Here is a 57,671-nt window from a genome sequence, read left to right as displayed (position 1 = left end):
ATTAGGGAGATAAAATCTATTAAAATTGACCTCATCTAATGTTTCAATATGTCTAACCATCCCTTGAACAACAAGATCTTCCCTTCTATCATGAATTTCTAAATGATCTTCTACAAAATCCGGGAAAACAACAACATCCGAATCAATAAAAATTATTATCTCTCCTTTTGCTTCTTTTATTCCTAAATTTCGAGCATAATAAGGTCCTTTCCTTTGCTCAAGTCGGAAATATCTAACTTTAGAGAAATTAGAGTCTTCTATAAATTCTCTTGTCCCATCCCTTGAAGCATCATCAATAAGAATAATCTCAAAATCCTCTACCGTCTGATTCAAGAGAGCAAAAATGCAAGCCTTTAGAACCGGAAGTCTATCAGAAGTAGGAATAATAACAGAAGCTTTTACCTTTTTCATCTCAATCTTTTAAATTTTTGTTCGAATAAGATTAGTCTCTCCCCATAATCAGGAATTTCCTCTAAAAATATTTTCTTTATTTTACTCGCCCAATCCTCAACTATTTCTCTTTTCTCACAAGATAGCAACATCTCCTCTGCACCTAAGGCAGCTGCATTACCTACCTGAACTATCTTCTTTGAAGAAATATCTGGAATAAGACCAATAATCTTTGCATTTTCTTTATCAATAAAACTCCCAAAGGACCCTGCAAGATACACTTTATCCAAATCATCTAAAGAAATCCTTGCTTCTTCTAAAAGAACTCTTATCCCAAGAGATATTGCTGCTTTACTCCAAAGAAGTCCTTTTTCTCCTTTTATATCTGATTGGGTAATCTTTATTTTATCTGTTATTTTAAAAATCTTCCCTTTTGTTAAATACCCATTCTCATCCATCAGTCCATTTTTAATCAAACATCCTAAAATATCAATTATTCCAGAGCCACAAATACCTATCGGCTCTACTTCTCCGATTGTTTCCCAGGTAAAAACACCATTAGTCATTCCGAATCTGTAAATTGCACCAGGAAGAGCAGGCATTGGCTCTAAAGCAGATCCTGCAGCACAAGAAGTTGCAAAAATACCTTCCTCAGTCTTCAAAATTATTTCCGTATTGGTTCCAATATCTATACACATTATATTTTTTTTATCTTCCTCAAATAAACCACAAGAAAGACAAACACTAAGAGCATCAGAACCAAGATGAGAGCCAATTAAAGGGGGAGAATAAACTATAGCATTTTTATTAATATGAAGATTCAAGGTTTCCCCTTTTACTTTAATAGAAGTTTTCTTCCCTTCTTTCTCTGTAATAGACTTATAAGGGCTAACTCCAAGACTTTGAACCTGCAGGCCAAAAAACAAATCTCTCATTGTGCTATTCCCCACAACAACAAAATCATAAATACTTTCTTTCCTGACTGGCATTCTATTTATCTCTTCATTTATCTTTGAGATAAGAACAAACTGAAGTTTTCCAGGATATTCTGAATCGAATTTTATTCTACTTATAACATTGTTCCCATCGATCTTCTTTTGCGGATTCTCAAAAGCAGAAGTATAAACAATATTTCCTTTCTCAAGATTTATTAAATGTAAAACAACGGTTGTTGTTCCAATATCTGCAGCTATCCCAAATAATCCATCCTGATAATTTCCAATTTCTTCTCCATCCAAAAAAACTTTATTTCCTCTCCTTTTAGGTAATGGATCTATTTGAAGTTTTCTTCTTTTCCCTCCTGTAAGAATTTTATCTACAAAACCAGGAAAAAGAACCTCTACAAAAAGATCGCTTTTTTTATTTTCAACAATTGCCTGACAAGCTAATCTCTCTTTCTCATCTAACTCTTCTTCTAACTTTGTCTTTTTACTTAAGGATTCTCCCCCTTTTTCTATTCTCACTCTACATTCCTTACAAATCCCTAAACCACCGCATCCTGCATTTATTGGAATATTTAATTCTTGGGCATAATGGAGAAGAGTTTTTCCAATTTCTATTTCTTTAGATTTTCCAAAAAAAGGGAAAACCACCCGAGGTTCCTCTTTTGGACCTCGTTTGTGCATTCAATTTCTCCCAAATTTTTCTATTTCATTAACTCTCTAATAAAAGCTTGTAAGTCCTTAGAATCTACTCTTTCAGTCTTTTTCTTTTCTTTCAGCTCCTTTATATGTTGTAAAACAATATGTGTTAAAATCGCGCCAGGACGAGGGTAAGCAGCCACAATATAATGAGGTCCTGGGGTCTTCTCTCCATGTTCTATTTCCAATTCAGCTCGTATATTATCTGGAGAAATCAGAGAATTTCCATGACCAAATATAACTTTATCCATCTTCTTATAAACTTCCTTACTCTCCTTCACCATCCCATAGTAATCAAGAAGCTCAGCAAAAACATAATTAGAAGTTGTATAAACGTCTTGTCCCTGTTCAGATTCCACTTTACCCCCATTCTCTGTTCGACACATAGCCCAACCCATTAAAGTCTCATTATTCTCATAGATTGTCTTAAGAATTTTCTTTACTTTATCCTCGGGGATAAAAGATTCTTCTCCCATTGAAAGTAAAGCCCAAATCGCATCTAATTGATTTAACCAGACATCCGTATTTATCTTTTTTGTTTTTGGGTCATAACAAGTTACATAATATTGAAGTTTTTTACCTTTCTTGTTTTTCTTTTCTCTCCACAATTTCTCAAATTGAGTGAAAGCTTTCTCAAAACTTTCTTCATATTTCTTTTTAGCCTCTTCATCCTTCATCATACCGGCCATTATACTCATAGCCTTACATCCTGCCATAAAAATTGTAGCATCGTAAGCATCTACACCAAAAAGAGGTAAATTATCAAAAGTATTCTTCACTTCTCCAGGATAACCTTCAGGAATACCATCCCCATCATGATCGTGCGTTTTCAAATGTTCAAAGCCGAACTTTAGTGTCTCCCAATTCTTCTTTAAGAACTCTATATCACCAGTAAATTTCACATTACGTAAAACTCTTGTTGCAAGCTTCGGGAAAAGATCAATCCAGTAGTTATCGTTATACCAGGCATATTCACTCACATTCCGCAAAGGATGACCTTTCACCCAATGTCCTAAATCATGTGAAACAGCCCCTTTAATCTTCGTTATATCATAGATTTGAGTCAAGGATTTACCTTCGTACTCTTCAGGATGTTCTTCAAAATGCTTCCTTGCTTCTACAAAAGAAGCATGATGATGATAATAGCGTTTCTCTTTGTTTTCCTTATTAATAGAGTCAATAAACCTCTGACAGATTTCTTTTTCAATATCAGGGAATAGAACAAGAAGCATCATCGAATACCATTCTACATCCGAAGGATCAATATAAGAATAATCAAAACATTCTAAGAATCTTGCTCTTTCTTGCCCCTTTTCATCTATAACCCAACAAGCCGCATTTGATAGAGGGAAACTAAACTCATTGAAGATTAATCTTGCTAATCTTAAAGCTCCCTCATTATCATTCTTATAAGAAGGACTCTTCCTTATCAAATTATATATTCTCTCTTGAATCGTCATTGTCCTTTCGAACCAAAGAGGATAATTATCCAATCCAATCTTAACAAGCTCAATAGGTCTTGTCTTCTCATTCTTAAAACTACTAACATATCTACGCTCAAATGTCTTACCATCAATAAAACGCTGTTTAGGGAAATCCAAGGCAACTGCAAATGGCATCTTCTTCTCTTCTTTTGGTCCTAAAGTAAAGGATAAACTTATAGCTGCACCATAATCCTGATTTAACTTTGGGGGTCTTTTTTCATAAAAGGTTCCATCATCATTCAACAACAAATCTTGTTTCAGTCGATTCAGGCAAAAATAAGGCTGAGTATCTATTTTTACACCTTTCGTTTTTGGACAAGCTATGACCATTCTGTCTTCGCATTCTTTGCTTCCCATTACAACTCCTCTAATAGTCTCTGTATCAAAATCCTCATGAATGTGTCCTTTAACAGGTGTTGAACATATGTAAACAGTATCCTGATCTAAAGGCTTTAATTCTTTCTCTTGAAGATTCACAAGAGAAGGACGAGGTAAAACCAAGGTAATTTCTTTTTCTTTATCGGTTGTATTTCTAACCTCATATTCCTCAACACCAATAGGCATTAGAGCGTGTTCTCTTTTATATAAAAACGGTGAAATAAATCTTCTTGTAACAACAATTTTACCTATCTTATAAACAATCTCCAAAGAAGGAGTCGCAATAGAAATCGTGATGTTTTTTTCTGGTAAAGGTGGATGATAATAATTCTTCATAGCAGGAATATCATCAGGACCCTCTACCAATTCCGGATCCTTACTTGTAAGCATCCAAGCTTCTCCGTCTATCCTTATAAAAGGAGCGGAACCAAACTGAATAGCATTTTGATTTAAAAGGATCAATCTCCCTGAATCATTAAGTCTATTATACAAACCATAGGGAGAAATTCCAATAGAACAGGTAGGAGCACCTTGAAGGGCAATTGTTTGAGGGAAAAGGAGGGTTTTTGACATCCCCTGGAAATGAACCTTCATCCTGTTCTTCTCATAAATCTGTGTTATTTCAGATCCGGAAATCGTAAAAACATCCTTTATTTTTATCCCTGGCATCATCCCCTCCTTTATTCTTTTAGCAATAAGAGATGTCTAAAGAAGAACCTTTCTTCTTTGGAGCTTTCATACTCACCTTTTTCTTCTTTTTCTTTTTCTCTACCTCAAGATTTACAGGAACTTTTGTTTTTGGGAAAGGTTTAATTTTACCAAAGAGTAAATCTGCTGAGGCTCTAATAGAATCTGGGGTAGCGCTAAAATTGCAGACAACAGCATCGGCTTCCTCTGTAGTTCCTATTAAATAAGGAGTATTCGTCACAACCACAACCTTATGACCTGCTTTCTTTAACTTCTTAACAAGAAGTTGATTATTGCCAGACTTAACAATTCTTGCATAATAATTAGTCATAACAACAAGATCTGCTTGTTTAGCAAGTTGTAGACATTCTTTAATTTCATCTTCAAATGCAGAAAATTCAGTATCCGTTAGAATCAGATTTGTTGAGTGGTAAGCCATTCTCTCTGAGAACATATGAGTGTGATGATATGGGTCCTTACCAACAAATTCGTAAGGAATTCTCTGTTCTATCACAAGAATCTTCTCTTCTTTCTTTAATGGCAACAATTTCTTATCATCTCTCATTATAATAAGGGCTTTTTTCGCAACATCCCAAGAGAAATCAATAACTTTTTTATCAGTTGTAATCTTATAGACTCTATTTGGATCATTTTTCCCAGCCGTTTTGAATAGGCCTTGGTCATATTTCATTCGCAGAAGACGAGTCACAGCCTCATCAATCCTCTCCATTGGAATTTCACCTTCTTCAACAGCTCTTTTAATCCCAAAGAAGCATTGAGATCTTGATTCATCATCAGCCTTCAAAAGAATCGTATCAACACCCGCCTTTATAGCCATAACGCAAGCAACTGGTAAGGGCCATTTCTTCAAAATTGCTGCCATACCAATAGCATCAGAAACGATAACCCCTTCAAATCCTAACTCTTCTCTCAATAAACCTTTAAGAACTTTCTCTGATAAAGTAGCAGGGAATTTATCATCATAAGCAGGATAAACAGAATGGGCTGTCATAATGGCTTTCACCCCAGCATCTATTGCGGCTTTAAATGGAACTAACTCAACTTCATGCATCCTCTTTTTATCAGACCTTATTACATCTAAAACATCATGAGCATCTGTTGCAGAATCTCCTCTTCCGGGGAAATGTTTTGCAGTTGCAACAAGACCTCCATCCTGTAAACCCTTCACTAAAGCGACTGCATGCTTAGCACAAACTTGAGGATCATCACTGAAAGCCCTTATTCCTATCTCGGGGTTATCAGGATTTACATTTACATCGCAAACAGGAGAATACATTTGAGTTACACCCATTGCCGAAAGCATCCTTGAAATAGTCAAACCAATCTCATAAGTAAGTTTTGTATCTCCAATGGCAGCCATTCCCATTGGAGGTATAAATTGCCTAATTCCGCCAGACATATAATCATTCTTAAAATCACCTTCAAAGTCAATTGTCATATGCAAAGGAACCCCAGAAGGACGGTTAAGAGCTATTTTCTGAAGGGTATTTAATCTCTCTGTATACTCCCAAGGAGTTATACTAATACCATAAGTTTTCCCAGAAAAATAAGTATTTGCTATTTTAAAATAACCCTTGGGTTCTTTAAAATTTGGATCTATCTGAGAATTACCCCAGTAAAGGTTTTTACAAGTTTCAAGAGCATAAGGTTCAAGACAAAGACCCCCACAATGTAATTTTGTAATCTGCTCAGTCCCACTGGGTGTCAAGATTGCTCCCCTCCAGGTAAACGTCAAAAGTTGCCCAATCTTTTCGTCTAAGGTCATTTCTTTAAGTTTATTACTAACAAAAAGATCTCTTGCTTTAGACATAAATAACCTCTCCTTCCTTTTATTTTATTTCTGTTTCCCATTTGCCAAAATTACAAGGACCAACCCAGAAACCATTCTCAAACCTCCACCCTTCCTCTCTAATCTCCATCTTTTTCGTCTTCCATCCCGAGTTGATCCTTCTTGTCAAATCATCAAATCCTTTGTTCCAAGTAAGTCCATCCGGGACAGTAACATTCATACTCCCCGCCGCATTTGCATAACGGAGACAAGATTCAATAGAATGCCCCCAAACAAATGCGGCAATAAAACCTGCAATTGCTGAATCTCCGGAACCCAAAGCCCCTACAAATTTTTCTTCCTCATATACAGGGAACCAAAGCTCTCGATTAGCCCAATTCTCAAGATTTGAACATTTTGCTGCACCCATCTTACTAAGTCTATCTTTATCAGAAGTTCTAATATACAAGCCCCTATGTCCACATTTTACCATAGCAACTGCTGTTCCCATTTCTATTAAGTCTCTCCCAACATTAGAAATTTCCTTCACTGTTATATGATCAAGAACACTATCTCTTGGCCCAAGATTCGCTTTTTTCTTTAAAAATTCATCTTTATAAAGGAAATAAAAAATTTCTTCTGCACTCGGAGCCATAATGTCTGTTAAAGGAACCCAATCCTCAAGAATGGCCTTCCAGTTTTGCTGTCCAGCATAACTATCTACATCAGGAAGCGATAGATCCAGAACAGTTGTTGTGTCTAATTCCTTTGTTTTCTTAAGAATTCTTGTTAGTTCTCTTCCTTTATTTTCATAAAGTTTCCTCATCCATGGTGGATAGCCAAAAAGCATTAGTTTAGCCCTTGCAACAAGATCAAAGTCCATATCGTCGTAACAAAAAGTGTCATTAGCACCACAATGGTGAAGATAAAATCGGTCAATCCCTGGGATACAAATCGCAATAGTATAGGAGGTAGATTCTCCTTTTACCATCTTAATCCCTTTGAAATGACCTTCATGCTCCTCATACCATCTTAAAACATCCTCTCCAAAATCATCATCTCCAATTTTTCCAATCAGTTCTGTTTTCACACCGAGTCTACGAATTGAAACCCCTGCATTTGTTACAGGACCACCTCCTACAACAACGCACTTTCCCATATTAATCATCTTTCCAGGGATAAGGACATCTGTGATTTTATCAACCTTATCCTTAATAGTAAAAGCCGGAATCAAATCAAGACAAATATGCCCGGCTGCCACAACTTCAATATCCTTTTTCTTAGCCACTTTCTACTCCTCCTTTTTCGCTTTTATAATAATATATCTAAACCTTCTGTCAACCCTCATTACATTCTCGAAATACCTTAATAACTGCCTCAAAAGCCAACTTTGGTTTACAATCCTTATTAAACAAAGTTGGATAATCGACCCTTCCCCTTATTGGTAAATAACTTCTCCAGGACTGTCCATCATGGACACCCCAGAAAGTCACCCTTTTAATTTTGTCTCTATGCTTCCTAAACAAAGAAAATAATTCTGAATACCGATCTGCAAGTTTTTCCTCTACAGAATCTGGTAAACCATCCGGATAAGGATTATGAACTTTCTGGAATTCTACTGGAAAAGAAGATAGATCCACAGCCTTTGAATCCACAGGATAAAAAGGAAGAACACTTACATCCAACTCTGAAATAATAACTTTTAACCCCAATTTAGAAATAGCTAAAATGTAAGCCTCAATCTCTTCCAAATGAGGGTAATCTAAAAACCAATGCCCCTGAACCCCAACTCCATCTATTCTAATCCCTTTCCTCTTAAGATTCTCCAAAAGACGGATCACTCCTTCACACTTAGGAGGCTTCTCAAGATCATACTCATTATAATAAAGTTCACAAGATGGGTCAGCCTCCATAGCATATTCAAAAGCTTTTTGAATATAGTCCTCTCCTATAATTTCCAACCATTTACATTTCCTAAAACTCCCATCTTCTGCAATTGCTTCATTAACAACATCCCATCCTTGAATCCTTCCTTTATACCGACCCATTACAGTAAAGATATGGTCTTTCATTCTACTTAGTAAAGATTCTCTATCTAAAGGGTTCCCATCTTTATCCTCAAAAACCCAGGAAGGAGTTTGATAGAACCAAACAAGAGTATGCCCAACCATAAACATTCTATTTTTTTCTCCAAATTCTACAAAAAGGTCAACTGGAGAAAAATTATATTTATCAAGCTCAGGATGGACTTCCTCCCACTTAAGAATATTTTCAGGAGTAATGCTATTGAAATGTCTCTCCACAAGAGCTGTTGTTAATGGCTCTTTTCCTTCAATCTGATCTTTACTTAGAGCGACTCCAATATGGAAATCCTTAATTATTTCTTTTAAAGGATAATCTTCTCTAAAATCCTTAATTTTCTCCATCATTTCTTATACACAATAAAATCAAACCAATCAAAATCAGCTGGAGCTGTAGATTTAACACCATTCCCAGTTGCATATAACCCAATATATGCACCTGTAAACAAAAAGCTTTCCACTTCCTCAAAGGAAAGATATTTCGTAAGTGCAGTTCCTAAACTCTTAGGTTCTTCATCTCCTACTTGATAGAAAAATTCATAGGAAAGAGGTTTTGCTTCAATAGAGAGAATAACCTCTCCTTCTCCAATCCCCTCATACTTAATAGGCTCTTCTAATTTCCCCTTTACAGTTTTCCTCAAAAACACACAACGTTTCCCATCTCTTTTTGTAATTCCTAATTCATAACGGTTTGCCTCATTACCTCTAATAACAAGCCCTGCCTCCTCATTTTCTTTTTGAGGATTAAACTCAAGTTTCGTAACCACCTTACATTCCATTGCTGTTTGACGGCGACCAAGAAATGTCGGAGAATCCTGATCTGCCATTGTAATTTCTGATCCATAAAGACGAAGATAACCGGGTCTTTCAGTTAAAGAGTAATTCTCTATATAAGGATTCCTTAAAAAGTTCCAGCAAAGGGAAAATTCCTCTTTATCAAAGTCATCCCTCACCGCTTCTTCTTCAACCTCAAATCTCGGTAATCTTGGTGCCTTCATTATCTCCTCAATTGGCTTTCCTTCATTAACAATAGGCCAACCGTCTTTAGTCCACTTAACTGGGGCAAGAAAAGTTTCTCTCCCAAGATGATTATAGTAACCTCCTTTTGGTCTAATTCCAAGAAAAACAATCCACCATCCATCAGGAGTTTCAACAAGGTCTCCATGTCCAAGAGCCTGGAAGGGATGATCTTTCAAATGTTTATGTGTCAAAATTGGATTATTAGGATTTGGCTCAAAAGGGCCCCAAGGGGATTCAGAACGAGCTATTGTAATCATATGACCGTAACTAGTTCCCCCTTCAGCAATCATTAAATAATATTTTCCATTAATTTTATATAAATGTGGACCTTCTGGCCAAATATCTCCTGTTCCTTCCCATATCTTTTTCATCTCTCCTTCAAGTTTTCCCTCTTTTAAATCTAACAAACATTGAGCAATATAACCGTGTGCTTCCCCTTCATGACGAGTATAATAAACCTTCCCATCATCATCAAAGAAAAGAGAAGGATCAAATCCTCCTTTATCCAACCATACAGGATCGGACCAAGGGCCACGAGGATCCTTCGCTGTCACATAGAAATTACCTCCTCCATCAACATTGGTGGTAATCATATAGAATAAACCATTGTGATATCTGAGAGTTGGAGCATATATTCCTCCAGAAGTTCTCATTTTCTTAAGAGGTAGTTGGCTCTCTCTTGTTAGACAATAACCAATTTGACGCCAGTGAACCAAATCTCTACTGTGAAATATTGGAACTCCTGGGAAATACTCAAAAGAGCTATGAACAGTATAATAATCATCCCCAACCCTACAAATACTAGGATCAGGATAACAGCCTGGAATAACAGGATTCGTATAGATTTCGTTATACCTTATTTGCTGGCAGCCTAAAAAGACAAATATTGAAAAGAGCGAAAAAAGAAAACACAACTGATTCATAATCTGCTTTTTTCTACTAAATTCTTCTTCTCATTCGTATTTATAATGTTTACGTCTTTCTAAAAGCTCTTCTTCCATTTTTATTTCTATCTTCCTATCAATCTCATAAAACAAAAGTGCTACTACCCCAATAAAGAACATAATAGCAGGATACAAACTTACCAAATAGCGAATCCCTTTAAGTGCAGTAGCGGTTTGCTGAGCATCAGGAACATAACCATATAAAGAAAGGAGCCATCCTGCAAGAGCTCCTCCTAAACTTAATCCCAATTTAAGAGCGAACAATATCGTAGCGAAAGTCATCGCTGTTGCTCTACGATTTGTTTTCCACTCGGTAAAATCAGCAATATCTGCAACCATAGCCCACAACAAAGGAACTGTTGGGCCATAGAAAAGCTGAATAAGGATAGAAAAAACAAACTGGAGAAGTATTGCGTCTTTTGACAAAAACATAAAAACAACAGTTGAACAACCCGATAAAAATAGACAAACACGGAAAACATCCCTTTTCCCAAATCTCACCGCAAGAAATTTAGAACACATAATTCCAATCAATTGTGCTAAAACTCCACTAACACTAAAGAATGTAAAACCAGTTTTTACAACATCTAAAGCTGCTCCCCTACGTAGAAATGGGAAAAATTCTAAAAATCTACGAAGACTATTATGATCTACAAAATATTTAGTGTAGTAAATCCCAATACTTCCTTTCATAGACCAATAAATAAAGACAAAAACTGTCATAATAAACATTGCAACCCATGGGCGGTTTTTAGCAAGATCAAAAAGATCCTGTTTTATTGAGGTTTTCTGGCCAGGAGCAGGTTTTATTCTTTCTTTAGAGCTAAGGAAAGTTATAATTAAAAATAGAAGTGCTAATGAGGAAAAAACAATCATTGTAAGCATAAAACCTAGTGCATCATTACCCTTACCAAGTTTCCCAACAAGAGGTAAGGCAAATCCTTGAATAGCCAACATCGCCATATTTGCAGCAATAAATCTTGCAGAAGATAAAGCTGTCCTCTCAATAGAATCTCCGGTCATAACACCCATTAGCGCGGAATAAGGAACATTATTTGCTGTATAAGACATCATAAGAAAATTGTAGGTAAAACAAGCCCATATTATTTTACCTACTATACCAAAATTTGGTGTAGTAAAAGTTAAAACCCCAAAAAGAGCTAAAGGAAAAGCTGCAAACAAAACCCAAGGACGGTATTTTCCCCACCTCGTATTTGTTCGATCAGCAATAGCAGCCATCATTGGATCGTTCACTGCATCCCATATTCTTGAAAAGAGAAAAATCGTGCCAACTGTTCCAGCAGCAAGGCCAAACACATCTGTATAAAAATACATCATAAAAACAATGTACATCTGAAAATAGAAATTAGCAGCTGCGTCTCCCAAGCTATACCCAATCTTCTCTTTCAAAGGGATCCTCTGCGATTCAAGATTCATAATACCTCTCCTTTCTTAATCTTCTTTAAAAAGTTTTTTAAACACTTTCCTTCAAACCTAATAACAAAAACTACCTCTCCCCTTTTTCAATTCCAATTAAATAAGGAAAAACTCTTGCCTAAAAACTTCTCTTAATTCCCTCTTTTTAAGGGATCCTCAAAACGAGAATCCTACAGAAAATCTATTTATCCAATCAAAAAGTTTAAATTCACTATAAGACCAATCTATTTTTATCCCAGAACTTTTCAAACCAACTCCAAAATTCAAACCTTCTTGAGAATATCTAAATTTATATCCTGCTCGGAAAAATATCATATCATTATATCCAAATTCTCCTCCAACATTAAATTCTTCTCTCCAATCTCTTGGATGAAGCATTTCTGCACCAACTGTGAGGGTCATCCCCGGATAACTCCCAAAGAAATCAAGTAGATTATCCACACCAACTCCAACAGAAAAAGTCAAAGGAAGCTCAAATCCAATCTGTTCGTATTTGACTCTTGGAGAGAAATTCCTTACAAACATTCCGAAAGCAAAGCTCTTAAAACCTGGATAAAATAAAAGTCCAAAATCATACGAAAGCGTAGAAATTTCATTCTCTTTATACCCCCCAAGATTCTCGGAATAAGTCTCTGCAAGATGCTGAGCCACATATTTTATCTGAGCACCAACAGTAAATTTCTCAGTGAATTCTTTCGCATAAGCAACTCCAACACAGAGTGCAGAAACACCCAAGGTATCTGTGTCTTTAAAACCTTCTTCAGTTTCGGGAGCTATTTCTGTCCCTAAAATTTCTCCATAATTTGGAGAGACAACACTAATGCCAAAACTTCCAAAATTACCTGTGTTATAAACAATAGATAAATAGCTATGTCTTATATCTGCAATCCAATAGGTTACACCACCTGAAATATCCACATCATTATCTATTTCAGCAATACAGGAAGGATTATAAAAAAGAGCATCAGCATCATGTCCTACAACAGTATAAGCTTCTCCCATACCGCAAGCCCTCGCTCCAAAACCAACATCCAAGAATTTACATCCTGTCTGAGCAACTTTATCAATCTCTATCCCAGCGTAAGAAGTAATAGCTAAGCTAATCAATAAAAATAAAAACTTTCTCATCTTTCCCTCCCTATCTAATTATGATAAACTTACGGACTATGCTTTTACCATCTGGGGTTTGAATATGAGCTATATAAATACCACTTGCCGGTCTCTGGTTATTAATTGTGGTGAGATACCAATACTCTTGCCAGAACTCAGTGCCAGAACCATTTGTGTGTTCTATTGTCTTTACCAGCTCTCCTGACTCTGTAAAAATCCTTATTGTGCAGATAGGAGGTAGGTGACGAAAAGTTATCTTATATTGATCATCACTAAAATGGCTTCTATCAATTCCTAGTCTCGTATTTAGAGGATTTGGGACAACTCTTACTTCATCAAGGCTCATTCCAGGAGGATCCAAAAGTCTTGCTGCAAATGGTTCTTGGGTCATTGTTAACCACTTCCCACTCTCAACTCCAGAAGTGCTTATTGCTGTTATAGAATAATAATAATCATAACCTCTAACAATACCAATTGTATCTATATATTCTCTTACCTCAGGCCCTAAAGAATCAATTAATTGCCAATCTCCTGTAGCAACCCCTCCTTCCTCTTTATATAAAGTTCCACCCATCGCTCTATATATCTTGAAACCACCAAGATTACTTGGATCAGTATCATAGCTCCAACTTAATTTAATCCCTTCAGGGCTTGAGTTAACATTAAAAATCTTAGGAGGCGGAGGGGATGGAGGAATATTATAGTTCATATTGAAATTTCTTTGGGCTGCAAGCCCATTTTTGAAAAGAGAATCTTTCCCTGTAGAAACAACATAATCTTTTGCGCAATCATTCTCCCAAGTATAAACTCCACCAGCATTTATTCCAGGCCATATAATCTTTCTATAAGCTGATATTGGAGTATATATCTCAGCGACAGGATCTCTTCTCAAATACTCCGCTTTTATTGAATCCATTTCCATATCCTTAAGCCAACCATACTCTCTTGCTTTTCCACTAATCCAATATCTACTTAACTCATAAGAAGTTTTCCTATGAATAGCTCCAGCGACAACTGCAAAAACAAACCTTATGGTGTCTCCATACTCCATATTGTATGGTCCTATTGAAAATTTTGGAGCGGTGCAAAAAGTATAATAAGCCCAATCCCTTGGAAATACAGCACCCCTCTTAATATACTTTTCTCCCATCCTATCTTGAGGTTGATAATAATAAGTCGGTGCTCCAGTTGCGGTTGTATCATAGACATCGTAAACCTCATTCATAAGATGAACCTTTTTAACTTCCTCTTTCGTCGTATCATCATATCCGCGAATTCCCATTCTCATACATCTATAAACCTGACGAAACTCGCTTGAATCCGTAAGTTCCTGAAGATTATAAACAACTCCGTAAAAACCTTCTATTGTGCTATGCATACTCGGCTGAGCTGGGTCATTACTTGCTTGAGGATTAGAGATTGGGTAAGTCTGTGGAACTTTTGGATTTTTAGGAGCAAATAGAATTACATGCCCTGTCCATCCACAACCATCCAAAAGTTCTGGATTTCCACCCCACTCAACACTGCATTTATGACCATAAGTATCGTAATTCATTCCTCCCTTCCTCGCAAGAGCAACATAGTTAATCCTTAAAGAATCCCCTTTAAAAGGATAGGAAAGACGAGAATTATGATCCTCAGTTACTCCAGCCCAGCTTCCAAATGGATAAAGCCCACCATTTGGCAAAGCTTCATAATGCCTCATAATTACAACAGAATCAAGGCGCTGTCCAGGTAGCTCAATCTCCTCATCCCTATCTGTATTTCCTGTATTTACAAATGTCAAATCCCAAATTACATAATCATCGTGATCAGGCTGACTCCAAGCAAGGTTTCTTTGATAAACATCCATTCCAATTGAAAGCCTCCAATGACACTCAACCATCATATCAGCGGTTCCCCAAACCTTTGTAGAATCAACCACATCTCCACGAAAACCCCAGGGGGGACTCACCAGTTCCTTATCCACCTTTACAACTGGTGGAGGATAGCGAGAGTAACGATGAATTGTAAGACCATCCTCGAAAGGAACATTAAATTGATAAGGATCTCCAGGTCCATAAGATTCACGATTACAATGTCCTGTCACATAATAAGGAACTCTATTCCCAAGAGTATCTATCCAGTTTCGGCAACCAACCAAAATAGAGGCATTTCTAAGCATCCCACCAGGCCAATAAGTTGTGGTTTCAAGCCAATCCCAAGGATCTGTATAGTAGCCTCTCACGTAAATACAATGGCTCATTGGTAAATTTGTAGCGCTTTGAATTCCATCATCAAAAATCCTTGCCTCCAGTTTACCAACACTAATTTTTTTCATCATCTGAGCATAACTATAAAAAGTAAGAAAAACTCCAAAGAAAAAAATTAGTCGCTTCATTTTTTAACCTCCTTTACCTCTAAAAACTAAATCTTATCCCAAACTGAACAAACCTTGGATCAAGATACATTAGAAATTCTCGATCAGGATTATTTATGTAAGGCTTCTCATCACTTCTAAGCTCTCCAATTCTATCCGGTTTTTCTCCTTCTTTTGGACCAACGAATCCTCTACTTGCAAACGGCTCATAATTATATATCTCTAGATGAAGAGACTTCAGGTATTGGGTCTCATCATAATCACTTGAAAATCCCTGAGAACTGAGTTCTTGCCAATCAAAAACATTATGAACATCCATAAACAAAGTAAGATTTGTTCCTCCAACAGAAAGAACTTTATTCAAACTCAAATCCAAATTACGTTCATTCTCCCAGCGAATATTATTCTCCAATTGATAAACAATACCTAACTCTCTAATCCCAAACGGATTAAGGGTCCCGTATCTACCGCCTCTCCAACTGTAAAGAAGAGAAAGATTGTATCCTCCTAAGAGAATTCCCCAATCATTAGGGGTTTTAAAACTAACCTGAGCTCTAAAAACAGGTTGAGGAACAGGCTCTGTTTGCTCAGGTTCATATAGCCCTGTTTTTGCTTGGTCCGCAGCCCAGGCATAGTTCTTTTCCCTTCCAATTTTCCCTTCACTTCGGACCTGATAATCATAAATAACCCAACCTGTGAAGAATCTACCAGCTGGCTTTCTAAATTCTACTTCAAAACCTCTAATATCACTATATTTCAAATTCTCAAAAGTAGTATAAGAAATACTTGGATCTTCGGTAGAGAGTGTATAACTTGCCAGTGCTGTTTCATTATCAGTGTCTTTATAATAACCTGTAACTCTTGCAAGAATCTGATTTGCTATGTTACTCTCAAAACCAACTTCATAAGAAATTGTCCTTGCCATATCAAGGAAGGGGTTACCAATATACGGAAGAGGTTCCGTCCCTCTACCCCAAGAGATCATAAACCTCTGTGCATTTGGAGCAAGAGAATAGAAATGTCCATAGTTAAAGAATAACTTACTATTCTCAAGGAATGGGAAAGAAATTCCCATTCGAGGACTAATCTTCCATAAAGCTGGCACATCAACAAGAAGATCTTCTTGCTCAAAAAGTTCCTTTTTTAGAAAACCACTGTAATAATTAGAATAAATAGAAGCGCTATCCTTCCTTGAAGGCCATTCTGTATTTGCATCTGCAACATCAATTCTTACACCTATATTTGCAAACATTCCTTCAAATTCAATTTTATCCTGAATATAAGCTCCTCCTAAGATTGGATAGGCATCATATCTGACAACATAAGAACCCCTTGATTTTTCTTCCTCTCCTCTTTCGGGCCATCCATATCCTTCATGTATTATATAAAACTCGTGAATTTTATCATAATTTGCTTCAAACCCAAATTTTATCTCGTTGTATTTATTCACTTGAGAGGTAAAATCAAGCTTCCCATTAAAAGTCTGTGACCAAGATTTATTGTATGTTCCACAGTTTTGAGCTGGACCCCAAACCGTGGAGCCAACACCCACAATACGGTCAATTGTAAAATCTGGATCTGGGAATCCATATGGTATGTTATTCGCTGTATATAGAGCTAAATGGTTTCTATCTGTAATCCAATCACCATTTTTATCAAACTTATCTCCAAACCAAACAAGAACCGTATCGTTCATCCTTTTTGGAAGATCATACCAAAACTCAGCATCATTATTAGAACGAACATAAGTTAATCTTATATCATAAAAAGTGTTCTCTGTGAGAACGTGTTGGAAACTAACCCCATACATTCTTGAAATAACATCAAAAGGTGTTAAAGAAGTTAAACTGAATAAGTTTACAGGATTACTTCTAATCTTATCACCTCCATGGTGAATTCCACCCCATTCTCCGGTGGGCATAATCATATCCATAGCTCCCCTAAGATAGACTTGCCCAATAAAACCCTTAGTAGGTGCTCCAACTTGCTCTCCTGTAGCCCATGGAGAAAGAGAATTAATCACAGAGTAAGCCCCTCTTAAATTCACTTTCATATTATCTCTAACCCTCGAGGTGAGTTTCAAGCTTGTTTGAGTTTCCCTGTAATACTCCCTACTATCCGGAAGAGGAAAAGCTTCCTTAAAGTCGCGATAAGAAGCATAAAAGCTCAAATCTCCTAAATATTTACCAACTAAGGGAACAGGTCCCCCAAATCCTGCATCTAAAGAAATATCAGGTTTGTCGCCATATTTTCCTCTTCTGGGTTGATCTTCTGGAATTTTATAAGGCTCTCTTCTAAATCCTGTAAGTTCATAAGTCGTATCACCATCTTCTTCAACAGTAATATCCCATATAGGAATGTATGCTGAGTCATGACTATAAATAGAGAAAAGTGAATCTGTTCTTGGTATATCAATACGATGCCTCCAGAGCCACAAATCACGGGCTGCTTCAGGAGTTATTGGCTTTCCTGTAGCTTCTCCAATCCACCCTTTCCAAGAAGGATTAGCACAACTCTTTTGTTTAACCGTATCATAGAAAGGACTCTTCTTATCTCCCCATACATTCATAGGACCCTTCCAACAAACACTATCATATTTGATAACTGTATCACAGGAAAGAGTCTCGCCTGTATTAGGATCTGTTGTATATACATATCCTGTATCCAGTTTATTCCATAAGTATATCTTGTTATAATAATTCTCAGGGTCAAAGATGGAAGGTTTATTATGTTTGAGATGCCCTAGAGTATACCTATATTCAAAAGTTCCCTCATACTTTTTGGGAGACCCTTCTCTTGTAACTACATTAACTACACCTGCACGAACGTTTGAAAACTCAGCATTAAACCCACCTTTAAGCAAACTAACCTCTTTTATCTCACTCAAGTTTGGCATCATAATTGGTTCATTAATTCTATTATCAACAAGTAATAAACCATCAGCCATCAATTTTGTATTCTCCAGCCCACTCCCTCTAATACTCCAACCTTCTATTCCTGCCTGAAGATTTAAATATTGAGTTACCCCTGAAATAAGAGGAACTGCTTCAATCTCACTTTTATCTACAGTAATAGAACTTCCAGAAAGGTCAAGTTTTATAATTTCCCTTTCGGCCTTCACGGTAACACCTTCTCCAGGAATAACGGTGGGCTCAAGCTCAAAATTAAGAGGCGTCGTATGACCAGACTCAACTCTGACCCCTACTTTGGTAACGGTCTTATATCCAATCATCCTTGCCTGAACATCATAAATTCCTGGATCCAACCTTAGTATGTAGTAATAACCATCTACATCACAGGCTGCTCCTCTATCAGTCCCCAAAATTACAACATTAGCTCCAACAAGAGGTTCTCCAGTCCGAGCATCTATTACTATACCCGCAATTTTACCAGTAACAGCTCCACTTAAATTGGTTGGAATAATAAGTAAAAACAATAGAAAAACACCTATGAGCTTAAAAGAAAAAAACTTTATAAAGATAGTTCTCCCTCTCATTATAACCTCCTTTTTGGGATTAAAGAAAAGTTAAGAAAAAACTTTCTTGGAGTTAAAAAAACATTGGAAATCTTATTCCTCACACAAATACTCATTATTTTCCCCATACCTTTAGTAACCTTGAAAAACATTTTTCTAACAAATTTGTTAAATATTCTAACATTTTTTCCAGTTTTGTCAAGGGGTTTTCTCCAACTTCTCAAAACCCAATTCCATATTCATCCAATAAGAAAAATTCTCCATATAATGAACTCATTTCTTTTATCAAAATTTCCTCCCTTTCATATTTAGCTATTTCTGCTTCAATTTTGTTTAACCAATTTAATTCTCTATCGCTAAGCGTAAGCTTTCTATCTTTTACCGCCTCTTTAATCAACTCACAAGCTTTTAATCCTGCCAGTCTGGTTCGTAAGAAATCGTCTTTTTCCTCAACAATTACCTTTGCAATTTCAAAAGAATTTTCTGGAGAAATAATAAAAGCTTGAACATTTTTAAGCTCATCGCTTTTAATAAGAAGTTCTTGTAAAACTTTATCTTGATCATTTTCTATTGCTGTATTCATAACTCGACAATCATAAGCTAAAATTTCAGTAAAGACTATAGGAGCGTAATCCGCTAAAAGCTTTATGTTCTGAATAGACTCATTGCTCCAAAGATCGCAAACCGCACCAGCAATATTTCCCAAGTGACTCAAATGTGCGCAAGCAGAAGACTTTCCTTCCATAGATATTGGATAACCTGTGATCGCTTTAATTATAGGACCTTCATAAGCACAATCCTTAGAAGGTCCAACTGCTCCTTCTTCAAAAGCAATAAGAGAGCGAACAGAAGACATTGCCCTAATTGTAGCTGCAAGAACCTCAGGAATATAACCCCTATCGGCAAGCATCATAGCTGTATTTGCAAGACCACAGGCAGAATCTCCTGCAGGGACTGTGTTTGTCTCTTTTGCAATCTCATTAATTTCCTTCCACAAAAAATGCATATCTCTTGGAGCAAGAACACCTAAGGAAAAAAGAATCCCTGCAACATTTCCCTCCATTAAAGCTCTATCGTTCACCTCTTTTCCTCCTATAGATTCTATAGAGAGTAAGTCTCCTCCCGAATAAGCATTTTCAAGAAAAGAAGAAAAAATTCTTTTTATAGCTTGTCCACTTCTCATCTTAGGAGGACGCTCTTCTTCCCTTGTATCACAAATTGTAACTCTTAAAGCTGAATTAAGACCATATTTATCATAAAAATCTTTCATTATTTCCTTTGTCTTTTTTGTTATTCTAACCCCAATCTCTAAAATATCTGTCATAGGAGGGAGATGCTCAAACTCAAGGACTATTCCAGGAACCTGTAAAGTTACAGCTCTCTTAAGAATACCTTTCACCATAAAGTCATATTGTTTTTCTATTTCCTCAATGTTATTCATAGAAACACTCATAGGAGGTAAGGTATAATTAATCTCTGGAAAAACTTTCCCATCTCCAATTCTAAGACCAAAACCACAAACTAAAGGGTGAAGAGATCTCCCAAACCAAATATCCTGAGCTTTCTTATAAGCTAAAGAATTATACTTTTTCATCTTTTATCTAATAGAGATTTAGCCAACCTCACAGCAGATGCGGCGTCAGGCGCATAGCCATCAGCTCCAATTTCTTTAGCATAATCCGCATTTACAGGAGCGCCTCCCACAATTATCTTAATCTTCTCCCTTAAACCACTTTCTTTAAAAACTTCTATAACATTCTTCATCTCCACCATCGTTGTTGTGAGTAAAGCAGAAAGGCCAAGAATATCTGCTTTCTTTTCCCTTACCGTATCCAAAAATTTTCCAGGTGGAACATCCACTCCAACATCAAAAACTTCAAAACCTCCTCCTTCCAACATCATCGCGACCAAATTCTTCCCAATATCATGGAGGTCTCCTTTAACGGTTCCAATAACAACTTTCCCTATAGGCTCAATCCCTCTTTGAGTCAATAAAGGCTTAAGCAACTTCATCCCTGCTTTCATTGCTCTTGCAGACATTAACATCTCTGGAACATAAATCTCATTCGCCTGGAACTTACTTCCTACAATCTCCATAGCAGGAATGAACCCTTCCTTTAACATCCTCTCAATATCCACTCCTTCTTCTAAGGCCTTTTGGGTCCACTCCAATGCCTTTGTTTCATTTCCTGAAATTACACTTTCTTTTAATCCATTAAGGATATCCACTATACCCTCCTCTCTTTAAATAAAAATAAACTATTACTTTTCTCCAATTTGTCAATAACTGGATTGCTCTAATAAATTTTAAATACTTTAATTAATTAAATATAAAAAGGCTGTATAGGTGATCTATACAGCCTTTAGGAACTCCTAAAATTTCTCTAAATTCCCATCTTAAAACCAATTGGCAGCCTAAAAACAACTTCTCCATCTCCAATATCTAAATAGGAAATTCCTGGTTCAAAAAACAAATAGTTGCCCTTACCCATATATTTCTCAAGACCTAATCCAAACCCAATTGCAAAGAAATCACTATGTTCTAGGGAAAGAAAACCAAAAGTAAAATCTAAATAAGAAATAATAGTAAGATTTGTATAGTAAAGAAAATCAAAAGTTGTACGATTAATCTCATTAGAAATATTTAAAGAAAAACCTTCCAAATCTCCCAAAAGGAATTCAGCCAAATTCATTCTTAATCCAAACCACTTCTTAGGATTCACTGTAAGATCTGCTCCAATTCCAAAACTCTGTCCACCATCAAGATAAACAGTCAATTTCGGAGAAAATTCAAGTTTAGACCGCCCGCTTAGAGAAAAGACAAAAAATAAACCCACCACAACTAATAAGAATTTTTTCATTATCTCCTCCTTTTAAAAGAATTATAAATTTTTTTAATTAAAAGTCAAGCATAATTAAGTTGACAAAGAACAAAAAAGAATTAAAATTTATTAAATGAATAGAAGGGAGTTCTTAAAAACTCTTTCAGTTTTACCTTTAATAGGCTTAACCAAGCAAGAGGAGAGAGGTTATTATGTCTCTCCAAAATTAGCTTCATATTGGGTAAAAAAAGAAGGAAACACTGTCCAGTGCGAAAATTGCCCTCATAAATGTATTTTAAATGATAAACAAAGAGGCTTCTGCAGAGTTAGAGAAAACAGAAAAGGAAAATTATACACCCTAAGTTATGGTAACCCCTGTGCTGTTCATATTGACCCCATTGAGAAAAAACCTCTTTACCATTTTTTCCCGGGGACAACTGCTTATTCAATAGCCACAGCTGGTTGTAATATGAGATGTAAATATTGTCAGAATTATCATATATCCCAGGTCCCTCCAGAAGAAACAAATAATTATAGACTCCCTCCAGAGGCCCTTGTAGAAGATGTTCTCTCTTACAAAGATAAATACAATATAAGCTCTATTGCTTACACTTATACAGAACCTTCTATTTTTATTGAATATATGATTGATTCCTGTAAGCTTGCAAAAAATAAAGGGCTAAAAAATATTTATCATTCTAACGGTTATTTAAACGAGAAACCCTTAATAGACCTAATTCCCTTCCTTGATGGGGCAAATATTGATTTAAAGTTTTTCAAAGAGACCTCTTATAGAGAAATCTCATCTGGAACTCTTCAACCTGTCCTCCGCACTTTAAAAAAACTTAAAGATGGAGGAGTTTGGATCGAAATCACTTATTTGGTGATTCCTACAATAAATGATGATAAAAAAGAGATAAAAGAAATGGTAAGTTGGGTTTTAAATAACTTAGGAGATGAAGTTCCAATTCATTTCTCAAGGTTTTACCCAACCTATAAACTAACGAATCTTCCCCCCACTCCATTAGAAAGCGTTCAAATGGCAAGAGAACTCGCCCTAAAAATGGGGATTAAGCACTCTTATGTTGGAAATGTCCCTCAGGGAGACCCTGGAGAGAACACTTATTGCCCAAAATGTGGAGAAATCTTAATAAGAAGAAGGGGATTTTTTGTCCTTACCAATAAAATAAAAAACAATAGTTGCCCAAAATGTGGTGAAAAAATAAGTGGAATTTGGGAATGAAGGTCTTGGAAATTGATTCTATAGTCAAAATTTATCGATCCCCTTTCTTGCTTAAAAAAATTATAGGTGTAAACAATCTAAGTATGGAAATTGAAGAGGGAGAAATATTTGGACTTTTAGGTCCAAATGGCGCAGGTAAAACAACAACTCTAAAAATAATCACAGGTCTTATTCGACCAACAAAGGGAAAGATAAAACTATTTGAAAGCTTAGAACCTCTTTACGCAAGAAGAAAAATTGGATTTTTACCAGAAAATCCTTCCTTTTATCCACACTTAACAGGAAGAGAGCTTCTTGAATTTTATGCAAAGCTTTATGGTAAAAAAGTTTCCAAAAAAGAAATTGATAATTTATTGGAAATGGTGGGACTTTCAAAAAGTATTGGAAAAAGAATTCATATGTATTCAAAAGGGATGATTCAAAGAATTGGGTTTGCTCAAGCTATTATTGGGGATCCTGAATTTGTAATTCTTGACGAACCTCTTAGTGCACTTGATCCAATAGGGAGAAGAGAATTAAAAGATTTAATTGTAGAAATTAATAAACAAGGAAAAACGATCTTATTTTCTTCCCACATTCTTCCAGATGTAGAAGCTATTTGTAGTAGAGTAGGAATTATATTTAACGGGAAAATGAAAAAAGTGGGTGCGATAAAAGAAATTTTAGAAGAAAAAATTAATTATATAGAAATAGAATTTGAAGGAATAAAGGAACCAAAAAAGTTCGAAAAATATGGAGAAATGAAAGTAGAAAAAGGAACTGTATTTTTAAGAGTTAAAAATGAGAAAGAAAGGGATAAAGTGATAAAAGAAGTAATAAAAAAGAAGGGGAAAATCTTATCTGTGTCTCCTATTAAAAAGAACCTTGAAGAATATTTCATCAAGATAATAAATGAGTAAGACATTGACAATTGCTCTAAACACATTTAAAGAAGCAATAAGAGATAAAACTATTATCTCTATCGGAGTGGTGGGATTTCTCCTTTTAGCCTTTTCAAAAATTTTCATTCCAATCTCCGTTGGAGAAGGAGCAAAGGTAATAAAAGACTTTGGAATTAGTATAATTGAGATCTTTGGTGTTTTAGTTGTTATACTCATTGGAACAAGGATTCTTTACGATGAAGTAGAAAGAAAAACAATTTACTCTATTATGTCTAAACCTGTAGAATCTCTGGAATTCGTTGGAGGTAAATTCTTAGGATTATATTATCTAACAATTGTGGTTCAAGTTTTACTATTTTTTATCTTTTCCCTCTTCTATAAACTCTATTTAGGAGTCTTCGAGATACATTTACTCAAAATTCTCTATTTCTTCCTTTTTGAATTTTTTCTTCTGGATGCTCTTGCAATTTTTCTTTCAGCCTTTACTTCTCCTTTAACTTCTGGAATTTTAACTTTGGTTCTTTTCTTTATCGCTCATCTTAGCTATTATCTTATCACCTTTCCTTATGTAATAAATGCTCCAGAATTATCTTGGTTCTTCAAATTTTTATTTTACATCTTGCCCAATTTCTCTCCATTTAACATTAAAGCAACAGTAGTTTATCACCTACCTTTACCTTTAGGGGCTTATATTTTGGCTTTTTCCTACTCTCTTTTATATTCTATAATTCTCATAATATTATCCTCTTTCTTATACTACAAAAAGGAATTTTTATGAAAAGATTGGTTCTTTTAGTTCTTCTAATAATCCTTCTTGCTTTAATAGAAACAAGGTGGTTTAAATGGTTTCCAAAACAAGAAAGAGAAGAGATCCTCTATTTTCCATCAAGTAATTTCATTAAAGCTCTCACAGGAGGTTTTGACATTCTTTTATCCGACTTATTATGGATTGAAGCCAATCTTTATTTTGGTAAACATAGAAAAACTGACAGAAGTTACCCATATCTTTTCCATATGTATGATGTAATTACTGAACTTGATCCAAAATTTATCTCTACTTATACATTTGGAGGAATGATTCTTGCAGATGATGTAAAAAATATTCCCTTAGCCACTAAATTACTTAATAAGGGAATGGCGAATAATCCCGAAAGATGGGAAATTCCTTTTGTGAAAGGATTTATATACTATGTCTATAAAAGAGATTATCAAAGCGCCTCAAAATGGTTTCTCTTTGCGTCTCAGAAAGAAAACGCCCCAGAATTGGCTATTAGATTTGCAAGCTGGACGCTTCTTAAAGAAAAGAGAGTTGAGTTGGGACTCAGACTATATCTCCACTTTTACGAGAAGGCAACAAATGAAGTTTCAAAAGAAAAAGCAATTAAAGGTATAATTAGAATCATCTCAACTCAATATAAAAATTTCTACAAGGATAAAAAATATTATGCCCCTTCCCTCTTTACTCTTTATAAAGAAGGGTATCTACCCTTCATACCTATAGTCTCTGAGGGTGTTTTTAAAATAGAAAATGGAACCGTTGTCTTTAAGCCATTCAAATAAACCATACACTAATATTGCAAGATACTACGATCTTTTAATGAAAGACGTAAAATATGATGAGTGGATTGAATACATATTAGAAACTATTAATCTTTTCAATATAAAAACAACTCCTCTTTTGGATGTAACCTGTGGAACCGGAAATTCAACCATTCCCTTTTTAAATAGAAACTTAACGCCAATTTTAGGGATGGATAATTCTATAGAAATGCTAAAAGTGGCAAAAGAAAAAAAGCCAGACCTCCTTCTTGTTCAAGCAAATGCTCTTAGAATACCTTTTTTAAATTATTTCAATCTTGCAATTTCAATGTTCGATTCTCTAAATTATCTTCTTGAATTAAAAAAGCTAATTCAAGCTTTTTACTCTATAAAAGAGGCTCTCAAACCAGAAGGACATTTTATTTTCGACTTAAACACCCCTTATGGTTTAAGATGTGCTAGTGGAAGAGAAGTTAGAGAAGAAAATCAAAATTTTATAAGTATTTGGAGAAACTCATATGATAAAGATTCTAAAATCCTAACTCTTCATTTGACTCTTTTTGTCAAAGAGAACGGAAGATGGAGAAGAATAGATGAGATTCATAAAGAAAGAGGTTACGAAGAAGAGGAAGTAAAATACGCTTTAAAGCTTTCAAATTTTAAGGTTATAAATACATTTAAATGCTTTGAACACAACAAAGTGGACAAATTTACGCGAAGAATTTTATACGTTGCCAAAAAAAATGGGGCAGATTAACTGCCCCATTTATAAACTCTTCCTATTCCATTACATTGGAGGCATTCCTGCGCCGGCACCCTGAGTCTCTTTTTCTTCTTTTTTCTCTGCCACTAAAGTTTCAGTTGTTGTAAGGAGAGAAGCAACTGAGACAGCATTCTGAAGAGCACTTCTCGCCACCTTTGTTGGATCTACAATACCCGCTTTCATCATATCTTCAATCTGCAAAGTCTCTGCATTGAATCCCATATTCACATTTTTCTCATTCATAACTTTCTCCACAATAACCGCTCCTTCTTCTCCAGCATTATTTGCAATCCATCTAAGAGGTTCAGAAAGAACCTTAGCTATTATCTGGGCTCCAAGACGTTCATCTCCTTCAAGCGTCTCTGCAAATTTCCTTGCAGCGGGTATTGTTCTCAATAGACCAACTCCTCCACCAGGAATAATTCCTTCTTCGACAGCCGCCCTTGTAGCGTGAAGAGCATCTTCAACCCTTGCTTTCTTTTCCTTCATCTCTACCTCGGTTGCAGCACCAACCTTAATAACCGCTACACCACCTGCAAGTTTTGCAAGTCTTTCCTGAAGTTTCTCTCTGTCATAGTCAGAAGTGGTTGTTTCTATTTCTGTCTTAATCTGCTGAATTCTCCCTTTAATCTTTTCAGGATCTCCCTTTCCTCCAATTATAGTGGTATTATCCTTATCAATCTTCACCTTATCACACTGTCCAAGATCGGAGAGCTGAACACCTTCAAGCTTAATTCCAATCTCTTCCGAAATAAATAAACCTCCAGTAAGAATTGCAATATCCTTTAACATTTCCTTTCTTCTATCCCCATACCCAGGAGCCTTCACAGCAGCCACATTCAAGGTTCCTCTTAGCTTATTAACAACAAGTGTTGCGAGAGCTTCTCCTTCCACATTCTCTGCTATTATAAGAAGTGGAACTCCCTGTTGTGAAATTCTTTCAAGCAGAGGAAGTAAAGGTTTCATTGCGGAAAGTTTACCTTCATGGATTAAGATATAAGGATTGTCTAATTCCACTGTCATTTCTTCTTGATTTGTTATAAAATAAGGGGAGATATATCCACGATCAAACTGCATTCCCTCAACAACTTCAAGTTCTGTCTTAAGACCTTTACCTTCTTCAGCTGTAATCACTCCATCTTTTCCCACTTTCTCCATAGCATCAGCTATTATTTGTCCAATCTCCTTATCATTATTCGCAGAAATTGTCGCAACCTGTTCTATTTCCTCTCTCCCCTTAACTGGCTGAGAAATCTTTTTTAGTTCCTCCACAACCACATCAACAGCCTTTAACATTCCCCTTTTCAAAGCCATTGGATTAGCCCCAGCTGCAACATTCTTCATTCCTTCTAAAAGAATTGCTTCAGCAAGAACAGTTGCTGTTGTAGTCCCGTCTCCTGCAACTTCACTCGTCTTAGAAGCAACTTCTTTCACCATCTGGGCTCCCATATTCTCAAAAGGATCTTTTAGCTCTATTTCTTTAGCAACAGTGACTCCATCTTTTGTCACAGTAGGAGCACCCCAGCTCTTCTCAAGAGCCACATTCCTACCCTTAGGACCAAGGGTAACCCTTACAGCCTTAGCAAGTTTTGTAACACCTGTTCTAAGAGCATTACTTGCATCTTGACCATATATAATTTCTTTAGCAGCCATCTTTACACCTCCTTTTTACTTTTCTATTTTCGCAAGAATATCATCTTCATTCAATATTAGATATTCTTCCCCTTCATACTCTATTTCTGTTCCACTATACTTTCCAAATAGAACTTTATCCCCTTTCTTCACAGGTAGAGGATCATCATCTTTCTTAACCTTTGCCACATTTTCAACAATACCCCACTGAGGCTTCTCCTTTGCTGTATCAGGCACTATAATTCCTCCTTTCTTTTCTTCCTCTTCAATCCTTTTAACCAACACACGTCTCCCTACTGGTTCTATCATAAATTACCTCCTTTCTATTTTTTATGTTTGACCAAAACGAAACTAAAAGGAAATTACCACCTAAAGTTTATTAATAATAATACATCAATTATCAGATTTGTCAAGGGGGGGATAAAAATCCGTTTTAAATGGTTATACACTTGACAAAAATAAAATTTTTTATATATTTAAAATATAATCTTAAAAAGGAGGCGGATATGAAGAAATTAATAGGGGTATGTATTATAGTTTTTTCTTTAACATTATTTGGAAAAGGAACTTTTGATTTTGAAACCGAAGAACAACCATTCAATGGAAATCTATATGAACAAGCGTGGTGCCCAATAAGTTTAATAGAACGATCCAGTGATATTGCTTACGAGGGAAACTATTCTTTAAAGGTAGTCTTTAACGATCCTCAAGGAACGGGGAAGATGAAATGGGCTTTTGGTGCAGATAATACTCCTTTAACCAGTGATCTTCAGTTTGGAGATACTGTATTCTTTTGGGTGTATTTGCCTAGTGGATATGATGATGCAATGAGTAGCATGCAACCTTTTATCCAGAACGAAAGTTGGGGGTGGCATGGTCACTATCAAAGTTGGGCTTCCCTTCCAAAAGATGAATGGCATTGTAATTGGTGTGACATATCCGAATTAACTCTTCCCATAATAAGAGCGGGAATTGAATTCACAAGCGCTGTAGAAAGTCCGGAATGCACGGTTTACGTAGATTTAGTTTCCAGTGTCTCTCGGCAAGGTGGTTCTGGAGTTAATCTATTTAGCGACCCAGAAAAGATCACTCTTGAACCTTCAATAAATAAAATAAAGTTTTCATTGGATGAGTCTGCTCCTATCTTAATAAGTGTTTACAATCTCACAGGTACAAAAATAGCTGAAATAGCTCCAGGGGTGATGACTAAAGGGACCCACGAATTCAAAGTAGAGGCTCCAGGAGGAATTTACATAGTAAAACTTGTTGCAGGTAAAGTGACGAAAAAGAGCAAACTCATAATTTTTAAATAACCATAGAAATGTTATAAAATTTCTCAAAAATAGGGGATTATTTCCCCTATTTTTGTTTTAGAATCTTTAGTTAAAATTACTTGACTTATTCCCCTTCCCTCACTATAATGGGCTATGAGAAATTCAAAATTATCCAAAAAGCTTAATTTTATTGAGATCTTTTGTGTTGCTTCTGGAGCGATGATAAGCTCTGGAATCTTTATTTTACCAGGAATCGCTTATTTAAGAGCAGGCCCTGCTGTAATAATCTCTTATTTTATTGCAGGATGCCTTGCTTTAACAGGAATTCTATCTCAAGCAGAGCTTGTATCTGCAATGCCAAAGGCTGGAGGAGCATATTTTTATGTCACAAGGAGTATGGGACCTTTAGTAGGCACTGTCGATGGACTTTTAACTTGGTTTTCTTTATCTCTTAAGGGAGCTTTTGCTTTGGTGGGTATGGCTGAGTTTACCTCTATCTTAGTTGATCTTAACATCCATTTTATCTCAATCAGCCTTTGTATAATATTCATAGTTCTTAACATAATAGGAATTAAAGAGGCAGGAAGAGCACAAGTTGTTTTGGTCGTTTTTCTCCTTGGAGTAATGATTCTTTATATTACCTTAGGAATCCCAAATATTAAAGTAGAGCATTTTAGAGGTTTTGCTTCTAAGGGATTTCGCGCGATCTTTTCTACTGCAGGTTTTGTTTTTGTCTCCTACGGAGGTATTTTAAAGATTGCAAGCATTGCAGAGGAAGTAAAAGAGCCAGAAAGAATTATACCTTTAGCAATGATTTTTTCTCTTCTAACAATAGGAACACTTTACATCCTTATGGTTCTTGTCACAGGAGGAGTCCTTGGAAATTCTTTAGATAACTCTCTAACTCCCATTTCTGATGGAGCCTCTACCTTCATGGGAGAATGGGGTAGAGTTCTCTTAAGTATTGCTGCAATTTTTGCCTTTATTTCTACAGCAAATGCCAGTATTATGTCTGCCTCAAGATATCCACTTGCAATGAGTCGAGATAATCTTCTCCCTAAGATTCTTCAGCAAACAAACAAGAAATTTTGCACACCACATCTCGCCATTCTCCTAACTGGAACAGTCATGATAATTTCTTTATTCTTTCCGTTAGATATCCTTATAGAAGCTGCCTCGATTGTCCTTATAATGACTTATTTCCTCTCTTCTTGCGCTGTGATAGTTATGAGGCAAAGTGGGATAGGAAACTATAGACCAAGATTTAAAAGTCCCATTTATCCTTTTCCACAGATAACTGGATTAATAGGCTCTGCATTTTTTATTCTTGAAATGGGGAGAGAAGCCATTTTAATTGTCATATTTCTTGTAGCAGGAGCTCTTATCACTTACCTAATCTATGGGAGATCAAAAAGAAAAGAGGAATTTGCCCTTTTATATCTAATTGAAAGAATAACAGCAAAAGAATTAACTTCTCATTCTCTCGAAAATGAATTAAAAGAAATAATTAGAGAAAGAGATAAAATTCAAAAAGATCGTTTAGATGAACTAATTGAAAAATGCTCAATTTTGGATATCAAAGAAAAAATAGATTTAAATAATTTTTTCAAACTCGTAGCAGAAAAACTTTCTCCATCCATTGGTATACCTAAAGAGAAGCTTTATCATCTTTTCATAGAAAGAGAAAAAGAAAGTCCGACTGCAATAAACTCTGATATAGCAATACCCCATATAATAATCCAAGGTGAAAAACAATTTAACATTCTTCTTGCCAGAGCTAAAGAAGGTGTAAATTGGGGAGAAGAATTTCCGAAGGTGAAAGCCATTTTCGTTCTCATAGGAACAAAAGATGAAAGGAATTTTCACTTGAGAGTTCTTACTTCTATTGCACAGATTGTAAGAGAATCTGATTTTATGGATAGATGGATAAGAGCAAAAAGCATAGAAAATCTCAGAGATATAATACTTCTTGGAGAAAGAAAAAGAGGGCCATAACCAAAATCCAATTAAAAAATTAAATAAACTTGACGAGACAATTAAAATGCGATAAATTTATTCTAAAATATGTTAGAAATAATTATTTCTGCTCTTATTCTTATTTCTCCAAAGGATTCAACTTATCTTCCTTTTGATATAACCATTCTGTTTGATCCTCCGCTTAAAGAAGAATCCATATTGATATATTTAGATGGAAAAGCTTTACCAGGTGAAATTACCTCCACCTATTTCTTTTCAGAAATTAATAATCTCCCTAAAGGGAATCACAATATAACAGTAAAAACCGAAAAAGAGTCTCAAGAATGGTCTTTTTTTGTAATGAAAAAAGAAGAAATACCTTTTATCTTCACAGGAAGCTTCTCAATCGGAACCCAAAACTATTATTGCCCAGATTCTTCTTATTATAAACCAAATGGGAAAATCTTTGGCTTAGATTTTTCTATTTATAAAGACAAAAACTCTCTAAGGGCTTCTCTATATTATGATCCCGAATTCCAAAGGGTCTGGGCACCTTTTTTAAGCTATTCAAGAGAAAAAACTTACTTAGAGGCAGGATACATCTCTCCATACTTTGATGAATTAACAATTTGCTCTCCTAAAGGTCTTGGATTTTCAGGCGAAATAAGTGTGGACAATTTATTTATTCTCCCTTTATTTTTATATATACGCAATTATGACTCTTTATTCTCGGAATATCCAAGATGGCTTTTAGGAGGAAAATTGAGCTTAAAAAGAAATCCTTTTATCCTTGGTCTTACAAGCTTTTACGGAAAAGATGATACTTCAAATATAAATCGTCTTATTATTGTTGATCCACAGGAGTCTTTTCTATTAGGCGGAGAATTAGAAATGAAAATAATGGAGGATTTTTCTTTAAATGTGAAGACTTTCTTCTCAATTGGAAATCCAAATCTTTATGAAGATTCAACTCTAAAAGGAAAAGCCTTTGAAGGAAAAATAAACATCGAACGAAATCAAAATAGGATTGAAGCAGGTATTAGAAAAGTTGAAGATGGTTATTTAACTCTCGGAAATTCATATCTTTATTCAGGGAGAACCTCTTTTTTTACAAATGGAGTATACCAATCCAAATTTTTATCTACTAATTTTGATTATCTTGCCTATGAAGAAAATAAAACCATAGGATTCTCTATTTCTCAAATATTCAAGTGGGATATAAAAGACCTTTTCTCCCCTATCTTTGAATATCAGTGGGCTAAGTTCCCAGAATTTTACGAAGAAAAATATTATTATATAGGTCTTGGCTTTGAATCATCTTTTAAGACTTTACATTTAGAAAATACATTTGGACAAGAAAAAACAATTTCCATAAAAGAAACCGAATCTCTCCGATTCCTTTCAAATTTCATTTGGTATTTTAGAAGGCATCTTCTCAGTTTTGGTCTCTCTGCAGTAAGGAGTAGAGAAAAAACAAGTTTTAGCTTAAATTTAGATGGAAGGCTCAACTTGGAAGAATTTGGAAGGCTTAATATAAATTATTATCCATATCTTGAAGAAGGGTATAAACACCACTTGCTTCGAATAATATATGAATACGAATTTTAAGGAACTAAATAGAGAATTTTTTATCTAAATAAAAAATGGAATTAAGGAGGAATATAAAAAATGAAGAAAGAAAAGAAACATTTGAAAAAATTGTTAGAAATAATACTTCAAGGATTTACAAAATGATTTACAATATGACTAATAATTATGAAATAGCAAAAGAATTAACCCAAGAGGTTTTCACAAAAGCCTGGAAGGGATTTGAAGCTTTTAGAGGAGAATCTTCTATATACACCTGGCTTTATAGAATTGCTCTAAACACAGTTTTTAAATACCGCAAAGATAAAATTTATGAAAAAAATATAATTTCCCTCGAAGATGTTGTTAAACATCCTACTAATGAAAGTAACCCAGAAAAATTCATTCTTAAGAGCTCAGATGAGAACCTTATAAAAAACCTAATTAAATCTCTCCCTAAAAAACACCAGGAAGTTTTAATCCTTCGATACTATGAGAATTGTGATTACTCAACAATATCAGAGATTCTCCAAATTCCAATAGGAACTGTGCGATCAAGGTTAAATAGAACAATTTCAAAACTTGAAAAATTATTAAAGGAAAAAATATGAGAAAACATCAAAAATATGAGGAATTAATACAAGGTTATTTAGATAATGAGCTTACCGAAAAAGAGAAAAAAGAATTGGAAACTCATTTAAAAATCTGCAATTTATGTAAGGGAAAAATAAGAGAGAGAAAAAAACTTTTAAGAATTTTCCAATCTCAAATAGAGGAAGTCCAATGTCCTTCTGGATTAATCGATATAATCCTTAAAAATACTATTAAAAAAGAATCCTTACAAGGAGTAAGACCAATCCTTAGATGGAATTACATAGTATTAAGTGCTGCAGCCATTTTTATATTGTTTTTCACAGTTTTCTACCTAAGATATAAGCCTACAACATCTTTAGCAGAAACCCAAAAAATCCAAGAAAAATCACAAGAAGAGATAAAAACAAAAGAAAGCATTCCAAAATCCGAAATAAAAGAAATTGTAAAGAAAGAAACGAAAATAAACATTATGAATGAACCTTTAGAAACACCCTCTTCCGAAGAAATTCATTTTGTCTTTCCAGAGGAAGGAGCAGTGGTAGGAGAAAACTTTGAAATTGTTCTTGTTTTAGAAAAACCAGTAGAAAGAATAGAAATTAAGATCGATGGAGAAGAAATAAAAAATTATAAGATAATTTCTAATGTTTTGTATTTAGATAAAGAGTTCTTACCTCCTCTGGAAGAAGGGCTTCACTACCTTTCTATTAAGACCCTGGAGGAGAAAGCAATAACCTTCTATAAGGAGGGATGATGTTTATATTTTTATTATTATCTTTAGAAGTTTATATATTCCCAAATCCTATTAAGGGCAAAGTGGGAGAAAAAATTCCTTTCACTGTTAAATTATTAGATGAAGAAGGTAACCCTCTTTCAGGAAAATTAAGTTTTGATGTAACTCCTAATTCCCTCGGAGAAGTTTATAATGAAATTTTTATAGCCAAAGAAGAAGGTAGAGGGGTCCTTCGATGCAAAGCTGAATTAAAAGGAGAAACTGTGCAAGGGTTTGCTTATATAAGGATAAGTAAGGAAGAAGAAAAGGCAAAAATATTCCCATCATTTGCGATTTTAGAAAAGGGGGAGAAAATAACCTTCACAATTTCTGGGAGTAAAGCAAAAACCTGGAAATGTTTCCCTCCTAATATAGGAGATATAGAAAATAGCTCCTTCATCGCAAAAAACCCAGGAAAAGGCAGAGTCATTGCTATTTTGGAAAACGGAGAAGTAGAAACAGCATTTATTAGAGTAAAAGGAAAAGTTAGTTCTCTTAAAATAACACCAAAATTTAAGAAGTTAAAAATAGGGGAAACAGTTCAGTTTGTAGCTGAAGAAGGAGTCTCTTGGAAAATTGAAGGTGAAAAATTAGGTGAATTAACACCTACAGGTTTATTCACCGCAAACCTTCCTGGAAAAACAGTAATAGTGGCAGAGAAAAATGGATTTCAAGAGCGTGCAATTGTGGTGATAAGTGGAGAAATGGGAATAAGAATAATTCCAGAGAAAGTAGAGCTTAAACCTGGAGAAACCGTTCGGTTCAAACTTATTGGAGAAGGATTTAGAGATATAAATCTTCCTATTCGGTGGGAAGTAATACCGAGAAGATGTGGGACAATTAAAAAGGATGGCACATTTATCGCAGGTAAAATTCCAACAAAAGGTAGAGTTGTTGCAATTTTACCTCAAAGATTTGGAAAAGGAATTGTCTCTGCAGAAGTATCTATAAAATCCACCGAAATAAAAGCTTTATCAATAACACCTTCTTTTAAATATTTTGATTCTCAAGAAATTGGGCGAGAATATTCTTTCACTGTAGAAAATGCAGAAGGAATCTTAGTAAAATGGAAGGTAATCCCTGAGGATCTCGGGTATGTAAACAATAATGGGGTCTTCATTCCAAAAAGGGTAGGAGCAGGCTTCTTGGTTGCTGAAGCCGGCCTGGGAATTAACGTTAAACCTGGAAGATCATTAATTGTAATAGGGGAAAGAAATAATATAGATAGTCCAACCACGGAGTTATTCTCTAAAGACAAGGATTACAACACTTCTCTTACAGCTATAGAAAAAATTGTAGAAGGTTCTACAACACCTCTTTTAATAAACACGGATTTTACCGACTACCAAATAATTTGGAAAGTCATTCCAGAAGATGCAGGAAGAATAATTCTAAATAGAGAATTTGAAGCAAATAATCTCCCGGAGGGAGTTGGAGAGTTAAAAGTAAAAATAATTGCAATTTTATACCGGGGAAGAGAAATATTAGCCGTGGTAACAAAGGATATTGCGATTGTAAAAAGATAATAAAAAATCTTTCTTTTTAAAAACCAAATTTTTTATTAATTCTGTAAGGAAACACCCAGTGTTGGATATAATTTCCAACTTCTCCACCCTCCAAATTACTAGTATAGATAGACATATAGAATTGAATAAAGGCTTAATTCTAATAGAATCAATAAAAAAACTTTACCCAATCATCATCTCCGAGTCTTCTTTCGTCTGGATCTCTCCAAGTGTAACTTTTAAGAACTCACCTCTATAAATTATAGACCCCATAATACCGTCTAAATATAGCATAGTTATAAACATGAACTTCAAGAATCTTCTCAAAGCAAAATAAAGAATATCTCTTGTATGCGGATTGGGTACTTGCCATAACTTCTGAAAACCAGGTTACTTCTATTTCTCCGTAAATCTCGTGTTTAAAATATTTACAAAAAGACTTAAAAAATACTCATTTTATTCCATAATTTCGTTTCATAAAATTACAATAAGAATCTTCTTCGTATCATCCTATTCTTTAAGTTCAACAATCTCCAAAGACACCTCTTGACAAGTCTATTTTCTCTATTATTATATATATTCAAATAGATAGCCATCTATATATAGTTTTTTCGCAAAAGGAGGGAGATAATGAGTCTTTGGGTTATTTCAAAAAGGCAGTTTGATATTATAAGATTAAATAAAACCCTTAACTCAAGGGTTTCAAGAAGAATTATTTCAACTGCTTTAAAAAAAGAAAATGGAAAATATTTATTTGAGGTTATAATAGACAAATACTGTAATAACTCTTTAAGCAACTCAGAGAAAATTAAATATTTTCCTCTTATTAAATTACTGGATGTTGTAAGAAGATCTTTTGGAACTTCTGAAGAGGAATTCAAGAAAAGTCTTCAACAAATAACCATTAGGAAAATATTTGCCAATGCCTTAGAATCCCTTGACAAATATGGATTTAAAACTCCTCAGCCATTTGCCGATCCAGTTATGTTAGTATGGAACTTTACAAATAAATGTAATCTACTTTGTAAGCATTGTTATCAGAGTGCAATTCATTTAAGAGAAAAAAACAAGAAAGAAGAGCTCACCCTTTCGGAACGTTTAGAAATAGTTGAAAAGATTGGAGAAAGAAATATTCCATCCCTTTTCTTCTCTGGGGGAGAACCTCTTATAGATAAAGATTTCTGGGAGGTTGCTAAAAAGGCGAAAGAAAAAGGACTCTATTTATCTATTGCAACAAATGGAACCCTTATAGACAGAAATATGGCAAAGAAGATAGCAGAACTTGAAATAGGTTACGTTCAAGTCTCCATTGATGGAGCCTCTCCAGAAAAACACGACAAAATAAGAGGAATCCCTGGAATGTGGGAAAGAGCAATAAAAGGGATTAAGAATCTTATAGATGCAGGAGTTACAACTTGTATTGCCTACACCCACATGAAAGAGAATCATAATGAGATTAAAGGGATATTCAAACTAAGGGAGGAGCTTGGTGCTTATAAGGTCGTAGTTTATAATTACATCCCAGTGGGTAGAGGTGATTTTAAAAACGATCCAACTCCAGAGGAAAGAGAAGAACTTCATAAATTAATGTATGAACAACTTGATAGAGGAAAACACATAGTTGCCACAACAGATCCTACTTTTGGAGCTTTCTGTAGGAGAAACGAATCCTGTTCCTTAATTCTTGCTCATTATGCAGATTTGAAATCTAAAGAGTTAGGCGCCATTGCTGATGTAGTAGGTGGATGCGGAGCAGGAAGAGCCTACGCTGCAATACAGCCTGATGGAAGATTTACCCCTTGTGTTTATATGCCCGATCTTACCATTGGGAATTTAAAAAATCAAACAATTGAAGAATTATGGAATGAGCATCCACTAATGAAAGTATTAAAGAAAAGGGAAGACGTAAATTGTGCAAATTGTTCTGAAGAAGAAGCCACCGTTTGTGGAGGTTGTAGAGCAAGAGCGTTTCAGTATTTTGGAGACTTAAAAGCTCCTGATCCGGGATGCATTTATAATAAAGGACTTCTTAAAGAGCTTTCTGAAAAATTAAAAGATAAATCTAAAGTTAGTGTTGAAATTTAAAGGAGGGAAAATGATAATGGTTATAAAATTCTTAAAAATACTTTCTTTTCTTATTTTTATTGGAGTATCTCTTCTGGCCGAAGAAAAGCCATTAAAAAAATTTTCCACAGATACAATTAAAACAAAAGAAGGGGAAGTAAAAATTACTTTTGTGGGTCATGCATCTTTATTTTTTGAATTCAACAAAAAAGTCATCCATATTGATCCAACACTAAAAGAGGCAGATTACACCAAATTGCCTAAAGGAGACTTAATCTTAATCACTCATGAACATTGGGACCATTTTGACCCAGAGGCTATAAAAGCGATAAGGACAAAGGAAACAGTGCTCATATTAACAGAGAGATGCCAAGAAAAAATTAAAGATGGAACTGTTATGAAAAATGGGGATATAGATACCTTAAATGGATTCCCAATAGAAGTTCTTCCAGCTTACAACATCATAAACAAAAGAGAAAATGGAGAACCATTTCACCCAAAAGGAATTGGTAATGGATATGTAATCACCTTTGGAGATAAAAAAATATATGTTGCAGGAGATACAGAAAACACACCAGAAATGAAAGCTTTAAAGGATATATATGCTGCAATCCTTCCAATGAATCTGCCATATACAATGAGTCCTCAAATGGTCGCCGATGCAGTAAAATCTTTTAAACCAAAGGTATTATATTTATATCATCGAGATGACAAATTCATCCCTGAAATTTCAAATTTACTAAAGGATGAAAAAATAGATTTAAGGATTAAATAAAAATCACTCATATCTAAGAGCCTGAGCTGGATCCATCTTTGAGGCTTTATTTGCAGGATATATTCCAAAAAAAATTCCCACAACAATTGCGAAAAAGAATGCAAGCAAAATAGAACCGGGAGTAACAACTGACTTACCACCTTCACTTAGAAACCTCGGACCAGGAGTGATTGGTCCAGCTCCAACTATCATATTCCCTAAAGTGGTGGCGAAAATAATCCCCAAAATAATTCCAATAATTCCCCCACTTAAAGATACTATTACTGATTCAATTAAGAACTGAATTAAAATATCTAATCTCTTTGCTCCTATTGCCTTTCTTATTCCAATTTCCCTTGTTCTTTCTGTAACAGAAACAAGCATTATGTTCATTATACCAATTCCTCCAACGATAAGAGATATTGCAGCAATCCCAGAAAGCATAATTTTAAAAGTCTTTGCGGTTTGTTCTATTGTCTGTTTGAATTCTTCTCTATTCATTATTCTAAAGTCCTCAACCTGATTGTGCCTTTTAAGAAGAAAATCCTTAACTTTTTCTTCGTAGTCTTTTGAAGGGATGCTCCCTTTCGTCTGGACTTGAATCTCCCTCACAATATCATCTTCCCCTGTAATTCTTTTTTGGGCAGTAAAAAGGGGAATAATTATCCTATCATCAAAATTATTCCATCCAATAGAGCCTTTTTCTTCTAAAACCCCAATCACTGTGAAACGCATATTACTTATCTTTATCTCCTTACCAATTGGATCTTCCTCCTCAAATAATTCATCTTTAATTGTCTTCCCTATAACACAAACCTTTGTCCAAGACCTTAATTCATCTTCTGTAAAAAAACGACCCTCTTTAACATAGTGATTATTTATGGATTGATAAGAGGGAAGAGTTCCAACAATATTTGTCTCCCAATCTTTATCCTTATATTTAGCCGTAATAGTAGCTCTAACCTCAGGCTCAACATCGTAAATGAAGTCTAATTCCTCTTTAAGAGCAAGAGCATCTTGATAAGTAAGACCTTTAGATCTTCCTTGCCACAAGAGAGCTTCCTCTTTAGTTTGTGGTCTCCGGTAATGGATGCTTATAATGTTTGACCCTAATTTTTCTATTTGAGTAGTAATACTTCTTTTTGCTCCTTCTCCAATGCCCATAACCCCAATAACCGCTCCAACCCCTATAATTATCCCGAGAACTGTAAGAAAAGAACGGAGTTTATTAGCCAAAAGTCCTCTATACCCTGCAACAAAACCTGAGATAATGCTTCCAAGAATGCTCCTATCTCCCCTTTTTTCCTCTATCTTCTTAGGATTTTCTCTTTTTCTTACCCTCTTTTTTATCTCTTCTTTTTCAATCTTTCCATCTTTTATCTTAAGATTTCTTTCTGCATATTTGGCAACTGTTGAATCGTGAGTAACCATTATGATAGTCCCGCCCTCTTTGTGAAGTTCTTCAAAAAGAGCCATAATTTCTTTTCCTGTTTTAGAATCAAGATTTCCTGTAGGCTCATCTGCAAGTATTATTGAAGGATTATTTACTATAGCCCTTGCAATAGCAACTCTTTGTTGTTCTCCTCCTGAAAGTTCATTGGGATAATGATATGCACGATGTGAAAGACCCACCTTAATAAGAGCATTCATCGCTCTTTCTTTCCTCTCTTCTTCCTCTACTCCTGAATATAAAAGAGGCAGTTCCACATTGTCTATTGCGCTCATTCTTGGGATAAGATTAAAACTTTGGAAAACAAATCCTATCTTCTTCTTCCTTATAATAGATAGATCAACCTCGCTTAATTCACTAACATCCTCCCCTTCCAAAAAATAACATCCAGAAGTTGGTTTAGATAAACATCCAATTATATCCATAAGGGTTGTCTTCCCAGAACCAGATGGGCCAAGAATAGCTAAAAACTCTCCGTTATGCACCTCAAGAGAAATACCTAAAAGAACAGGAACTTCTAAGTTTCCTATATTATATACCTTAGTAATATCTAATAATTTAATCAACTCCATATTTTTATAATCTTGGAGGCATCATTCTTCCGCCACCAATTTGAGGCCTACCTTCTTTTCCAAAAGGCTCCTTTTCTAACGGAACTAATAATGTATCTCCTTCCTTAAGGCCACCCTTTATTTCTATCCTAATCTCATCACTTAAACCTGTAACAACCGGTTTTGGTGTAATCTTTCCTCCTCTCCGTAAAAGAACCATTGTTCTCCCATTGTCTTTTAAAATAGCCTCTTTAGGAATACAAAGAACGCTCTTAGCCTCTCCAACAATTATATCAAGATCTGCCGTCATTCCAGGGCGAATTCTTCCATCAGGATTTAAAATCTCCACCTCAACGGGATAAACAACAAGATTTTGGCTTTCAATCCCTGAAGGTGAAATCTTTTTTACCTTACCCTTATAAATTACACCTTTAATAGCGTCAAATCCTATCCTAACATTTTGTCCCTTTGCAAGATATCCTATATCCACTTCATTTATATTAACTTTTACAATCATTTCACTTAAATCGGAAATTGTCATAATAGTAGTCCCTCCACCTCCAATTGCTTGAGTTCCCGAGGTTATCATCTCTCCTTCTTCCACATTTATACTTGTAACAGTCCCATTAATTGAGGAGGTAAGAGTAATATTATCAACCTCAAGAGACTCCACATCTCCAACTTCTATATTTCCCCCAAGAACAACCCAAAGTTGTCTTATAGCAAGTTCAAGCTGAATTTTACAGTTTTCGTATTGTTTCTTTGCATCTTCAACATCCCAAGCAGCGATAAAACCTTCTTCATAAAGAGTTTCTTTTCTTTTTAAATTTCTTTCAGCTTCTTCCAAATCTAATTTTTTACTCTTTATAGATGCTTTTATCTGAGCTACCTTTTGAGCTTCTTCCGGTTGAGGTCGAATCAAAGCTAATTTCTGTCCTATTTTTACCTTATCGCCTTCCTCCACAAATAATCTTATCACCTCCCCAGCAAGAGCAGATTTTACATTTACAGAAGTCACAGGCTCTACCTTCCCACTCTCTGTAACCTTTTTAACAATATTATCTTTTCTAACTTGAACAATTCTTTCGGCAAATGGATTCTTCTTCTTTCCTTTAACAGTCCTAAAAAAAATCCCAATAACCAATAGTAAAACAATAGCCCCACTAATAAAAATGTATTTTTTCTTCTTTTTTATCATTCTTCCTCCTCATAAAGAACTCCCATAGCTTTTTTAAGCAAAGCGTTAGCTTCAAGAAATTCGTATTTCGACTCAACGAGATTTACTTCTGCCTCTGTAAGGAGAACTTCAGCATCAATCACTTCAGTTATTGGAGCAAGTCCATTTTTATATCTCCCAATAGCAGCCTCATAACTTTCTCTCGCACTTATAACTTCCCTTTGGGATAACTCTATCTTCTTTTTTGTATTCTCCAAATTAATATAAGCTCTTTTTACCTCCAGTTCTACCTCTCTTTTCAAATTTTCATACTCAAGCTTTGCATTGTTAAATTCAATACTCGCTCTACTAATAGCCCTATAGTTTTTGCCTCCATCAAATATTGGGAAACTTAAATTTAATCCCACACTCCAATCCGAATTATCTTCCAAATTATCTTTATTTAAAGGAACCCCCTGGAACAAAAATTTTTCTGCATAAATATTATACCCACCAATTACAGTTAAAGTGGGTGTCATATTAATTTTTGAAACCAAAAGATCACATTTACTTGCAGAAATTAAAAATTCTTGCCTTTTCAAATCAGGTCTTTTCCTATAAGCAACTTCCAAAATGCTATCAAAATCTGGAATTTCAGGTTCCTTTATTTCAACATCCTCAATTATAATAGAAGAATCCAACTTTAGACCCATTATTTCATTAAGCTCTATTTTTCTTATTAAAAGTTCCCCACTTGCCTCTTGCAAGTTAAGCTTCGCTCCTTCCAAAGAAACCCTTGCCTTTAAAGTATCCGCTCTCGGAACCAAACCAAGTCTAAACTGAGCCTTCGAGAAATCAAGTTGTTTCTGCTTCTGTTCCAAAGCTCTTTCTCTAAGATCTAAGATTCTTAGAGCTCTAAGAAGAGCATAATATCTTCTTATAACTTCTAAAATAAGGCTCATCTTTATATCTCGGAAGCTTTCCTCTGCAGAATGAAAATTAGAAACCGCCCTTTCTATTCCAAGATAAGTTCTTCCACTATTAAAAGGTTGAATAGAAGCCAAAATTTTAAGATCATAATGGTTTTCGTTCCATTCAATTTTATTAAAAGTTTTATTTAGATAATATCCACCCTTAAGTTCAACATCTGGAAGAAGTGTAGCCCTTGCATCACCTATTCCAAGTTCACTTTTTTTCAAACTCCCTTTCGCAACTTCCATTAAAGGAGAGTTTTTAAGAGCAATTTCAATACAATCATCTATAGAAAGAGTATCTCCTTCTCGAGAGGTATTTATAGAAAAAACTATGAATAAAATTATTATATTCATTGTTAACTTATAAACTCCTAAGGGGTGGTTTTAAATCTCTGAATAACCACCCCTTAGGAGTCAAGGAGGGTGAAATATGAAAATACTTTATCGCTTTTTTGGGCATTCTTCTTTGCCCATTTGCCTTTCCCTTAAAAATCGGAAAAGAAAATTTTTTGCCTCTTCTTTTTTCTCATCCGGAATAATTTTATATATCTCAATCTTCTCTTCCAACAATTTTCTTCTTACTTTCTGCCTCAATTCTCCTATTTCATCTTCAAGCGATAATATTTTATCAAAATTTGGATTTTTTTCAAGTAGGAGCTTTTCAATTTCTAAAATTTTCTTTTCAATTTCATTTTTTAATTCAAGTATTTTCTCTTTATATTTTACTTTCACTTCCTTTATCTTTTGAATAACATCTTCGCTCAGCTTAAGAGAAGAAAACTCCTCTATTTTCCCTTCAGATTTTGCTTGGAAAGGTAGTAAAAAACAAACCAGAACTGAAAAAAACTTCAATATTCTTTTCATTATTTACCTCCATTTTACTTAATATGACCCTCTAAGACCCAAAAAGGTTGCATTTTAAAAGCAATTTTCTTATTCTTCGCTAAAAGAATATGAGATAAATTCTTCTATATCTTCTGGAATTAAATCTGGATAGATGCTTTCGGTCACGGTTGAGATAAAATTACCAAAACTTTCTTTTCTAATTCTCTCCTTAGAAATATTCAATCCAATAACGAAAAAGAGAAAAAACCATAGAAATAAAGAACCTGTAAAAGCAATTTTTTTCTTTCTCCTTTTAGCAATAAGAGAAAGAACCCCTCCAGCAATCTCTTTACTCCAAGAATTGCTTTTTAATCTTTTCTCTATTTCCTCATCCAATTTATACATTACAACTCCTCCTTAAGTAATTCTTTCAATTTAGCCTTTCCTCTATGTATTCTTGACTTTATTGTCCCTTTTGGAAGAGAAAGAATTTTTACCATTTCCTTTTCTGTAAAACCTCTTATATACAAATTCATTACTTCTTTAAAATCTCCGGGAAGTTCCCCAATTGCCTTATTAAGTATTTCAAATAACTCTTTTTTCTCAATTTTCTCTTCCACACTACTCTCAAAATTCAAAAGAGTCCTCTCGGCATACTTTTCTCTTCTCCTTTCCGTAGACGAAAGTTTCCTATTCATTCTTATAGATTCGTTTTTAGCTATTGTATATAACCAAGAAGAGAGCTTTGACTCTTTCCTAAATTTATTTTTTATAAGGCTTTTATAAGCCCTAATATATGTTTCTTGAACAACGTCGTCTATAGCGTAATAATATTCCGAAAACAAATTTTCTCTAATTGCTTTTAAAACAAAACTCTTTGTCTCTTCAACAATAGAGGCAAAAGCCTCTGGATCCATAACCTACTCTTTCTCTGGTTGGAATCTTCGAAACGCTCTTTTAGGCTTGAATTCCTCTATTCTTTTTGCCAATTCTTCCTTTTGTTCTTTTGTCAAGATTGAATGCGCTCGAGCTATTTTCTCGGCAGCCAAACTATCGCACCTCATTCTTGTCTTTTCTCTTATTGAATTTAATTCATTCATAAAATTAAGAATTTCCTCTTTTGATAATTTCTCCTTTTTCACCATCTCTACAATTTTTTTCTTGATAATTTCTTCTCTTTCTCTATCCTCTTTTATTCTTTCAAAACTTTTTTCAAAGAATTCCCTTCTTATCTTTTCCAAAGAATCAATCTGTTCTTTTGATAAATTAAGCCATTCTACCATCCTGTCAATTCTTGGATATTTAAATAGGTATGGAGCCTCTCTTTTCCCTTCAAAATGGGGAAATGGTGGTTTCTCTTGTGATTGTTTTTTACATCCCAAAAATATAATCAAAGAAGAAAAGAATAAAAAAATTAATCGTCTTATCATTTTTCCTCCTTTTGGGATTAGACCTATTTAACTCTAATTTAGTTCCCACTAATTAGAAAACAAAAGCCAAATGAAATTTAAAGGTTTTTTATCTTATCCTTACCAATTTCACTGTTTTTCTATAGTCTTCTGTTTCCATTTTAAGGAAATAAATCCCAGAAGGAAGTGTAGACGCCTTAAGGGGAATAGAATAATATCCAGGATCTTCCACTCTATCCACAAGAATTTTTGCTTTCCTACCAGCGATGTCAAAGAGACAAATACTAACTCTTTCTTTCTTAGAAAGAGCATACCTTAAATCTAAATCACCCATTATAACAGTATTAACCCTGAATAAATAGGTGGAATCAGGAATTTCCGTAATCCCAGATAAGCCCTCCCACCACTTATAATAACCAATCTCAGGAAACCTCTTCTTGTTCCTCAATAAAGATTTATCTTCAGCAAAGAAGAAATACCTCAAAGTATCTTCTGTAAGGCTAAGAGTAAAGAAATACTCTCCATCATCAAGAGTATCAAAAACAAATTTCTCTACACCTCCTTCTAAATAACCAAGACAATCTAAAACAACCCCAGATGGATCCTCTAAAAATACCTTAATTAATATCTCATCACCAACCTTATTGATTAAAACAGTATCAAGCTCAGGAGGAGTAAGATCAACAAAAACCTCATCACTTATGGAAAAGAAGGAATCAACTGGATTTATGAATAAACCCATTATTTTATATGAATATCTGGAATCAGCCTGGATAGTTGTATCCGTGTAAGAAGTCTCTTTTAAGTTGTAAGCTATTCTCTCCCAAATTCCGCCAGATGAACGGTAAACACCAAAAGAAACAAGAGAAGCAACTTTCTCCTCTTCACTCCCAACAGGATGAGAAAACATTCCATTAATAAGAAGCTCTCCTGGCGTTCTAAACTCCCACGAATTTTCACTTCTTTTAACCGTATGACTTCCTTCCCCAAAACCATCAAAAATCCCATATAGATCCTTTGAACCTTTTATCCCAACAAAAATTCCTTCTTTTGGAACCTCTATTCCGGGAAGCTCTATCTCCTTATAACCATTATAGAAAGAGTCAACAAAAACAAAAGAATCTATTTTTACACCGGGTAATAAATCAGCTCCAATATAATAGAGGGAAATTTTCAAAGTATCAATAATGAAGGACCCTTCATCTATAAACTCAATCCCAATCCGATTTAGCTTGGCAGGTATAAATTGAGGAGTGAATCTCGTTGCAAACTCTATATCGCTTAAGCTTACCGTATCAGAATGTAATCCACAATGATAATAAATAAGATCTCTTGGAAGATCCCAATTTAGAATAACAGAAGGCTTATTGGAATAAGTTAAACTCTGCCAGCTCGGCTTTAGAGCAGACAAAACCCAGAAATCTCTCTCCCCTTCTTTAGGATATCTTGCAATATTCCCAAATTCATCCCGAGCAATCAAGTGATACTCAATGTGAGTCCCGTTTGGATGTGATGGAATTAGATATCTATTCGTATCTCCCTTAACTGAATGAGCAGAGAGCGCATTCCAGGAACTTCCTCCACTTGAAGCAATTCTATAGTAGAGAGTGTCTGTAAATGGAGTTCCAGTTAATTCAGGTTCGTAAATACGGGCAATTAATTCATAGAAACGATTACTCGAATATGTGTTGCTCGGCTCTTTTAGAACAGAAATCACTGGAGCAGTCGTGTCCGCAACATAAACATCAAAACGGAGAACAGTCCCTGCAAGACTCACCGAATCCTTCTCAAGATGTAAATACAATTCATTTGTTCCTCTCTTACAACCCTCAATCGGATAGGTGAATTCAAAATGGTTCGGAATATCCTTCTTAAGAGATAGAGAAATATCCATCTTAGAAGAACCTGTCGAGGAAATATTGAGATGGACAGCAAGGTCTATATCCGAGAAAATATCCATCCAGACTTTAGCAATCTCTCCATTGTGATAGAAGTTCGTATCCATTTTTGCATTCTTGAAATAAACCGTTATCCCATTGACATCGAATGGATGCTCTCCAGAGAGGAAAACATCTTTGCCATTTGAACTTAAAAGAGGCTTACCTAAAACCCATTGCTTCGCAAGAGGAGTCTCGAATCTACCACCTCCTAAAGCTGAGAGCTGTGAGCTGTCAACTGAAAGACCTCTCCCCGAAAGCTGCAAGCTCTGAGCTTTGAGCCCATTCTTATAAACCAGATAATCAATCGTATATGTCCCCGACCGAGTCCAATTTGGAATCACAAACTCAAACCTCATTGTATCATCTCTGAGTTTGAAACTATCTTTTATTTCCTCTTTTGGTGAGAAGTAAACACGATAATTAAAGAGGTAAGAAGTATCTGCGAAGTGTTTTATAAGAGTTGCCCGAACAGTGTCAAGCATCTCGTATCTACTTTTATCCGTGTATATCGTAAGAAGTGAATCTGCAATATACACATACCTCTCATCAAGAACAAGAGACCTTCCAGAAGGATTGTAAATCCCCCATCCAAGTTTCTTCTCATTCCGGTTAACAGGTAAATTAAAACTAAGGACTTTTCTTGTGGATGGGAATGAATCCAGAATTAAAGAACCGGAAGGCTTAAAATCAAGATTTATAGAGTTTAAAAATAGAGTTTCTTCTTCCCTATTCTCAATTTTCAATTGCAACCACTTCGAAATGGGATAAGTTATGCTATCTGTAATAGTTGTCCATATTCCTTTTCCTATTAGCGAGTCTGTTCGTATTTGAACAACGAGAGAGTCTGAACCATCCCTTGTTATTGTCACACTGTCATAACCGATAAGTTCAATCGGGTCAGTTAAGTAAACGCCAGAGGCATCAAGATATAGAGTGTCCCTATTCGTTTTATTTAGAACTCCTTTTTCCATCCCCCCAAGGATAAAAGTTGTATCAAGCTCAAGTTCTCCATATCTAACAATTGAAAGAAGTTCTCCGCTAAATAGAGAGTTATTTTTGACAATTATAGAAAGTTTTGCGGTATCCTCTGGAGAATAAACAGGCTTATCAAGAGAATCTCTTGCTTCAATTCGGATGCCATTTACTTGAACAGGGAATAAAGTGTCTACTTCGGGATAGGAGTTCTTCAAAATTTCAGCACTCGCCCAGTATTTTCCTCCAGGGAAATCTTCAGGAATATAGAAACTCCCAGAAAACTTCTCAGAAGAACCCGGTTTAATCTCCGCATCTCTATTTATGTTTAAAACATCTACAAAATTAACTGCAACAGTTCTTTCTCCTTTCCCATTACCAATATTACTAATAGAAATCTCAACCATCCCGGAATCAGGAACAGAGAACTCTAAATTAGGTAAAGAATCAAAGTGATATATCGGATGAAATTCAAGAACTTGCGATTTTAAATTAACAGAAAATCCCCCTTCTAATAGAGCCCCAGTAAAGTAATATCTTCCTTCATCAATTGGCTCTTTTAAGAAAAATACAATGGTATCTTGCATCTTTATAGGTAGAGTAATAAGAGAATCAAAATAACATATTGGAGAACTTACAATAAGATTCCCAGAAAATGGAGCATAAGAACGATTACTTAAAGTAACCCATAATAGCACAGAACCAGTTGAATCACAGGTTGGAGAAACGAAGATAGAATCAACAAAAACTTGATTATTACCAACAATATTAACAATTGAGGAACTTGAATCCAACATCACAGATTTCTCCGGCGTCGTTTCCGCAAAGAGAAAACCAAGCAATTCGTAATTTCCTGGGTTGTGTCTATTAAAAGCAATTGGAACTGTATCACTTTTACCCATAGGTAAGTAAATCGTGGTTAGAGAAGTATCCACACCTGCTCTCTGGAGCTGGCTTATAAACGCAGAGAGACTCAAATCCTTCCCAACTCGTGCAACCGAAGAAATCGCAACCTGTTGAGCTGATAGAGTGGTGGGGAAAGGCTCAGCCCTCACCTGTTGTCTCTCGGCTGAGAACCCTGTTGCCGAGAGCTGTAAGCTGTGAGCTATAAGCCCTTTTGTTCTTTCAATTAGACAGAAAAGCACCTTCCCGCTTAAAGGATACAAACCCTCATTTCTCACAATCCCGTTCATCCTCACAGAATCCGGAGAAACCTCAAATAGAGAATCAAGAAGAACTATACCCTTTATTCCACAATCAATGAATTTCTTCTTTGTGAAACTCTCTCCTCCAGTTATCGCAATAACCTTTAAAGTATCAGACCTCACCGTAGAGAAAGAATCAACAAAAGTATAAGTCTCTTTGGGCCCAAGAGTTAATGAATTAATTAAAGTATCAGCACCAAATATCCTTTTAACCTCTAAAGAAAGAGGACTAAAGGAATAATTGTAAATTTCTGTTTTGGCAGTAAAAGGTGATAAATCAACAACATCAGGAGCAAAAATCTGCAAAGACAAAAGTCTTGTATTCTTCACAACAGGGATAAATTCCCTTCTAAGCGTATCACCAGAAGGAAGAGCAAGTTCCGCCCGAATAACTATAGGTTCCTGCGGCCTAATCACAAATGGGAATGAATCTAAGGACTGTGGGTTAAGCATAAAAGTCGTATCAAGATAAGTTGTATCAAGGCTTCCAAAATATCCTTTTACGATTAAATGTAAAGGCTCTTTTATCTCTGGAAGTGGATTTATCGTAAGAGGATTAATTCTGAACTCCTCTCCAACAAAACCTTCTTCCTTATTAGAATTCAAAAGTAAAGCAACATTATCTCCAATAACTGTGAATGATTTCCAATCGGAAGTAATGTGCTGAGGATAATTAGAATAAGCATCTCCAGATACAATATAATCTCCAGGAGGAACAGTATCTCTTATCGTATCAGCAAATGAAACACTCTCATAAGGCGAGAGACTTAAAGGATAGGTATTTTTCACAATAACCGAATCAGAAACAAAAGTTTTCAAATTCAAGAGTAAATCATAGAAAACAGGTGAATTCTCGTAATTGCCCTCCATAGTTATATAAATAGGTAAAAGACAATCTGAACCAATCATACTCGAAAGAGGTAGAAGATTATCATCACTCGGATATGTTGCATTCTGGTCTAAAACCTGATAGGAAATGGAACCAGAGTTAGGAATATCTATATTCCTGTAGTTATGAAATTTATATTTCCAAGGTGCGTCAGGAAACTCCGAAACCTTAAGCATTCCATTATCTTTACCAAATTCTCTGTAGAGGTAAAGATTGTTATAATAAATAATATTTACTATTGTATCATTAACTACTACATGCTCCTCGTCCGTTTCTTCTCTAACAATATAATTTTTGTAAAAAGTTATATCTCCACAAAAATCTTGCACAAAAACTCCCCCTCCTACTTCGAACTCTCTCTGGGGAGAAAAAATATTTAAACCACATCCTTCGCCACATAAAGTAGCTGCAAGTTTTCCATTATCAGATAGAGAAATACGCATATAATTTGCATAATTTGCTAATCCAAACGAATCAACTGATGTCCCTTCGATAGTTATAATTTTTTTTCTATCAGCAAGATAGATTACTCCGTCTTTATACTCTAACCCGAATCCATACCCATATGGATCCTCAAATTCTACCGGCAAAACAAAGGTGGAAATACTATCTCCTGAACTTGAAAATTCCCAGAGGATTCTAGTCCATTTATCTAAAACAAGAATGTTACCATTATCTTTAACTTCGATACCACCGATTGCCATAAAAAATCCACCTCCGGGAGGGTGAATATATCCAATAATCTCTCCTGAATTTGCATTTAACCTGTATACTACACCACTAGAAGGAGATGAGATATATATCACGCCTTGATGCACCTCCATATCAATATTCCATCCTATCATTGGAATCGAAACTGAAAATTCGGCAAGGAGATTGCCAAAAGGTCTATCCCATTTTCTCAAAAATATTTTATTACCGTTACAACTTGCGGACATCACCCATAAATTATCGTATTCGTCCACAGCAAGTGCAACAACTAAAAACGAATCTTCAGCCGGCATATATGGAAGATTGGCAACACATTCCAATGTATACTCTGGAGCAAGAATATACCCTCCGCTACTATCCGGTATAAGCCCAAAGGTCTCAACACTACCTGTGTCCGTTAAATCCCATATCGAAAAACTCTCTAAAGTATCTTTCATCCTCGCCACTTTCAAAGTCTCCGCACCATTCCATCCATATCCTCCGTTCTCAAGCACAGAAGAAAATGGAATCTCATCACCCTGACCATAATACTTCTTGGAAGTCGAGACCTGAATATTCGCAGTAAGACCATCAATATATATCGGACAACCATAAGGATATGAATTCAAATTAACGCCCCTGCCCTCTACAATACTTGCCTCTACCGATAGGTAATATTGACCACTTTTCCACTGGGGGACCGTGATGTTGAAAGTGTAAGAACCCTCTCCTGGAATTTCCACCACCCCGGGACCATCAAAATTTTCTACAATATTGCCAACCGCATCACCACCATAAAGGGAAACAGACTTAATGTCCACCCTCGAAGGAGATTTTATACTGTTTGTAAATGTAATCGGGATACTCGCACCAATCGAAAAAGTATCATTCAAAGGCCAGTGTAGAACCGCTTCAGGTGATTGCACAAAATACTGAAGCTTGCCGATAGATTCCCCCTTCCTATCGAGATATTTCCATCTGTAACTATAGGGAATCATTGTATCTGCAGGGATTTCCAAACCCACAAAGTCCTTCAAAGTGATTGTCCTCCCGGTTGTCGGATTCAAAATGATGGTGTCTCTTAAGGTATCTTTCCCAAGATAATCGCTCCATAAGGAAAATTCCAGTGGCACTCCGTATAAATCCCCCTTAAGAGAAACCCAAGCCTTAAACACCGCGGTATCTTCAGGTATAAAACCCTCTTGGTAATCAGAATAAACAGGTCTAAAACTCGAAACAATTGGTGGGTAGAACTCCAAAAATGCTGTTCGTTTAATATATCTGTTAATATATCTGTATTGAGCTTTTAACGCACTCCTTGTGGACCATAACTCCGGTTGGTAATTGAAAATCAATGTTGTATCTGTATCTATCGTATTCTCAATCATTATTGAATCTAAATATATTATTGAATCCGAAAAACTCACCCCTCTCACCAAAAGTTTTCCGGGTGGTAACCACCCTGAAGCAGACAACCTCACAGAAAAAAGATTAGACCCTCCATATTGAAAAGAATCAGGAAGAATAAATGAACATTTAACTTGAGGATAGGTCACCTCAAAACTCCTACTTGCAAAATTCCATAAACTATCTCTAAAAAATAACTCACAACATAATTTCTTTTTCCCCTCTATTATATCAAAATCCAAAAGGGAAAAAGCACCTTTTATTTCCTTCTTCTCTTTTGCCAAAAGCTCCAGAGTATCGCTCCAGATAATATGTTTAAAATAATCTTGGAGAATATAAAGATTAACAAAAGGGTAAGAAGCCTTAGGTAGCCTATTTTCCACTTCAATCTTATAATTCACCGAATCAACTCCAAGAACATAATTAGATTTATCAGTATAAATAAATAAACTAAAGGGCTTAGAAATTACACCTACACTTTTCGAACGACGAAGTGCAGTATTCCTAAAAAATCTACTAAAAAAGACCTGCTGATTTTGATACAATCCAAAGTAAACATCAGAACTAATATAAAAAGAACGCGTATATTCAACTATAATTTCTGAATCAGAAGGAATCGTTACGCCAAGAATTGAATCAATAACTTTCCACCCTCCCTCAACTTCATCTACACCTATTATGAGCTTACCTGGAAATGGATATTCTCCTTTATTTTTTATTTTTATTTGAAAGTTCACGGTATCTCCAATGAGAACTTCTCTCTTATCAGAAATAACCTCCATCTCAAAAATTCTAGAAGTGTAAATACTACCTATAGGAATATCTATCTTCTGAGCAAAAACTGCCCCACGATTATATCCTTGAATCCAGTTCCCATTTTCATCCTTTAATGCATAATCAATTACCCATAAACCAAGATTCTCTGGAATAGAGGATTTACTCCACGTCCATTCTGTCTCCTCTCCTCTTTCAAGAGAAATAGGAATAACTATAGAATCATACAAAACTCTATCAGGAGTATAAACCTTAATTATTGCAGCTCTTGCCCTTACAGTATCATTTGCAGTATATTTAATTGATACAGGAACAGCTACCGCTGAATCTTTATAAAACTCTGGAATTTCCATATCAGGATTAACCGCCCAGGTTGTCAAATCTCGGAGTAAATTTAACTCCCCTTGCGAACATTGATTATGCCCATAACTCCAATCAGAATACAAGGAAGAAAGAATTATAGTTCCAGCTCCATATTTATATGTAAAAAGCGCAGGCAGAGCATTCCTCACTCTACAAAGAAGAAACTCTGAATTTTCTGGAACTTCGTAAAAATATCCATCAATATTACAATCCATAACTGGACTTTTCTGCCCAGCGAAAATTGGATGCCACTTATTTAAATACGCTCCCCTCCAAAAACATGACTGATCCTCATTCCATCCATATCCTCCAACATTCCCGGGCAATACCTCTAATTCCGAGCCATAGCGTGGAGTAAACACAAGTAAATTTCCACCATTTCTAACATATTCTTCCAATTTCTGTTTAAATGTTGGTGTATTGAGCCCTGCAAGTCCAGCAGAACCGATAACCAATAGTTTCACAGAATCCTTAATATCAATTTCAGGATGATTAATAATTTTTAAATCTGGTTTAACAGGTAATGTCGAAATCCCATACCTCCCCAAAATATGTCCATATCCATCAGCCCAACCTGAAAGGAGGATGCCGATATCCGGGAGACCTGAAGGTGAAGCCCCTGTGCCTCCACCAAGTGTAGCCCCGCTTGTAGATGTGCTAATTATCCATGGAGTTGGGTATTCTGTGACACCTGGGGACTGGTTCTCATCCGAATGATCATACTCATGACTTTCGGAAGTCCAATAGTAGCCCTCCCCACTCTCATTTACACATTCTATTCTGATATCATAAAGGACATTCAGAGGTCTCTTTCCATTATTATTCAAAACAGTATAAGAATTTTTATGAATATTTTTAGGAGGTAATAAAAATCCTTCATTATTAGCATTAATTACCGACCACCCTCCAGGATTATTCACAAAAAATTGAATTTCGCACTCTACAGTGTCTTTTAACTTCCATCCCGCTGTAATCACTTTAGAATTCACACTCTCCCCGTCTCTTAAATGCGCTACCATTGAATCCTTAAACACCAAAACCTCGGGTTCTTCAGTCATAAATGTAAATTCGTAATTTCCCCCGGGGAGTCCGTCCTCATCTCCATCAAGTTGAATACTATCCTCCTTACTGATTGCTGTATCGGAAACTGTTCCTATATATCTTATACAATATTTAAGTTCATCTCTAAGTCTAAGCTCAAGGGTATCATAGTTCTTACTCCAGAAAGGAGTAAAATCCACAGAATCACTTCCATCCTCCGAAACAACCAAAACTGCTCTCTCTGTTGCAATTGAGTCCATCCTCTTAGAAAACACAATAGTGATGTTCTTATCAATCGGAACATCAGTTGCATTATCGGATGGGTCGGTATTAGTCACAATTGGTGCTTCTCCTATATACAATTTATGATTCACATCTATTCCTTCTTCGTATCTTTGCCAGTTGCCATTCCCATCACGGGTAGCAATAGTCCCAGGGTGTTTGTCTAATAAGTGTCCTGCAAGATCCCTACAGGAGATATTTATAACCGCCTTCCCTTTTCCAAAATCCTTAGGGATAGTTACAGAACCTTCCCATGTCTTCTTATCAATCCATCTTGCACCATCATCAATATCCAGTTCATTGGAAGATTTTTTGAGTGTCACTTTTATGGCATTCAGGTGGGTATCCATTTCCTCCGAAAAATATATCTTAAATGTCAGTCTATCACCTGGAGAAACATTCTCATCATTCCTTTTATCAAGGACAAGACCATCCTGAGTATCATTAAGTAGCCACATTGCATTGTAAACCAACTCTCCCTTCCTTGTAACCATAACAGCATAAACATAAGGAACGAAATTATCAAGAAGAACATCTGTAAAATCAGCACCTTTGCGATTTAGGGTATCACCTCCATTCAGCCTAATATCGTATCCCAACGCCCATACTCGATACCATCCATCCTTGTATGCTGCTTCCCTGTCAATCAATGCCTCACTTCCATTCCATGCTTGCCCTTGTTTTAATTTTGTATTCCAGTAACGATTATTAACCTGATGGTCTATTATGGGATTAGTAAGCCAGTAGTGAAATGTCACTGATTGAGCGTGTCTGCTGAGTGTCGTATCATAGATATGTGGAACCGGATTACCATCATTTGGAGGAGTTACCTGGTCAAAAATTCCTGATATTTCACTATGAACAACAGAACCCTGCTTTTTAACAACACTGTATGCGAACATATAGACTCCAGAATTATCTCCACAATTCGTAATATCCCGCATCTTTGCTCTTATTTCAACTTTACCCCATAAAGCATCAGGAGAACGCTCTATGCGTTCTCTTTGTAGTTCAATCCCCCAGGGGAAAAAAGCAGGTTTCAAAACAACAGGCAAATTATTATCCGAATACCCATCAAGACCTTCATCTTCTCGCAAAGGATTTTGATATGGACCACCTGCAGGTCCTTCCGCAAAATGGAGATGATTAAGATCATTCGTCTCTCCAATCTTGGTGGGATGGTCATTATTCGGGTCTTCATCTGTCGTGGAAGTATCTGCGATACCAACCACTGGTAGCCCTTTTGGATACCTATTTTTTAGATGAATATAGGCATAATCACTTACTCTCACTCCCTCATTTTCCTTTGTACCACTCCATTTACACTCTCCACTTTCAATTGAAAAGATATCAGTATTTTCGGAAGCTTGTATATCTGCACCATTGTGGAACCTTGGATAATGAGGGTCTTCTGTTATACCTTTTCTGTAATCCCCCAATGTTGCGATTACATTGTGGACTTGATTAAAAGGTCTTATTGGCCAGGGATAGGAATACAGACTTCCAGCAATAATAAATAACATCAAAAATATCTTGTTTTTCATATTCCCACCCTCCATCACTTTAAGATTTTTATCACTTTATCATTGGTAACTATACCCAACTTTCCACCTTTAGAACTCATCATCACTTTTCCCGTAAATCTCTCTTTTTTGATTACTTTCCCATCTTTCTTCGAGAGACTTAAAATCTCCGATGATTTCCAATTCCAGACACCTTTTATCATCTCGGGAATTATACCTCTACTTAAGATTTGATCTCCTGAAAGTTTTAGCGTGATATAATAGGTCAATTGTGTACCTCTATAGGGATAAAATTGCTTCACTGGTTTTTCCTGTTCTTCATAATACCACCGCATTTTGCCCTTAGGAGTAAAAGAATTTATATAACCAAATCCAGCAATGTAAATATTATTATACTCGTCAATCAGAATATTAGAGAAAGGAGCGCCTAATCTCGACGACCACAAAACCTCTCCTGTATTCCAATGAAGAGCTACTATATCGTAAACATAATCCTCCTTACGACACATACAAAACAACTCTAGATCTTCTTTTCCTGCAACAGTTCTCCAATCCCCAGTTATTTCAAAATCATACTCCTTCTTCCAGAGAATTTTACCTGCTTGAACATCTATCAATTTCCCAACACTTTTCTTCACTCCAGAAACCCAGGAAAAGATATATTTTCCTTCTTCCAGAAAAACATCACCTCCTACCTCTGCATTGGGAATTTCGGGATTTAGAGTCTCATAATCAACAACTTTTCTTTTATTCAAATCATAAATACAAATAGGTATAAGAAAACCATCGTAATCCCATGAAGTAGGGGTATATTTTACAAACCCCATATCCGATATCGGAGAGACTATCTGTCCCTTTTCAAAAGACAGCAATTCATTACCTTCAGAATCGAACAACATAGCTGCTTTACCCTTCTCCCCTTCTTTCTGGAATTGTTTCGAGACTCCAATATATTTTTCATTCGGAGATACATTTATATAATAATCACTTTCTCCGCCAAGTCGTAATTCCCTTTTCACTTTCCCATCCTTATCATAAAAAACAATCTTTGAAGCAATTATATATCCCTCAATAGCTCTCGTTCGTCTCCACTCTTCCTTTCCGTAAAAAACTACCTTCGGATAAGTGATTTTAGCCTTTCCTCTCGTTTTTTCCACCCCTTCAAATTCTGACTCCTTCCATCCCATATTAATCGCCTCTGCCACCGTCACCGTCGCAGTATCAAATATCACATCCACTATCTCCTCATCAAAGGTCTTCTCATAAACAGTAGTTAATTTTATCTGAGACGTTTCAGAAGTTGCGGTAGATTCAGTTGCTGGAGAATCTACTTTCTCTTTTACGCTTTCCAGTTCCTTTCGCGTAACCATTCCAACTAAGAATACATAAACAGTTACGAGAATAAAAACTTTTTTAAACATCTATTCCTCCTTTTGTTATGCCGTAAGCTGTAAGCCGTCGGCTGTAGGCTGATTATTATTTTATGAAATTCTATCTGCTTGTCAACTATTATTATCCCTTTCATCTGAATTTTCTCTTTCGCCCAATTCCAAATTTACCACATAATTGGAAGAAGCCCTCTCATTTAAAAGAGCATCCCCTGTCCCTGCTTTATTTATTTTGGAATTAAATTGAAAATTACCTTCAGAAAAACCACCGATGTAATAAAAATTATCAACACCTGGAGGAGAAGGCGTTGCATGAGGCATTGGGTCAACACCAGTTCGGGTTAAGGAACCTCTACCATTCTCGTTTCTCCTTACAACCATTCTTTCAAGAGGAAACGGTTCCGAATATTCCTCACCTGGAGGCAACCCTCCATAGACAATCTTTGCATACAAATGAGCATTATCAAAAGTACGAGACTCCTCATCGTCAAACAAATAAACAAAAACCCTGTCCAAATCATAATTATTTGTGTCGGTATCTACGGTTAAATCAATACTATCTTTTATCCTTTCATATAACTGCTCCGATTCAGGAGCTCCGGGAAGATGATAAAAAAGGGCATTTTCTTCTGGCTTAAGAATATTGAGTGTGTAATTGGGCGCCGAGTGAATGATG

The 57,671-nt window shown here is 35.5% G+C and carries 39 protein-coding genes (1 of these 39 running past the window's edge); 13 read left to right on the top strand and 26 right to left on the bottom strand.

Translation table 11 applies throughout. The features are described from left to right. The 14 genes from ABIN61_04515 to ABIN61_04450 all read right to left on the bottom strand — a co-directional run. Window positions 1-411 carry the beginning of a glycosyltransferase family 2 protein gene (locus ABIN61_04515; GenBank protein ID MEO0293472.1) on the bottom strand. The gene continues 510 nt to the left of window position 1, outside the view, so the window shows 411 of its 921 coding nt (coding positions 1-411); it begins with the start codon at window positions 409-411; its stop codon lies off the left edge, out of view. Beyond that, window positions 408-2,015 carry an ASKHA domain-containing protein gene (locus ABIN61_04510; protein MEO0293471.1) on the bottom strand — a complete coding sequence of 536 codons (1,608 nt, stop codon included), beginning with the start codon at window positions 2,013-2,015 and terminating at the stop codon, window positions 408-410. The genes ABIN61_04515 and ABIN61_04510 overlap by 4 nt, the downstream gene beginning before the upstream one ends. Before the next feature lie 20 nt (window positions 2,016-2,035). Then, window positions 2,036-4,564, bottom strand: coding sequence for a GH116 family glycosyl hydrolase (locus tag ABIN61_04505; protein MEO0293470.1), 2,529 nt, complete (start codon window positions 4,562-4,564; stop codon window positions 2,036-2,038). A 16-nt stretch (window positions 4,565-4,580) separates the two neighbouring features. Continuing rightward, window positions 4,581-6,410 carry a glycoside hydrolase family 3 N-terminal domain-containing protein gene (locus tag ABIN61_04500; protein ID MEO0293469.1) on the bottom strand — a complete coding sequence of 610 codons (1,830 nt, stop codon included), beginning with the start codon at window positions 6,408-6,410 and terminating at the stop codon, window positions 4,581-4,583. 19 nt (window positions 6,411-6,429) lie between these two features. Further along, window positions 6,430-7,656: a carbohydrate kinase family protein gene (locus ABIN61_04495; protein MEO0293468.1), complete on the bottom strand. Its 1,227-nt coding sequence runs from the start codon at window positions 7,654-7,656 to the stop codon at window positions 6,430-6,432. Window positions 7,657-7,705: 49 nt separating this feature from the next. Continuing rightward, on the bottom strand, window positions 7,706-8,794 hold the full coding sequence (locus ABIN61_04490) for an endo-1,4-beta-xylanase (GenBank protein MEO0293467.1): 1,089 nt from the start codon (window positions 8,792-8,794) through the stop codon (window positions 7,706-7,708). Further along, window positions 8,794-10,392, bottom strand: a complete 1,599-nt coding sequence (locus ABIN61_04485) for a glycoside hydrolase family 43 protein (GenBank protein ID MEO0293466.1) — start codon at window positions 10,390-10,392, stop codon at window positions 8,794-8,796. The genes ABIN61_04490 and ABIN61_04485 overlap by 1 nt, the downstream gene beginning before the upstream one ends. Before the next feature lie 30 nt (window positions 10,393-10,422). Next, on the bottom strand, window positions 10,423-11,850 hold the full coding sequence (locus tag ABIN61_04480) for an MFS transporter (GenBank protein ID MEO0293465.1): 1,428 nt from the start codon (window positions 11,848-11,850) through the stop codon (window positions 10,423-10,425). A 156-nt stretch (window positions 11,851-12,006) separates the two neighbouring features. Continuing rightward, window positions 12,007-12,978, bottom strand: a complete 972-nt coding sequence (locus ABIN61_04475) for a PorV/PorQ family protein (protein MEO0293464.1) — start codon at window positions 12,976-12,978, stop codon at window positions 12,007-12,009. Window positions 12,979-12,988: 10 nt separating this feature from the next. Next, on the bottom strand, window positions 12,989-15,340 hold the full coding sequence (locus ABIN61_04470) for a hypothetical protein (protein ID MEO0293463.1): 2,352 nt from the start codon (window positions 15,338-15,340) through the stop codon (window positions 12,989-12,991). Between the two features lie 19 nt (window positions 15,341-15,359). Then, entirely contained in the window at window positions 15,360-18,815 is a 3,456-nt protein-coding gene (locus ABIN61_04465; GenBank protein ID MEO0293462.1) for a TonB-dependent receptor, read from the bottom strand. 199 nt (window positions 18,816-19,014) lie between these two features. Beyond that, entirely contained in the window at window positions 19,015-20,388 is a 1,374-nt protein-coding gene (locus tag ABIN61_04460) for a methyltransferase MtaB domain-containing protein (protein ID MEO0293461.1), read from the bottom strand. Then, window positions 20,385-21,023 carry a corrinoid protein gene (locus ABIN61_04455; GenBank protein MEO0293460.1) on the bottom strand — a complete coding sequence of 213 codons (639 nt, stop codon included), beginning with the start codon at window positions 21,021-21,023 and terminating at the stop codon, window positions 20,385-20,387. Before ABIN61_04455 ends, ABIN61_04460 begins: the two co-directional genes overlap by 4 nt. Window positions 21,024-21,178: 155 nt before the next feature. Further along, complete coding sequence (locus ABIN61_04450; protein MEO0293459.1) at window positions 21,179-21,655, bottom strand: hypothetical protein; 477 nt, start codon at window positions 21,653-21,655, stop codon at window positions 21,179-21,181. A gap of 94 nt (window positions 21,656-21,749) precedes the next feature. On the opposite strand from ABIN61_04450, the gene amrS reads away from it, so the two are divergent. Genes amrS through ABIN61_04425 form a run of 5 tightly spaced genes read left to right on the top strand, consistent with a single transcriptional unit; the run spans window position 21,750 to window position 26,036 of the window. Next, window positions 21,750-22,859 (top strand): AmmeMemoRadiSam system radical SAM enzyme, encoded by a 1,110-nt coding sequence (gene amrS / locus ABIN61_04445; GenBank protein MEO0293458.1) that lies wholly within the window; start codon window positions 21,750-21,752, stop codon window positions 22,857-22,859. After that, window positions 22,856-23,758: an ABC transporter ATP-binding protein gene (locus ABIN61_04440; protein ID MEO0293457.1), complete on the top strand. Its 903-nt coding sequence runs from the start codon at window positions 22,856-22,858 to the stop codon at window positions 23,756-23,758. The genes amrS and ABIN61_04440 overlap by 4 nt, the downstream gene beginning before the upstream one ends. Next, window positions 23,751-24,518, top strand: coding sequence for an ABC transporter permease subunit (locus tag ABIN61_04435; GenBank protein ID MEO0293456.1), 768 nt, complete (start codon window positions 23,751-23,753; stop codon window positions 24,516-24,518). The genes ABIN61_04440 and ABIN61_04435 overlap by 8 nt, the downstream gene beginning before the upstream one ends. Beyond that, entirely contained in the window at window positions 24,515-25,300 is a 786-nt protein-coding gene (locus ABIN61_04430; GenBank protein MEO0293455.1) for a hypothetical protein, read from the top strand. The genes ABIN61_04435 and ABIN61_04430 overlap by 4 nt, the downstream gene beginning before the upstream one ends. Then, window positions 25,269-26,036, top strand: coding sequence for a class I SAM-dependent methyltransferase (locus ABIN61_04425; protein MEO0293454.1), 768 nt, complete (start codon window positions 25,269-25,271; stop codon window positions 26,034-26,036). Before ABIN61_04430 ends, ABIN61_04425 begins: the two co-directional genes overlap by 32 nt. A gap of 30 nt (window positions 26,037-26,066) precedes the next feature. Here the strand turns inward: ABIN61_04425 and groL are convergent, their stop codons facing one another. After that, window positions 26,067-27,695: a chaperonin GroEL gene (gene groL / locus ABIN61_04420; protein ID MEO0293453.1), complete on the bottom strand. Its 1,629-nt coding sequence runs from the start codon at window positions 27,693-27,695 to the stop codon at window positions 26,067-26,069. A gap of 15 nt (window positions 27,696-27,710) precedes the next feature. Next, complete coding sequence (locus ABIN61_04415; protein MEO0293452.1) at window positions 27,711-27,983, bottom strand: co-chaperone GroES; 273 nt, start codon at window positions 27,981-27,983, stop codon at window positions 27,711-27,713. Between the two features lie 197 nt (window positions 27,984-28,180). Between ABIN61_04415 and ABIN61_04410 the strand changes: the two genes are divergently transcribed. From ABIN61_04410 to ABIN61_04375, 8 genes are all read left to right on the top strand, one after another. Further along, window positions 28,181-28,987: a T9SS type A sorting domain-containing protein gene (locus ABIN61_04410; protein MEO0293451.1), complete on the top strand. Its 807-nt coding sequence runs from the start codon at window positions 28,181-28,183 to the stop codon at window positions 28,985-28,987. Window positions 28,988-29,101: 114 nt separating this feature from the next. Next, a complete protein-coding gene (locus ABIN61_04405; protein ID MEO0293450.1) occupies window positions 29,102-30,943 on the top strand; it encodes an amino acid permease in 1,842 nt (613 codons plus the stop codon). 69 nt (window positions 30,944-31,012) lie between these two features. Beyond that, window positions 31,013-32,512 (top strand): hypothetical protein, encoded by a 1,500-nt coding sequence (locus tag ABIN61_04400; GenBank protein ID MEO0293449.1) that lies wholly within the window; start codon window positions 31,013-31,015, stop codon window positions 32,510-32,512. 35 nt (window positions 32,513-32,547) lie between these two features. Beyond that, window positions 32,548-33,081, top strand: a complete 534-nt coding sequence (locus ABIN61_04395; GenBank protein ID MEO0293448.1) for a sigma-70 family RNA polymerase sigma factor — start codon at window positions 32,548-32,550, stop codon at window positions 33,079-33,081. Continuing rightward, window positions 33,078-33,815: a zf-HC2 domain-containing protein gene (locus ABIN61_04390; GenBank protein MEO0293447.1), complete on the top strand. Its 738-nt coding sequence runs from the start codon at window positions 33,078-33,080 to the stop codon at window positions 33,813-33,815. Before ABIN61_04395 ends, ABIN61_04390 begins: the two co-directional genes overlap by 4 nt. Then, window positions 33,812-35,359: a hypothetical protein gene (locus ABIN61_04385; protein ID MEO0293446.1), complete on the top strand. Its 1,548-nt coding sequence runs from the start codon at window positions 33,812-33,814 to the stop codon at window positions 35,357-35,359. The genes ABIN61_04390 and ABIN61_04385 overlap by 4 nt, the downstream gene beginning before the upstream one ends. A gap of 609 nt (window positions 35,360-35,968) precedes the next feature. After that, entirely contained in the window at window positions 35,969-37,423 is a 1,455-nt protein-coding gene (locus tag ABIN61_04380; protein MEO0293445.1) for a radical SAM protein, read from the top strand. A gap of 10 nt (window positions 37,424-37,433) precedes the next feature. Then, window positions 37,434-38,177 carry an MBL fold metallo-hydrolase gene (locus ABIN61_04375; protein MEO0293444.1) on the top strand — a complete coding sequence of 248 codons (744 nt, stop codon included), beginning with the start codon at window positions 37,434-37,436 and terminating at the stop codon, window positions 38,175-38,177. 3 nt (window positions 38,178-38,180) lie between these two features. Here the strand turns inward: ABIN61_04375 and ABIN61_04370 are convergent, their stop codons facing one another. The 10 genes from ABIN61_04370 to ABIN61_04325 form a co-directional block, all read right to left on the bottom strand. Next, on the bottom strand, window positions 38,181-40,178 hold the full coding sequence (locus ABIN61_04370; GenBank protein ID MEO0293443.1) for an ABC transporter permease: 1,998 nt from the start codon (window positions 40,176-40,178) through the stop codon (window positions 38,181-38,183). 4 nt (window positions 40,179-40,182) lie between these two features. Beyond that, window positions 40,183-41,355, bottom strand: coding sequence for an efflux RND transporter periplasmic adaptor subunit (locus tag ABIN61_04365; protein MEO0293442.1), 1,173 nt, complete (start codon window positions 41,353-41,355; stop codon window positions 40,183-40,185). Continuing rightward, a complete protein-coding gene (locus tag ABIN61_04360; GenBank protein ID MEO0293441.1) occupies window positions 41,352-42,641 on the bottom strand; it encodes a TolC family protein in 1,290 nt (429 codons plus the stop codon). Before ABIN61_04360 ends, ABIN61_04365 begins: the two co-directional genes overlap by 4 nt. A gap of 87 nt (window positions 42,642-42,728) precedes the next feature. Next, window positions 42,729-43,151: a hypothetical protein gene (locus ABIN61_04355; protein ID MEO0293440.1), complete on the bottom strand. Its 423-nt coding sequence runs from the start codon at window positions 43,149-43,151 to the stop codon at window positions 42,729-42,731. 69 nt (window positions 43,152-43,220) lie between these two features. Beyond that, complete coding sequence (locus ABIN61_04350; protein MEO0293439.1) at window positions 43,221-43,517, bottom strand: hypothetical protein; 297 nt, start codon at window positions 43,515-43,517, stop codon at window positions 43,221-43,223. Next, window positions 43,517-44,029: a sigma-70 family RNA polymerase sigma factor gene (locus tag ABIN61_04345; GenBank protein MEO0293438.1), complete on the bottom strand. Its 513-nt coding sequence runs from the start codon at window positions 44,027-44,029 to the stop codon at window positions 43,517-43,519. Before ABIN61_04345 ends, ABIN61_04350 begins: the two co-directional genes overlap by 1 nt. Window positions 44,030-44,032: 3 nt before the next feature. Beyond that, the gene (locus ABIN61_04340; GenBank protein ID MEO0293437.1) at window positions 44,033-44,542 is read right to left on the bottom strand and encodes a hypothetical protein; all 510 of its coding nucleotides are present in this window, start codon (window positions 44,540-44,542) and stop codon (window positions 44,033-44,035) included. Between the two features lie 88 nt (window positions 44,543-44,630). After that, a complete protein-coding gene (locus ABIN61_04335; protein MEO0293436.1) occupies window positions 44,631-55,628 on the bottom strand; it encodes an Ig-like domain-containing protein in 10,998 nt (3,665 codons plus the stop codon). Window positions 55,629-55,642: 14 nt separating this feature from the next. Continuing rightward, complete coding sequence (locus ABIN61_04330; GenBank protein ID MEO0293435.1) at window positions 55,643-57,028, bottom strand: hypothetical protein; 1,386 nt, start codon at window positions 57,026-57,028, stop codon at window positions 55,643-55,645. An 81-nt stretch (window positions 57,029-57,109) separates the two neighbouring features. Beyond that, window positions 57,110-57,671, bottom strand: a 562-nt coding sequence (locus ABIN61_04325; protein ID MEO0293434.1) for a hypothetical protein, incomplete at its 5' end; no start/stop codon positions are given.

The organism is candidate division WOR-3 bacterium, assembly GCA_039804165.1.
GTDB lineage: Bacteria > Hydrothermota > UBA3072 > UBA3072 > UBA3072 > JAFGHJ01.
The sequence above is the reverse complement of the archived record's forward strand: the minus strand, read 5'-3'. Positions and strand labels throughout refer to the sequence as shown.

What these genes read in the sequence shown, in the direction of transcription:
- ABIN61_04510 (MEO0293471.1), bottom strand. Translation starts at nt 2,015, where the DNA reads ATGCACAAACGAGGTCCAAAAGAGGAACCTCGGGTGGTTTTCCCTTTT.
- ABIN61_04505 (MEO0293470.1), bottom strand. Translation starts at nt 4,564, where the DNA reads ATGATGCCAGGGATAAAAATAAAGGATGTTTTTACGATTTCCGGATCT.
- ABIN61_04500 (MEO0293469.1), bottom strand. Translation starts at nt 6,410, where the DNA reads ATGTCTAAAGCAAGAGATCTTTTTGTTAGTAATAAACTTAAAGAAATG.
- ABIN61_04490 (MEO0293467.1), bottom strand. Translation starts at nt 8,794, where the DNA reads ATGGAGAAAATTAAGGATTTTAGAGAAGATTATCCTTTAAAAGAAATA.
- ABIN61_04485 (MEO0293466.1), bottom strand. Translation starts at nt 10,392, where the DNA reads ATGAATCAGTTGTGTTTTCTTTTTTCGCTCTTTTCAATATTTGTCTTT.
- ABIN61_04480 (MEO0293465.1), bottom strand. Translation starts at nt 11,850, where the DNA reads ATGAATCTTGAATCGCAGAGGATCCCTTTGAAAGAGAAGATTGGGTAT.
- ABIN61_04475 (MEO0293464.1), bottom strand. Translation starts at nt 12,978, where the DNA reads ATGAGAAAGTTTTTATTTTTATTGATTAGCTTAGCTATTACTTCTTAC.
- ABIN61_04470 (MEO0293463.1), bottom strand. Translation starts at nt 15,340, where the DNA reads ATGAAGCGACTAATTTTTTTCTTTGGAGTTTTTCTTACTTTTTATAGT.
- ABIN61_04465 (MEO0293462.1), bottom strand. Translation starts at nt 18,815, where the DNA reads ATGAGAGGGAGAACTATCTTTATAAAGTTTTTTTCTTTTAAGCTCATA.
- ABIN61_04460 (MEO0293461.1), bottom strand. Translation starts at nt 20,388, where the DNA reads ATGAAAAAGTATAATTCTTTAGCTTATAAGAAAGCTCAGGATATTTGG.
- ABIN61_04450 (MEO0293459.1), bottom strand. Translation starts at nt 21,655, where the DNA reads ATGAAAAAATTCTTATTAGTTGTGGTGGGTTTATTTTTTGTCTTTTCT.
- amrS (MEO0293458.1), top strand. Translation starts at nt 21,750, where the DNA reads ATGAATAGAAGGGAGTTCTTAAAAACTCTTTCAGTTTTACCTTTAATA.
- ABIN61_04440 (MEO0293457.1), top strand. Translation starts at nt 22,856, where the DNA reads ATGAAGGTCTTGGAAATTGATTCTATAGTCAAAATTTATCGATCCCCT.
- ABIN61_04435 (MEO0293456.1), top strand. Translation starts at nt 23,751, where the DNA reads ATGAGTAAGACATTGACAATTGCTCTAAACACATTTAAAGAAGCAATA.
- ABIN61_04430 (MEO0293455.1), top strand. Translation starts at nt 24,515, where the DNA reads ATGAAAAGATTGGTTCTTTTAGTTCTTCTAATAATCCTTCTTGCTTTA.
- ABIN61_04425 (MEO0293454.1), top strand. Translation starts at nt 25,269, where the DNA reads ATGGAACCGTTGTCTTTAAGCCATTCAAATAAACCATACACTAATATT.
- groL (MEO0293453.1), bottom strand. Translation starts at nt 27,695, where the DNA reads ATGGCTGCTAAAGAAATTATATATGGTCAAGATGCAAGTAATGCTCTT.
- ABIN61_04415 (MEO0293452.1), bottom strand. Translation starts at nt 27,983, where the DNA reads ATGATAGAACCAGTAGGGAGACGTGTGTTGGTTAAAAGGATTGAAGAG.
- ABIN61_04410 (MEO0293451.1), top strand. Translation starts at nt 28,181, where the DNA reads ATGAAGAAATTAATAGGGGTATGTATTATAGTTTTTTCTTTAACATTA.
- ABIN61_04405 (MEO0293450.1), top strand. Translation starts at nt 29,102, where the DNA reads ATGAGAAATTCAAAATTATCCAAAAAGCTTAATTTTATTGAGATCTTT.
- ABIN61_04400 (MEO0293449.1), top strand. Translation starts at nt 31,013, where the DNA reads ATGTTAGAAATAATTATTTCTGCTCTTATTCTTATTTCTCCAAAGGAT.
- ABIN61_04395 (MEO0293448.1), top strand. Translation starts at nt 32,548, where the DNA reads ATGGAATTAAGGAGGAATATAAAAAATGAAGAAAGAAAAGAAACATTT.
- ABIN61_04390 (MEO0293447.1), top strand. Translation starts at nt 33,078, where the DNA reads ATGAGAAAACATCAAAAATATGAGGAATTAATACAAGGTTATTTAGAT.
- ABIN61_04385 (MEO0293446.1), top strand. Translation starts at nt 33,812, where the DNA reads ATGATGTTTATATTTTTATTATTATCTTTAGAAGTTTATATATTCCCA.
- ABIN61_04380 (MEO0293445.1), top strand. Translation starts at nt 35,969, where the DNA reads ATGAGTCTTTGGGTTATTTCAAAAAGGCAGTTTGATATTATAAGATTA.
- ABIN61_04375 (MEO0293444.1), top strand. Translation starts at nt 37,434, where the DNA reads ATGATAATGGTTATAAAATTCTTAAAAATACTTTCTTTTCTTATTTTT.
- ABIN61_04370 (MEO0293443.1), bottom strand. Translation starts at nt 40,178, where the DNA reads ATGGAGTTGATTAAATTATTAGATATTACTAAGGTATATAATATAGGA.
- ABIN61_04365 (MEO0293442.1), bottom strand. Translation starts at nt 41,355, where the DNA reads ATGATAAAAAAGAAGAAAAAATACATTTTTATTAGTGGGGCTATTGTT.
- ABIN61_04360 (MEO0293441.1), bottom strand. Translation starts at nt 42,641, where the DNA reads ATGAATATAATAATTTTATTCATAGTTTTTTCTATAAATACCTCTCGA.
- ABIN61_04355 (MEO0293440.1), bottom strand. Translation starts at nt 43,151, where the DNA reads ATGAAAAGAATATTGAAGTTTTTTTCAGTTCTGGTTTGTTTTTTACTA.
- ABIN61_04350 (MEO0293439.1), bottom strand. Translation starts at nt 43,517, where the DNA reads ATGTATAAATTGGATGAGGAAATAGAGAAAAGATTAAAAAGCAATTCT.
- ABIN61_04345 (MEO0293438.1), bottom strand. Translation starts at nt 44,029, where the DNA reads ATGGATCCAGAGGCTTTTGCCTCTATTGTTGAAGAGACAAAGAGTTTT.
- ABIN61_04340 (MEO0293437.1), bottom strand. Translation starts at nt 44,542, where the DNA reads ATGATAAGACGATTAATTTTTTTATTCTTTTCTTCTTTGATTATATTT.
- ABIN61_04335 (MEO0293436.1), bottom strand. Translation starts at nt 55,628, where the DNA reads ATGAAAAACAAGATATTTTTGATGTTATTTATTATTGCTGGAAGTCTG.
- ABIN61_04330 (MEO0293435.1), bottom strand. Translation starts at nt 57,028, where the DNA reads ATGTTTAAAAAAGTTTTTATTCTCGTAACTGTTTATGTATTCTTAGTT.